Annotated in this window: 39 protein-coding genes, 1 tRNA gene and 1 riboswitch (2 of these 41 running past the window's edge); of the genes, 14 read left to right on the top strand and 26 right to left on the bottom strand. The window is 38.6% G+C overall.

Features of this window, described 5'->3' with window-relative positions:
- On the bottom strand, window positions 1–1,185 hold the 5' portion of the coding sequence (eno, locus tag D0T18_RS05145) for a phosphopyruvate hydratase (protein WP_004111411.1). The gene continues 111 nt to the left of window position 1, outside the view; the window shows 1,185 of its 1,296 coding nt (coding positions 1–1,185); the start codon lies at window positions 1,183–1,185; its stop codon lies off the left edge, out of view.
- Window positions 1,186–1,395: 210 nt separating this feature from the next.
- A riboswitch (TPP riboswitch) is annotated at window positions 1,396–1,520 on the top strand.
- Here eno and D0T18_RS05140 point away from each other — a divergent pair.
- The 3 genes from D0T18_RS05140 to D0T18_RS05130 all read left to right on the top strand — a co-directional run bounded on the left by D0T18_RS05140 (window position 1,510) and on the right by D0T18_RS05130 (window position 4,366).
- Window positions 1,510–2,325, top strand: a complete 816-nt coding sequence (locus D0T18_RS05140) for an ABC transporter permease (RefSeq protein ID WP_116440605.1) — start codon at window positions 1,510–1,512, stop codon at window positions 2,323–2,325. (Overlaps the previous riboswitch by 11 nt.)
- 154 nt (window positions 2,326–2,479) lie before the next feature.
- Window positions 2,480–3,478 (top strand): ABC transporter substrate-binding protein, encoded by a 999-nt coding sequence (locus D0T18_RS05135; protein WP_116440604.1) that lies wholly within the window; start codon window positions 2,480–2,482, stop codon window positions 3,476–3,478.
- Window positions 3,479–3,628: 150 nt separating this feature from the next.
- Window positions 3,629–4,366, top strand: coding sequence for an ABC transporter ATP-binding protein (locus D0T18_RS05130; RefSeq protein WP_116440603.1), 738 nt, complete (start codon window positions 3,629–3,631; stop codon window positions 4,364–4,366).
- Window positions 4,367–4,403: 37 nt separating this feature from the next.
- Here the strand turns inward: D0T18_RS05130 and mfd are convergent, their stop codons facing one another.
- The 3 genes from mfd to D0T18_RS05115 all read right to left on the bottom strand — a co-directional run bounded on the left by mfd (window position 4,404) and on the right by D0T18_RS05115 (window position 9,793).
- Window positions 4,404–8,012, bottom strand: a complete 3,609-nt coding sequence (mfd, locus tag D0T18_RS05125; RefSeq protein ID WP_116440602.1) for a transcription-repair coupling factor — start codon at window positions 8,010–8,012, stop codon at window positions 4,404–4,406.
- Window positions 8,002–8,601, bottom strand: a complete 600-nt coding sequence (gene pth / locus D0T18_RS05120; RefSeq protein ID WP_004111397.1) for an aminoacyl-tRNA hydrolase — start codon at window positions 8,599–8,601, stop codon at window positions 8,002–8,004. Before pth ends, mfd begins: the two co-directional genes overlap by 11 nt.
- A 139-nt stretch (window positions 8,602–8,740) precedes the next feature.
- Window positions 8,741–9,793: an ABC transporter substrate-binding protein gene (locus D0T18_RS05115; RefSeq protein WP_116440601.1), complete on the bottom strand. Its 1,053-nt coding sequence runs from the start codon at window positions 9,791–9,793 to the stop codon at window positions 8,741–8,743.
- A 310-nt stretch (window positions 9,794–10,103) separates the two neighbouring features.
- Between D0T18_RS05115 and D0T18_RS05110 the strand changes: the two genes are divergently transcribed.
- A complete protein-coding gene (locus tag D0T18_RS05110) occupies window positions 10,104–10,895 on the top strand; it encodes an ABC transporter permease (protein WP_004111394.1) in 792 nt (263 codons plus the stop codon).
- 100 nt (window positions 10,896–10,995) lie between these two features.
- Here D0T18_RS05110 and D0T18_RS05105 read toward each other — a convergent pair whose 3' ends face one another.
- From D0T18_RS05105 to D0T18_RS05090, 3 genes are all read right to left on the bottom strand, one after another.
- The gene (locus D0T18_RS05105) at window positions 10,996–14,046 is read right to left on the bottom strand and encodes a UPF0182 family membrane protein (protein WP_004111392.1); all 3,051 of its coding nucleotides are present in this window, start codon (window positions 14,044–14,046) and stop codon (window positions 10,996–10,998) included.
- A 321-nt stretch (window positions 14,047–14,367) separates the two neighbouring features.
- Entirely contained in the window at window positions 14,368–15,657 is a 1,290-nt protein-coding gene (locus tag D0T18_RS05095) for a uracil-xanthine permease family protein (RefSeq protein ID WP_004119362.1), read from the bottom strand.
- A 338-nt stretch (window positions 15,658–15,995) separates the two neighbouring features.
- Window positions 15,996–16,361: a DUF488 domain-containing protein gene (locus D0T18_RS05090; RefSeq protein WP_101892149.1), complete on the bottom strand. Its 366-nt coding sequence runs from the start codon at window positions 16,359–16,361 to the stop codon at window positions 15,996–15,998.
- A gap of 221 nt (window positions 16,362–16,582) precedes the next feature.
- Here D0T18_RS05090 and D0T18_RS05085 point away from each other — a divergent pair, with 221 nt between their 5' ends.
- Complete coding sequence (locus D0T18_RS05085) at window positions 16,583–17,644, top strand: YeiH family protein (protein ID WP_033888753.1); 1,062 nt, start codon at window positions 16,583–16,585, stop codon at window positions 17,642–17,644.
- Window positions 17,645–17,746: 102 nt separating this feature from the next.
- Here D0T18_RS05085 and D0T18_RS05080 read toward each other — a convergent pair whose 3' ends face one another.
- The 4 genes from D0T18_RS05080 to D0T18_RS05065 form a co-directional block, all read right to left on the bottom strand.
- Window positions 17,747–18,532: a L,D-transpeptidase gene (locus tag D0T18_RS05080; protein WP_033888752.1), complete on the bottom strand. Its 786-nt coding sequence runs from the start codon at window positions 18,530–18,532 to the stop codon at window positions 17,747–17,749.
- Window positions 18,533–18,678: 146 nt separating this feature from the next.
- Window positions 18,679–19,767 (bottom strand): redox-regulated ATPase YchF, encoded by a 1,089-nt coding sequence (ychF, locus tag D0T18_RS05075; protein WP_012914083.1) that lies wholly within the window; start codon window positions 19,765–19,767, stop codon window positions 18,679–18,681.
- Between the two features lie 54 nt (window positions 19,768–19,821).
- On the bottom strand, window positions 19,822–20,625 hold the full coding sequence (gene proC / locus D0T18_RS05070) for a pyrroline-5-carboxylate reductase (RefSeq protein WP_064621611.1): 804 nt from the start codon (window positions 20,623–20,625) through the stop codon (window positions 19,822–19,824).
- Between the two features lie 126 nt (window positions 20,626–20,751).
- On the bottom strand, window positions 20,752–22,134 hold the full coding sequence (locus D0T18_RS05065; protein WP_116440600.1) for an alpha/beta fold hydrolase: 1,383 nt from the start codon (window positions 22,132–22,134) through the stop codon (window positions 20,752–20,754).
- Window positions 22,135–22,251: 117 nt separating this feature from the next.
- On the opposite strand from D0T18_RS05065, the gene D0T18_RS05060 reads away from it, so the two are divergent.
- Window positions 22,252–24,801 carry a sensor histidine kinase gene (locus tag D0T18_RS05060; RefSeq protein ID WP_102703037.1) on the top strand — a complete coding sequence of 850 codons (2,550 nt, stop codon included), beginning with the start codon at window positions 22,252–22,254 and terminating at the stop codon, window positions 24,799–24,801.
- A gap of 12 nt (window positions 24,802–24,813) precedes the next feature.
- Window positions 24,814–25,599, top strand: coding sequence for a response regulator (locus D0T18_RS05055; protein WP_116440599.1), 786 nt, complete (start codon window positions 24,814–24,816; stop codon window positions 25,597–25,599).
- Between the two features lie 81 nt (window positions 25,600–25,680).
- Here D0T18_RS05055 and D0T18_RS05050 read toward each other — a convergent pair whose 3' ends face one another.
- The 4 genes from D0T18_RS05050 to D0T18_RS05035 form a co-directional block, all read right to left on the bottom strand.
- Entirely contained in the window at window positions 25,681–27,651 is a 1,971-nt protein-coding gene (locus D0T18_RS05050; RefSeq protein WP_116440598.1) for an ATPase, read from the bottom strand.
- A 383-nt stretch (window positions 27,652–28,034) separates the two neighbouring features.
- On the bottom strand, window positions 28,035–30,728 hold the full coding sequence (locus tag D0T18_RS05045) for an ABC transporter permease (RefSeq protein WP_102703034.1): 2,694 nt from the start codon (window positions 30,726–30,728) through the stop codon (window positions 28,035–28,037).
- A gap of 17 nt (window positions 30,729–30,745) precedes the next feature.
- Window positions 30,746–31,585, bottom strand: coding sequence for an ABC transporter ATP-binding protein (locus D0T18_RS05040; protein ID WP_082915503.1), 840 nt, complete (start codon window positions 31,583–31,585; stop codon window positions 30,746–30,748).
- A gap of 269 nt (window positions 31,586–31,854) precedes the next feature.
- Window positions 31,855–33,177 (bottom strand): O-acetylhomoserine aminocarboxypropyltransferase/cysteine synthase family protein, encoded by a 1,323-nt coding sequence (locus D0T18_RS05035; protein WP_102703033.1) that lies wholly within the window; start codon window positions 33,175–33,177, stop codon window positions 31,855–31,857.
- Between the two features lie 320 nt (window positions 33,178–33,497).
- Between D0T18_RS05035 and D0T18_RS05030 the strand changes: the two genes are divergently transcribed.
- The 5 genes from D0T18_RS05030 (at window position 33,498) to D0T18_RS05010 (ending at window position 39,419) form a co-directional block, all read left to right on the top strand.
- A complete protein-coding gene (locus D0T18_RS05030; protein ID WP_102703032.1) occupies window positions 33,498–34,046 on the top strand; it encodes a YraN family protein in 549 nt (182 codons plus the stop codon).
- Window positions 34,046–35,689, top strand: a complete 1,644-nt coding sequence (locus D0T18_RS05025) for a YifB family Mg chelatase-like AAA ATPase (RefSeq protein ID WP_004111366.1) — start codon at window positions 34,046–34,048, stop codon at window positions 35,687–35,689. The genes D0T18_RS05030 and D0T18_RS05025 overlap by 1 nt, the downstream gene beginning before the upstream one ends.
- Window positions 35,686–37,230 carry a DNA-processing protein DprA gene (dprA, locus tag D0T18_RS05020; RefSeq protein ID WP_004111365.1) on the top strand — a complete coding sequence of 515 codons (1,545 nt, stop codon included), beginning with the start codon at window positions 35,686–35,688 and terminating at the stop codon, window positions 37,228–37,230. The genes D0T18_RS05025 and dprA overlap by 4 nt, the downstream gene beginning before the upstream one ends.
- Window positions 37,231–37,270: 40 nt before the next feature.
- Window positions 37,271–39,217, top strand: coding sequence for an FAD-binding protein (locus D0T18_RS05015; protein ID WP_116440597.1), 1,947 nt, complete (start codon window positions 37,271–37,273; stop codon window positions 39,215–39,217).
- Window positions 39,218–39,331: 114 nt separating this feature from the next.
- Window positions 39,332–39,419: transfer RNA gene (locus tag D0T18_RS05010), tRNA-Leu, on the top strand.
- 94 nt (window positions 39,420–39,513) lie between these two features.
- On the opposite strand, the gene D0T18_RS05005 is transcribed toward D0T18_RS05010, so the two are convergent.
- From D0T18_RS05005 to guaA, 11 genes are all read right to left on the bottom strand, one after another.
- Entirely contained in the window at window positions 39,514–40,245 is a 732-nt protein-coding gene (locus tag D0T18_RS05005; RefSeq protein WP_012914074.1) for a GntR family transcriptional regulator, read from the bottom strand.
- Between the two features lie 215 nt (window positions 40,246–40,460).
- Window positions 40,461–41,849: a PTS ascorbate transporter subunit IIC gene (locus D0T18_RS05000; RefSeq protein WP_116440596.1), complete on the bottom strand. Its 1,389-nt coding sequence runs from the start codon at window positions 41,847–41,849 to the stop codon at window positions 40,461–40,463.
- 709 nt (window positions 41,850–42,558) lie between these two features.
- Window positions 42,559–43,242: a response regulator gene (locus D0T18_RS04995; RefSeq protein ID WP_004111361.1), complete on the bottom strand. Its 684-nt coding sequence runs from the start codon at window positions 43,240–43,242 to the stop codon at window positions 42,559–42,561.
- A complete protein-coding gene (locus D0T18_RS04990; protein WP_004111360.1) occupies window positions 43,235–44,464 on the bottom strand; it encodes a sensor histidine kinase in 1,230 nt (409 codons plus the stop codon). The genes D0T18_RS04995 and D0T18_RS04990 overlap by 8 nt, the downstream gene beginning before the upstream one ends.
- Window positions 44,461–45,201 carry a hypothetical protein gene (locus D0T18_RS04985; protein WP_004111359.1) on the bottom strand — a complete coding sequence of 247 codons (741 nt, stop codon included), beginning with the start codon at window positions 45,199–45,201 and terminating at the stop codon, window positions 44,461–44,463. Before D0T18_RS04985 ends, D0T18_RS04990 begins: the two co-directional genes overlap by 4 nt.
- Complete coding sequence (locus D0T18_RS04980) at window positions 45,198–45,950, bottom strand: ABC transporter permease (protein ID WP_004111358.1); 753 nt, start codon at window positions 45,948–45,950, stop codon at window positions 45,198–45,200. The genes D0T18_RS04985 and D0T18_RS04980 overlap by 4 nt, the downstream gene beginning before the upstream one ends.
- Complete coding sequence (locus D0T18_RS04975) at window positions 45,947–46,888, bottom strand: ABC transporter ATP-binding protein (protein WP_004111357.1); 942 nt, start codon at window positions 46,886–46,888, stop codon at window positions 45,947–45,949. The genes D0T18_RS04980 and D0T18_RS04975 overlap by 4 nt, the downstream gene beginning before the upstream one ends.
- Window positions 46,881–48,971 carry a cysteine peptidase family C39 domain-containing protein gene (locus tag D0T18_RS04970; RefSeq protein WP_004111355.1) on the bottom strand — a complete coding sequence of 697 codons (2,091 nt, stop codon included), beginning with the start codon at window positions 48,969–48,971 and terminating at the stop codon, window positions 46,881–46,883. The genes D0T18_RS04975 and D0T18_RS04970 overlap by 8 nt, the downstream gene beginning before the upstream one ends.
- On the bottom strand, window positions 48,958–51,663 hold the full coding sequence (locus D0T18_RS04965) for a DUF4135 domain-containing protein (protein ID WP_116440595.1): 2,706 nt from the start codon (window positions 51,661–51,663) through the stop codon (window positions 48,958–48,960). Before D0T18_RS04965 ends, D0T18_RS04970 begins: the two co-directional genes overlap by 14 nt.
- A 34-nt stretch (window positions 51,664–51,697) precedes the next feature.
- Window positions 51,698–51,829: a lacticin 481 family lantibiotic gene (locus D0T18_RS04960; RefSeq protein WP_004111352.1), complete on the bottom strand. Its 132-nt coding sequence runs from the start codon at window positions 51,827–51,829 to the stop codon at window positions 51,698–51,700.
- Window positions 51,830–52,799: 970 nt separating this feature from the next.
- Window positions 52,800–54,362: a glutamine-hydrolyzing GMP synthase gene (guaA, locus tag D0T18_RS04955; protein WP_004111344.1), complete on the bottom strand. Its 1,563-nt coding sequence runs from the start codon at window positions 54,360–54,362 to the stop codon at window positions 52,800–52,802.
- 402 nt (window positions 54,363–54,764) lie between these two features.
- Here guaA and D0T18_RS04950 point away from each other — a divergent pair, with 402 nt between their 5' ends.
- A complete protein-coding gene (locus D0T18_RS04950) occupies window positions 54,765–57,242 on the top strand; it encodes a phosphoketolase (protein WP_004111342.1) in 2,478 nt (825 codons plus the stop codon).
- 263 nt (window positions 57,243–57,505) lie between these two features.
- Window positions 57,506–57,671, top strand: partial view of a phosphate acetyltransferase gene (gene pta / locus D0T18_RS04945; RefSeq protein ID WP_116440594.1) — the start only. Its footprint extends 1,541 nt past the window's final position; the window shows 166 of its 1,707 coding nt (coding positions 1–166); it begins with the start codon at window positions 57,506–57,508; its stop codon lies off the right edge, out of view.

Here is a 57,671-nt window from a genome sequence, read left to right as displayed (position 1 = left end):
GCCACGAGCAGGAGCACCAGTCTTGATTTGGCCAGTGTTCTTAGCAACAGCAAGATCAGAAATGGTGGTATCTGGAGTCTCGCCAGAACGATGGGAAACCATAGAAGTGAAGCCGTTCTTAGTTGCAAGCTCAATAGCGTCGAGGGTTTCGGTGACGGAACCAATCTGGTTCAACTTCACGAGCAAGGAGTTAGCTGCACCAAGCTCAATACCCTTAGCCAAACGCTTTGGATTGGTGACAAGCAAGTCATCGCCAACGAACTGCAAACGATCACCAAGACGCTTGGTGATTTCTGCCCAATCATCCCATCCTTCTTCCTGGAATGGATCTTCAATGGAAACGATTGGATACTCGTTGATGAGCTTCTCGTAGTAATCAAGCATGTAAGCAGATTCGCGCTCTTCGCCATCAAAACGATACTTACCAGTTTCCTTGTTGTAGAACTCAGAAGAAGCAACGTCAAGAGAAATACCAATCTGCTTGCCTGGCTCGTAGCCAGCGGCTGCAATTGCATCCATGATGTACTTCAAGGAATCCTCATTGGACTTCATCTTTGGAGCGAAGCCACCTTCGTCGCCAAGACCAGTAGCCAAACCTTCCTTCTTCAAAACATTCTTCAAGGTGTGATAAACCTCAACACCAGCGCGCAAAGCATCGCTGTAGGTCGCGAAACCGTAAGGAGAAATCATGTACTCCTGAATATCGGTTGCGAAATCAGCGTGAGCACCACCGTTCATGATGTTCATGTTTGGAACTGGAAGAATGTGACCATTGGTGCCGCCAATGTAGCGGTACAACGGAAGCTGAGCAGACTCAGCAGCAGCGTAGAGAGCAGCGAGGGAAACGCCGAGAATTGCGTTAGCACCAAGCTTGCCCTTGTTTGGCGTGCCATCAAGCTCAATCATCGTCTCATCAAGAGCGCGCTGATCGGTGGCATCCATGCCAATAACCTTAGGTGCGATTACCTCGTTGACAGCCTTAACAGCTTCCAACGTGCCCTTACCTTGATAACGGGACTTGTCGCCATCGCGACGTTCCCAAGCTTCAGCCTCACCAGTAGAAGCACCAGAAGGCACTAAACCAATACCCTGAGCGCCATCTTCGGTCTCCAAATAAACCTGAACAGTAGGATTTCCACGAGAATCCAAAATTTCGCGTGCATATACGCTTTCAATAGCTGCCACAACTACTCCTTTATACCTATGGGTTGTGATGACTCTTTTAAGATTAGTGCGTTTTATGGACGTTATATTGAGTACCAGCGTATTTATGCCGTGAACGTTCACAATATTTTGATTTAACTCGAGTCATATGAGCCAATTGTATATTTTTAAGTAATATCGTTTATAAATATCGATTTAAAATATACTTGTCCATACCCTTAAGTGATAATGACCTCAGACACGGGGTGCGCAACTACATCGTGCCAAACAACAATACATATAGTGTTGCGCTGAGAATACACTCGTTGAACCTGATATAGCTAAAACTATCGAAGGGATTGTCGCATGACTTACAGTTCGCCTAATAAAGCGAAGAACATATTGAAGATTGCATTTAAAGCGGTATCTTCATGTAAAGTGTGGATTTCAACTATCCTCATTTTGGTTTTGTGGTTTTTCACAACTCTTTCTCCAACCGAAGACCGTTCTTTGCCATCCCCATATGAAGTAATACAAGCTTTTATTGATTTAAACAACGAAGGCATATTATTAAAATCCTTAGGAATAAGTATTTTACGAGTTCTTTTAGGACTTTTGTTAGGAATTATTTTTGCTGTTCCAGCAGGAATACTTGCAGGAGGCAGTAAGCTTGGCAATATTGTAGTTGATAAACCAAGCCACATGTTGAGGTCAATTCCATTCCCGGCTTTAGCTCCAATATTAATAATTTTCCTCGGAATAGATGAAACGATGAAAATAGCACTTATAGCTGTCGGTGTTTTTGGACCTATGTACGTTAATATTCGCGACGGAGTTCGTAATATTGATTCAAAACTTCTTGAATTAGCGCAGGTTTATCACGTTAAAAAATCTACTATTTTTATATCTATTTTGCTTCGCGGCACACTTCCAAGTTTTATGACAGGTTTGCGATTTGCAATATCTGTAGCATGGGTTGCATTAGTGACTTGCGAAACAGTTAATTCTTCTATTGGAATTGGATACATTCTTTCAAGAGCACAAGAATTCTTTAGACCAGATCAAATGATGGCATGCGTTATTATGTACGCAATTGCAGGTCTTGGATCTGAGCTTACTGCAAACATATTAGAGTATCTTCTTATACCTGAACGCAGATTAGATAAAAAATCACGCCAATAATCTAGTAATATCAACATTTTTCTAAAGTTAACTACTTTTTAAAATGCATTAAATTGCTTTTAAGAATTAGTCAATATTTAGATTCAACAACCAAATAATAACAACCAAACAAACAACAGATAAACAAAACAACAAACAAAAGGAGCTGTATATCATGGCTAATTTAAAAATGCGATTTTCTAAAAAGAGCATTATTGCATTAATCTGCGCTGCTTGTGCAACTGTATCTCTTGCAGCTTGCGGAAGCTCACAAAAATCATCAAACGCTTCTTCAAAAGAAGATGCTGGAACTATGAGAGTTGCTTATCTTTCTACAGCAAATTATTTAACTACTTTGAAAAATGAGAAATTCCTTCAAGACGAATTTGGCAAATCTAAAGTAGTTTACACTGGTCCTTACACTCCAGTTGACGGTCTTACTGCTGTGATGAGCGGAAATGCAGATGCTACAACTACTGGAACTGGACGCTTCATTGATTTGATTGCAGAAGGACAGCCATGGGTAGCTTTTGCACTCGAATATTACAACGGTGATTCTCAAGGAATCGTTGCGTCCGCAAAAAGCGGCGTAAAAACACTAAAAGACTTATACGGCAAAAAAGTTGCTATTATTCACAACGGTGATACTGGCGATTACATGCTTCACCGTGCATTCGATAAAAGCGGTTTAGACGTTTCTAAAGTTAACAAAGTTGAGATGAGCCCTAAAAACTTCCAAGCAGCATTTACATCTGGGCAGATTGATGCCATTTCTTCATTTGATCAGAATCTTGCTGCAGCAATGACAACTCCAGGCGCAAAATTGCTTGTAAATGCTAAAAAGTACGGCAATATGAACGTTACTATTCACATTGTTTCTAAGAGCTTTGCACAAAAGCATCCAGATCTTGTTAAGAAGATGTACAAGGCTCTTGTTCGCGAAGCAGAAAAGTCTCATAAAGAAAACAATGTTATTGGAAACGCATACAAGCAGCTCGGAGCAAGCGAAACTATTATTAAGCAAATTGAAAAGTTTGACAATCCAACTATTCGTCCAATCGATGAAAAAGGTTTGAAAATGATGGAAACTCAGGCTAAAGAATACGTGAAATATGGTTTAATTAAGCAAGCTCCAAAGAATTTGAAAGATTCTGTAATGGATTGCACAAAGTAAATTAATTCATTTATCCATAAAACACATATTCATAAAAAACAAAATTAAATATCAAAATAAAATAATATATAACTGATTAATCAAAATTAAAACAAAGTTATATAACAAGATTATATAAACATGATTTAGAGCAACGCAGTAGGAGTAAATATGAACACTCAAATAGAAGAAAACTATGAGACTAAAGATAACTCTTACTGCGTTACTCTAGAACATATTGGCGTGACTTTTAAAAATAACGCTAAAATATTACGAGATATAAATCTAAATATTAAAAAAGGCGAATTCGTATCTCTAATAGGACGCTCAGGATGCGGAAAAACCACTCTTCTTAAAGTTATTTCAGGATTAATCAAACCTGATTCTGGAACAATAAACGTCACACAACATCAAGCAATAGGTTTCCAAGATGCAAGATTAATACCATGGCTAACAGTAAGTAAGAACGTAGTTTTCGGCATGCAAGGAAACAAATCAGAACTAAAATCTATTGCAGAAAAAGCTCTTAACGATATGCAACTTAATAATTGCGGTTCGAAATGGCCATCAGAACTTTCAGGTGGTCAAGCACAACGAGTCTCATTAGCTAGAGCTTTAGTTCATAATCCTGAATTACTACTTTTAGACGAGCCTTTCGGAGCATTAGACGCTTTAACTCGTTTAGACATGCAAGATTTGCTTGATAATCTAAGACAGAAACATGGCTGGACCACGATAATGGTCACGCACGATATTTCCGAAGCAGTAAGACTTTCTGACAGAATTCTTATGATTAAAGACGGAATCATCGAGAAAAACTGGAATATTGATCGAAGCCAACTTGATGCACAAAAGCGTCCAAATAATCACGTTGAAATAGAAGATGAACTACGCATGGCATTGCAATAAATATTTTTAACACTTATATTGCAACAGATATTACAAATCACCACGCTAAGTCTTCAAGTAATTGCTTAGACCACTTAAGAATATCTGATTCACTCATTGAACCAGCACCGAGTGAAGATTCAAAAGGAGCTGGAACAATAAGCATATGAGTAAGAGGACGATACTGCAATCCTCTATAAATACGCTTCAAACGCATCATCACAGACTCTTTTGGATCGATGCCAACAACTCGCACTGATTTTCCTTGAGAGCTGATTTGCGTAATACCAATCTCGCGTGCTTTAAAACGCAAACGAGCAACATCACACAAAGACTCAAACTCTTCAGGTGGATTACCAAAGCGATCAAGAAGCTCATCGTGAAGTTCTTGCAAATCACTATTATCCTTAGCAGCAGCAAGCTTCCTGTACGCTTCCAAACGAAGCTTGTCAGAGGCAATATAATCAACTGGAAGAGAAGCTTCAACAGGAAGATCAATAGTTACACAAACAGGCTCAACTCTTTCAGGTTCCTTATATTTTTCAACAGCTTCAGAAACCATACGAACATACAAATCAAATCCAACACCCTCAATGTGTCCACTTTGCTCATCTCCAAGCAAATTTCCAGTTCCGCGCAATTCCAAATCTTTCATCGCAACATCAAAACCAGAACCAAGCGCAGTATGCTGAGCAATTGTTGAGAGCCTATCGTGAGATTGTTGTGTCATAGGCTTAGACGGATCATACAAAAAGTAAGCGTAAGCACGCTCATGACCTCTACCTACTCGACCACGAAGCTGATGCAACTGGCTTAAACCGAATCTATCTGCGTGATCGACAATAAGTGTATTCGCATTAGAAATATCAAGACCTGTTTCAATAATCGTTGTACAAACAAGCACATCAATATCTCTATGCCAAAAATCACGAATAACAGCATCGAGCTGCTTCTCACCCATTTTTCCATGAGCAATAGCAACACGAACATCTGGCACAAGCTCCTGAATCTTACTTGCAACAGAACTAATATCTTCAACGCGATTATGGACGTAAAAAACCTGACCCCCACGCAACAATTCACGCTTAATGCATGCAGCAACTTGAGAATTATCATACGCACCAACGTATGTAAGCACTGGAAGCCTATCTTCTGGAGGAGTTGCAAGAGTAGACATTTCACGAATACCAGTTACAGCCATTTCAAGAGTTCTAGGAATTGGCGTTGCCGAAAGACTTAATACGTCAACGTTTGTGCGCAAAGCTTTAAGCGTTTCCTTATGTTCCACACCAAAACGCTGCTCTTCGTCAATAATAACCAAACCTAAATCTTTGAACTTTATACTAGGATTCAAAAGCTTATGCGTTCCAATAACAACGTCAATGCTTCCATCTTGCAATCCAGCTAAAGTTTCTTCAATCTCTTTAGAAGTTTGGAATCTACTCATTGCAGCAACTTTTACAGGGAATCCTTCAAAGCGATTTGTAAAAGTCTCGTAATGCTGCTGAACAAGCAAGGTCGTTGGAACTAAAACAACAACTTGCTTGGAATCCTGCACAGCTTTAAAAGCTGCACGTAACGCAATTTCAGTTTTACCAAAACCAACATCTCCACAAATTAAGCGATCCATTGGGATTGGGTTTTCCATATCTGCTTTTACTTCATCAATAGTTGTAAGCTGATCAGCAGTTTCTTGATAAGGAAATGCGTCTTCCAACTCTTTTTGCCAAGGAGTATCTTTACTAAATGCAAATCCGCGAGATTGCTGCCTTGCTGAATAAAGTTTAATAAGATTTTCAGCAATTTCATGAACATGCTTTTTAGCCTTTGCTTTAGTTTGAGCCCAGTCAGAACCTCCGAGCTTGTTAAGCTTTGGTATTTCTGCACCTATATATTTACTCACTAAATCAAGCTGATCAGTTGGAATAAAAAGCTTATCGTTAGGAGCGTTACGTTTGCTAGGAGCATATTCAATGACTAAATATTCGCGAGTTGCACTACCACCCGAAACAGCAATATTACGTTGTTTCATGCCAACAAAACGTCCAATACCATGCTGCTCGTGCACAACGAAATCACCAGGCTTTAGTTCCATTAGGTCGATTGCTTTGCGCCTGCGTTTTGGAGTTTTTAGTTGAGCTGATGCAGAAGATTTACCTGTCAGATCACGCTCTGTAAGAATCGCGATACGCGCAACATTATCAATGAAGCCATCCGAAATACTTGAGCGCACTGTAGTAAATTCATGTACACCAGTCGCATATATAGCGCGCCTCAAGCGTGCAAGAGTACCAGAAGCCGCTGCAGTAATAGTTACAGCAAAACCATTGTCAACAAGAGAAGTGATGCCGCCAGAAACTTTCGATTCATCTCCTCGAAACTCTTGTGGCGCCGATGCTGGCAAAGCAATATTTCCATAAATTTGATTGTCAACACCAAAAGATGTTAATTTCCATACGTCATGATTAGACAATTCTAACGATGAAATCGTTTCATCAAAATCCAAGAAATTAGCTTGATCGAATGTTATTGGAGCTCCAGAACCGTGACCAGAAGCAGCAACATGCCAACTAGCTGCTAAGAATTCGTTAGCTGTAGCAGTTACGTCATCTGCAGCTCTACGGCATTTTTCGGAATCAGATAGAATAATAACAGATTCCTTTGGAAGCATATTTTGCACTGATTCCATGCGATCCACTAGTGCAGGCAACAAAGACTCCATACCTTCTACAGGTATAGAATTTGCGATTGATTCAAGCATATCGTCAGCATTTGGAATTGCTCCAATAAGAGAACGCGCACGCTTGCAAATTTTTTCTGTAATCTGAAGCTCACGACAAGGCGTAGCCCAAATACTTGCAATATTATTGCCATAAGTGCGCTGATCAGAAGCATGAAATTGCTTTATAGTATCAATTTCATCACCAAAAAATTCAATTCTCACAGGATGTGTCATCGTTGGCGCAAAAACGTCAATAATTCCACCGCGAACAGCAAACTCTCCGCGTTCCATCACCAAATCAACACGAGTATATGCGTTTTCTACCAAACGTTTCACAGCATATTCAAGAGTTAATTCTTTTCCGCACTCAAATAACAAAGGATCTATATCACCAATGCCTTCAACTACAGGCTGAATAAGCGATCGCACAGGCATAACCAACACGCGAATCGGACCAAAAAGTGATGTGTTATTTTCAGGATGGCAAAGCCTACGAAACACTGCAATCCTGCTAGCAACAGTATCTGCTCTAGGCGAAAGCCTTTCATGAGGTAACGTTTCCCACGCTTCTAATTTAGCAACGTCTTGAGCATCACCATCGTACCAATCACGTACAGATGCAATAAAATCTTCAGCATCTCTACTCGATGGAACAATAACAACAACCGGCTTTTTTTTAGCTAATGCAGCAACAATAGCAGAACGAATGCCAATAGGAGAAGAAATTGTTAAATCTCCACTTATTGAATCTAAATCTTTACGATTTTTATTTGCACTTTCGCAACAATAATCAGATATCGAATCAAGATCATATTCAGATAAAGCTTTAAAAAGTGAATCCTTAGTTGATAAATCATTAAGAATATCTCTCAAGCTTATTACTGAAATATCATCAGTCTTATCATTCTTGTTGTTTTTGATATTAGACCTGCTATCAGCGGCCATTAAACTTCTCCTGAGTTGCTGCTAATCCATGGAAAATAATACTTTCTGCAGCATCAGCACCATCTGCTAAAAAGTTTGGAAGATCAGATTTTTGAGCTGCAGCAAAACCTCCAAGAACCCAATTGACAGTATTATCGTGCGCATGAGCACCACGCTGCGCATGACCAACACCCATTCTCACTCGAGAATATTGAGGAGTACCAAGAGAGCGATCGATAGAACGAATACCGTTATGTCCTCCCGCAGAGCCTCCTGCTTTTACTTTAATGCGTCCAAAATCTAAATCCATATCATCGTGAATTATCACAATATGATCCGGTTCTATTTGATAATAGGAGCTTATAGAAGATACTGCAGCACCAGAATCATTCATAAAAGTCAACGGTTTAGCAAGGAAAAACTTTGCTACGCGACCATCAAGATTCATAACACCTTTGCCAAGTTTAGCTAAACCTTTGTGATCCGAAAGAGATACTGACCAACGTTGTGCCAAAACGTCTGCAACCATAAAACCCATGTTGTGTCGAGTACCCTCATATTTTGTACCAGGATTTCCCAAGCCAGCAATAAGCCAAAAATCCGATGCCATGGCAGACCACTCCCCATTCAAATATTTAGCAAAACAACAAAACGGGCGCATCGATTGTAGCTGAACGTAAAATCACAACTACTCGATACGCCCTTATATACTTCAGCCTATTCTATCAAGACTCAAGTCATTATGTTATTTATTTCAAAAATTCGTCAGTAGACAATTCTTTTGCTTGCGGAGTTTTATGAGTTACTTTGCCTTTAGAATCAGTGTAAGCACCTTCCTTACTTAAGAAGTTAAAGTAAGCTTGAGCGCCTTTAACATCAGTGGTTCCGAACACAAATTTTCCGCTTTTAATATCCGCGCGATTGCCCCAATATTGACCGTCAACAATCATCTTCATGCTACGCTTAACAAACTTTATGTCGAGATTAGCATCTTTTGCTTCTTTCACAAGAATTTCAGAAGCCTCATCAGGATGTTCATAAGCATATTCATATCCGCGCTTTGCAGCTTTAACAAATGCTCGAACAAGCTTAGGGTCTTTAGCTACAGTACGCTTATTTGCGATTATTCCAATAGTATCTGGCTGACCTGGCACACCGTAGTCGCCCTCCATGAAGCAGCGAAGCTTTGGTCCGAACATTTCAGACTGCACGCCTTCCCAAGTGCCATAGAAGCCACCAAAATCAGCTTTGCCAGATTCAAGAGTTCTAAAAGTTGAAGTTCCAACAGTAACTTTGTCGAACTTACCTTGACCACCATCGTGTTGAATCATCCTACGAATTACAGCATCACCTTCAGCTGAACCAAAAGTTGCAAAAGTACGACCATCAAAATCTTTTGGAGAATGAATTTTATTGTTCGAAGCAAGTGAACACCAAATAGCACTTGGCTTTTGCTGAACTTGCATAACTTGCTCAAGATTTGCTCCCTTTGTTGAAAAATCAGCAGCATTTGTCAAAGTACTAAGAGCAAAATCAGCAACACCACTATCAACTGCGTGTTCCGAACCAGTCTGAGCAACAGCAAGTATATTGACATCTAATCCAGCATCTTTAAACCATCCTTTATGCTTAGCAACATAAATACCAATATGATTAGTATCCGGTGCCCAAAATAGCATAAACGACACTTTACGAAGATTTGCATTCTTACTACTACTTGCAAATCCACATGCCGAGAAAGAAAATACGCAGCACGCAGAAAGAACAAACGCAAGAGTACGCTTTACAATACGCATATTCATGAGTTCCCTACTTTGTTTCTTGTACCGTTCTTCTGGGAAAGTGACACGAACTCGGCAGAAAACGGTAACAAAGGGCCTAGCCCGCGCCGTTCAATGCCCCTGCGCAGATTCAACCTGCTACAGTTTGCCACACATTGACTCACGAAACATTTAGATTATGCATGATTAAATAGACAAATAAAAAAATCTCGTACACTATTGAACTCACAGAAGTTGTGCGCTTCTAATAGAATGTACATGCTATTTGTAGTTTTAAATAATTCGATTGGGGCAGCAATCGAAGTCGTTTACAGAAAGGAATCGAGTTTTCATGACGCAATCGCGTTTTAAACGTATGCTAATTAAATATCTGCCAACTGTATTTTCTGTAATAGTTTTACTTGTTTTTTGGCAGTATGCATGCGAATATTATAAAATTTCGGAAAATTTGATTCCAACACCATCTTCAATTGCTCAATCAACAGCTGACGCTTTGCCAACTCTATTACCTGCAGCATTAATTACAACACAAGAAACAGTTATCGGTTTTTCTATTGCAATAGTAGTTGGAATTCTTTTAGGTGTTATTTTCCATGTTTGTAAGCTTGTTAAATCTGCTTTATTCCCGCTTTTATGCGCAGCGCAAACTATGCCATTAATTTCTATTGCGCCAATTTTTTTGATTTGGTTTGGTTTTGAAATATCGGGGAAAATTGTAATCGTAATGGTTTTCAGCATGTTCCCTATTGCTGTGCAAACTATACGAGGTCTTGACGCTGTTCCAAGTTTTTATACAGATGTTGCTTTAACTTGTGGAGCAAGTAGAACTTGGACTTTGTGGCATGTTAAATTAAGGGTTGCAGCTCGCCAGATTTTTGGTGGCATACGCATTAGTGCAGCTTATGTTTTTGGAACTGCTTCAACTGCAGAATATTTGGGAGCCAAAGATGGGCTAGGAATTTGGCTTCAATTCGCTTATAACTCATTTAGAACACCACTTATTTTTTCTGCAACAATAGTAATAATAATTCTTACTGCGCTTCTTATGTGCATCGTTAACGTTTGTGAAAGAATTCTGCTTGGCTCAGCAGACGAAGATGAGGATCCAGATAACCAATTGTGAAATGAATTAAAACAGCCCATGTGAGCTACAAAAGTAACGAAAATAACGTAACATTCGCTACTTTTGTAACTCACAAACTGATATATTAACGAAAACCTACTTACTTACCTGATTCTTCTTTCATTGCTTCATTAATAGCATCGCTCAACTCTTTTTGTGCCTTTCCGTAAGCTTCCCAGTTTCCGGATCGCATAGCAGAATCAGAATCTTTTAATGCTTGAGCCGCACGTTTAAGCGCTTCTTTAGCTTTTTGGCTCATAGAATGAGATTTTTCTGAATTCGTAGACTCATTTTCCTTAGAAGTACCTTCTTTAGAATCAGCATCCTTAGATTCATTATTTTCAGCAGCATTGTTTGAAGAAGAATTATTAGAAGCATCTCCAGCCAAAGCGCCTGAGTTTCCGCCAAATACTTGATTAAGTGCTTCATCTAACGTATCTGCAAATCCAACTTGATCTCCAAACGCAACTAACACCTTCTTAAGCAAAGGATAGCTAGTAGAACCGCTAGATTGCACATAAACAGGCTCTACATAAACCAGCCCACCGCCAAGAGGCAATGTAATCAAATTGCCGCGCTTAACTTTAGTAGAACCGGATTCAAGCAAATTCAATTCTTTAGAAACATTTGCATTAGCGTTGAAATTATTCTGAGCTTGACCAGGTCCTGGAACATTAGATATCTTAGGTAATTCTTGCAAACGAATCTTACCGTAATTTGGACCAATCTTTCCAGGAGTATCCCCCGCATCTGAATCAACAGACAAGAAACCAGTTAATATTTCACGAGTACTTTTACCTGCCGGAATATAAGTAGAAACAAGCGAAAATACTGGTTTCTTTGCGTCTCCAGTTTGCAAAGTCAAATAGTATGGAGGTTGCAAAATATCTTCTTTTTGTGCTTTTTGAGATTCAGTTGGATCAACAGGAATCTGCCAGAAGTCTTCTCCAGAGAAGAATTGGCTTGCTGTATCGACGTGATACTTTGCTAATAAGTGACGTTGAACTTTAAACAAGCTTTCTGGGTAACGCAAATGCTTCATCAAATCGCCAGAAATCTTAGAAATGTCATGATAATGACCTGGGAAAATTGAACGCCATGCTTTAATCACAGGGTCTTTCGTATCCCACACATACAAATCAACAGATCCATCATAAGCATCAACTGTAGCTTTCACAGAATTACGAATGTAGTTTGCGCGCTGATTTGTCAACCCTTTAATAGAATGAGAAGTTGTTGTTGTGGAATCTTGAGTTACCTTACCAAAATCAGTCATTTGAGAATAAGGGTAAGAATCAGAAGTAGTATAGCCATCAACAATCCACTTAACGCGACCGTCTACTACTGCAGGATAAACTCGACCATCCAAAGTTAAGTAAGGAGCAACCTTAGACACGCGTGTCTTAGGATCACGATCATACAAAATTTGAGATTCAGAAGTCACACGGTCAGAAAAAAGAATCTGATCAGACTCAAATCTAATTGCATGCAAAAGTTTAGAGAAGAAGTTTCCTAAACTTGGACCACCATTGCCTTTGAAAGTAGTTAAAGCACCTTGAGAGCCAGTCGGATAATCAAATTCCCATGGAGATGTCCCTTTTGGAGAACCAACGATAGAATACTCAGGAGCATTTGGTGAGAAGTAAATACGCGGTTCATACTTTTGTGACTTAGTAAGTTTGCCTTGAGCAGGAATACCATACTCCATAAATTGTGGCTGTCCATCTGTTGTTACTTTATTTCCGTAAGCTGCAACAATTCCATAGCCATGCGTATAAACTGTATGATCATTAACCCAGTTTCGATTATCGTTGCCAGCTAAATCAAGCTCGCGCGCAGCAATAACCGTATCTTGACTTACACCGTCAATATCGTATTTATCAACTGAAAGCGTATCTGCGAAAGTGTAATATTGCTTCGATTGCTGCAATTGACGGAACGTTGGAGACGTAACTTGTGGATCTAACAAACGAATTTGCGCAGTTGACTCTGCTTCTTTTGATAATGCACCTGATTTACCTTTAGAAGTAGCGTTATACGATTCTTTCTTTACGTTATTTAGCCCGTAAGCAAACTTTGTTGCATCGATATTACGCTGAATATAAGTAGCTTCCAATTCCTGAGCATTAGGAGCAACTTTAAATCGCTGCACAAGTGCCGGCCAAGCGAAAGATATAACAATTGAGCAAACAATCATAAAAGCTAAAGCAATAATTGGTGTTTTCCATGCCTTAATTGCTGTTTTAAAACGCACTGAAATTGGTGCTTCTACAGATAAAGCATGAGATTTCATAAACCAAAATGCAATAACAGAACCAACTAACACTGTTATCACTGCCATTGCTATGCTTCCAGGAACACCAGCATTCATGTCAGTGTATGAGCCGCCTGTAATTCGAGATCCATCAAGAGTTACTAAAGCGAACATGTCTAAAATCTGTTGAAGTGCCCATGTCAAAATCACAAGCATAAACCATACAGAAATTTGTCTACGTGCTCGTTTTGTAATACTTAATATGCCTTTACCATCGATAGGCATACTAAAACGAATTGCTCCCATAAGAATGTGCGTAATAATAGAGAAAACAAGAGATATTACCAATAAAAGCACAAATGCGCTTATAAATAACCTTAATCCTGGAAGCACAAATACATAGAAGCCATTGTCAATTCCAAATTGTGGATCTTTAATGCCAAAAGGTTGGGCGTTAAACATTAACAAAATTTGCGCCCAATGATTGTAGAATTTAAATCCAAATACTGCGCCTACAATCAATGAAAAAATTCCTGCAACATGCAAAGCAAGCTTTGAACTAATTCCCTGCTTTAAATCAATAACATTGCCTTTAATTCGAATATAAGTTCCATCTGCATTGCTTGGACGCGCTTTTATTGCCAAAGCTGCAGACAAGTATCCAAAAGCAGACATTAATATTGCATAAAGCACCCAAACGCCCACTTTTGCTGCAAGCTGAATCCAAATAACACTTTCAAATCCAAGCTGCGAATACCACATGCAATCAGTTATGAACCTTGCGAGAGCAAATATTGCAGCTACAGCAAACGCGACAATTAACACTACTATCGCAAGAATCCACCTCCACTTTTTTGCAGTATAAGTAAATTTTGCAAAATTCAGATTAACTTTCATAGAACAATTTCTTTCATTCTTAAGCTTATTGTTGTTATCTTTCTCATCATCATTGAGAATATAGTCTGTACATTTTTGTTACTTTTATTGCTCGCACTGCTCTTACTATTTTTATTATTTTTAGCCATATATGCACCAGCAACAACCCACATAATGCCAATAATTACTTCTATGATGAGCTTCAACATAAGGTTAATGATACTATACTAATTATTCCCAATCTATATATTATGTAATCAAAATTAATTACAAAAAGCGCACCCGCAAGTTAATGCGAACGCGCTTAAAGCGATTAAATTAAATCAAATTGGAGTATTTAAGCTAGGCAACATCAGGATCATCTTTAGCAATCGTACCAGTAAGCTTTCCAATAGCCTTCAGTAAGTGGTATACAACCAACACCACAACGGTTCCGATTGCAATACCGTTGAACTGAATTCCAGAAATAGCGAACTGGAAGTTAGCAATACCAATAATCATAACGATTGCAGCAATCATAATATTCACTGGCTTATCGAAGTTAACTTTGTTTTCTACCCAGATTCTTACGCCAATCATGCCAATCATGCCGTAAAGCAAAGTGGTCACGCCACCAAGAACACCAGCTGGGATTGAATTTACAACAGCGCCAAACTTTGGGCAAAGGCTCAATATAAAAGCAAAAGCTGCAGCACACCAATAAGCTGCAGTAGAATAAACCTTTGTTGCAGCCATAACACCGATATTTTCACCGTACGTGGTGGTACCACAGCCGCCAAATAAACCAGCAATAGCTGTACCAAAACCATCTGCGAATAATGCAGTTCCAATCTTAGAGTCATAGTCGCGACCAGTCATTTGAGCTACAGACTTTACGTGACCAACATTTTCTGCAATGAGAACAAGTACTACCGGCAAGAACATAAGTAGAACAGAGAAATCAACTTGTGGCGTGTGGAATTTAGGAAAACCAATCCAAGAAGCTTCTTCAATCTTTTTAAAATCGACTTGACCTTGGAAGCATGCATAAGCGTAACCAACGAGAACACCTAAAAGAATATTTAAACGACCAAGAAGACCGCGAAATACTACAGCAATAAGCATTACAGCAACTAATGTCACAAGAGCTGTATCTGGAGCTTTCTGGAAGTTAGTCCAAACTGCAGGTCCTAAATTAAAACCAATAATTGCAACGATTGCACCGTTTACAACAGGTGGCATAATAATGTCAATCCACTTAGCTCCTGCAAAATGTACAAGCACACCTATAAGAGCAAGAAGCAAACCTGTGCACATAATGCCAAAGCTTGCAACTGCAATACCTTTATGAGCTGTTGTTACAGCCATAACAGGTGCTATAAGACCAAAAGAGCTTCCCAGATAACTAGGAAGCTTATTTGCGTTAATAAGTAAGAACAGTGCTGTAGAAATAGCAGTGAACATCAATGTTGTTGATGGATCAAAGCCCGTAAGAATAGGCACCAAGAACGTAGCACCAAACATTGCAATAACATGCTGAGCACCAATTCCAGCAGTACGAGTCCAAGTCAAACGCTCGTCTGGCTCTACAACTTCACCAGGCTTTAACGTTTTGCCATTACCGTGAAGCTGCCACGTGAATAATGAATTCATTTCTTCTCCTTGCAAAAACAAGCTATGCAAAATGTTGTGTAAAACAAGTGTCGCTAAAAAACAAGCACTCATTGAGCGCTGGGATGGCAGCTTCTGGGAGGTCCATTGCACCACCGACCCATATGCCAAAGGGACATTCTAATGTCGCAAAACGAAAGTGTCGAGCATAAGAAAAAAATTACAGTTTTGTTTTTTATTTTTGTTGGAATATCAAGCAAGGTCGGCGTGTTGAAAAGAATGCAATGAACACCAACGAAAGTTGATACTTACTAACTTATGTTTATAAAATAATTAAAGTTAGGCAAAGTTAAACAATCGCAAAATTAGTAAACACATACTCAAGCAAGTAATTTTTGTAAATATTCTTGCAAAACTAATGCGTGATTTACTTTTGGATTTTTTGCAGCATACAACAAAGTTATAGTTTGATACTTATTAAACAAATCCATAATCACACCAACAGCTTCATGATTTGAATCAAGTTCTTCAACATAACGATGTGAAAATTCTTCAAAATGCTCCGGGTCATGATTAAACCACTTGCGTAACTGCGAAGTAGGAGCAATATCTTTAAGCCATTTGTCAATATGAGCATATTCTTTGCTTATACCACGCGGCCAAAGTCTATCAACCAAGACTCTCACACCATCATCTTCACTAACCGTTTCATACACACGCTTAATCTTCACAGTGCACTTGTTCATAAAATCTCCTTTATACGTTTACCATAATCGCAGCTTTATTTATTTTTTCAAGGAATTATTTACTAGCAAAAGATATCTGCGATATAAATTGAGTTATTATGTTCGATTATGTGATTTTATGTCGGCGTGTCGCGTTTATTTGCAGCAAAATTATATAAAATTTGCTTAATTTTTTTAATTTATGTTCGTTTTTGTCCGATTATGGGAGAATACTTGGCTAAATGGTTAATTTCTTTGATACATGGAAAAAGAAAATCTGCACCATCGATATGGCTCTTATTGCTGTATTGACACTTCTAGCTTCCTTTATTGGCAGCTGGCTTAAGCAGTACCCAGGTTTCCAATTACTTGGTGCTCTTATTATTGCGTTGCTTGTTGGCATGGCTCTGCAGCTGCCATTGCACGTGTACAAAATGAATAATGATTCAAGGCGAGCAGGCGTTAAAAGCGCTGCTGGTTTGATTGCAAACAAACTTCTTCGCCTAGGTATTATTCTCCTCGGATTTAAGCTGAATTTGCATGATTTGTTTACCAAGGGCATTAAATGCTTGCCTATTGCAGCTGTGTTAGTTGCAATAATGGTTTGCGTAACTTATAACATTGCTAAACTCTTGAAAGTAAATCCTCAGCTTGCAATGCTTACAGCAGGAGGCACAAGTATTTGTGGAGCTGCTGCAGTTATGGGTCTTTCTGGCTCAATGCCAGTTCTTCCAGAAGAGGAAGATGAGAAAGAACAGAACGAAGTTATGGCTGTTGCAACAGTTGCAATTATGGGCACTATTTACGCTCTTGCTGAAATCTTCATCCTGCCTAACTTTGGCATGACTAAGCAGCAGCTTGGCATTACAGCAGGTGCATCACTTCACGAAATTGCACATGCTGTTGCAGCTGGCGGAGCGTTCAATAGTATCGATGTTGCAACAATCATGAAGCTCTCGCGAGTTCTTATGCTCGTTCCAGCCTCCATCTTTATTGCAATTTGGTGGAATGCTCGTCATAGCAAAGTTGAAAATGGCGGAAAGCATAAGATTAGCTTCCCATGGTTTATGCTTGGCTTTATTGCAGCATCTGTTATTGGAACTTACGTTCCTTTCGTAGCAGCACACGCATCAACTCTTGTAGAAGCAGGATACGTTTTCCTTGGCATGGCTATGGCTGCACTTGGAATTAACGTAAACTTCCGAGCCATTTTCAAGCAAGGTCGCGCAGCATTTGCAGCAAGCTTCCTAGCTTCTATTGTTTTAGTTGCTTTGGCTTATGCAGCTGCAGTACTGTTCTTCTAAATAAAACATTACAAAATAGTTTTGCTTAACAAATGAGGGTCTTCGTTTGAAGACCCTCATTTTATATTCTCGATAATTTATTTTCGTGTATTCTTGAAAAATCTATCTAATATGCACAGCCGTTCCATCAGGAATATTTTTATAAAACCATTTGGCATCCGCAACACTTAAACGCACACAGCCATGCGATGCAGGCTTTCCAAGCTTCATGCCTTCCGACGGAATATATTCACCAAAGTTGTAGCGCGTTGGAACCGAATGGAATAAGTATTCTCCACCAATAAAACCAACCCAATAATCAGCACCAACTTTTTCCTCATGATTAAAGAAATGTTTTCCGCGCATATTAATGTGATAATCACCATGAGGAGTGGAATCATCCATTCCAGAACTCATAATCATTGTATATACAGTTTTACCATTGGCAAGAATATGCACTCGTTGCTTTTTTAAGTCCACATTAACTTTTAAGTCAGAAACTTTAACCCCTGAAAGATTTGGATATTCACCACCAGTAGGATGTTTCCAAAAAACATGATTAACCGTTGATTTATCTAACTTTTGTTTGCAATATTTATCGAAATATTTTTCAAACGACTTATTATCAGCAACCTCATTGTCTTTATTACCAAGATTGTCACTATAAGCATTTTTTTCGCGCTGAATTAATACAGAATTCTGCAATTTTGCGCTGTATCTAGACGAGTAAGAAACCATATTAACAGTTTCGAAAATAATAAAGCACAACCATGCAATCAGCAAAGAAGCTAATAAAACAGAAGACGTAATACGAGCAGCTTTAGAGCTTCTCCTCCACCAGTTGCGCATTTTCGCAGCAATGCGAATGCACTTTTTAATGTCATTCATTATGTTACGAATAAACTGCATTATGTCTCCTATATAAATGCAAAAGCGTTGCATCCAATAGTTTAGCAGGAAATTATTAGATGCAACGCGCAAAAAGCAATATTTTTCACTTATTAATTCAGCAATATTAAATATGAATCATACTGCTTTTATTTTCGCAAACAATCTCATACGTTGAACTTAAATTCAACAATATCGCCGTCTTGCATCACATAGTCGCGACCTTCAAGACGAAGCTTTCCTTCTTCCTTAATTTTTGCCATAGAACCGTCAGCAGCAACAAAATCATCATATGACACAATTTCTGCCTTAATAAATCCACGCTCAAAATCAGTGTGAATCACACCAGCAGCTTGTGGAGCAGTCCAGCCTTTATGAATCTGCCAGGCGTGAACTTCCTTAACACCGGCAGTTAAATAGGTTTGAAGACCTAAAATATCGAATCCTACGCGAGCAAGCTGATCCAAACCAGATTCCTTCAAACCAGCATCTTCAAGCATTTCACGAGCATCTGCTTCGTCGAGCTCAGTAAGTTCGGACTCAAATTGAGCATTAAGGAATATTGCTTTTGCAGGAGCGACAGATGCAGAAAGTTTAGACTTTAAATCTTCATCAGCCAACTCCGAATCATCCACGTTAAACACGTAAATAAATGGCTTAGCAGTGAGCAAGTGCAAATCATACACGTCGTTTTTATCAATAAGCTTTTCGTTATGAGCCTGGTCAATAGTTTTGCCAGATTCAAGAATTTCCTTAGCTTTATTTACAGCGTCTACGTATTCTTGCGTAACTTTCTTACCGCGCAAATCTTTTTCAAGCTTTGGCAAAGCATTATCAATAGTTTGCATATCGGCAAGAATTAGCTCAGTATTAATCGTGTCAATATCGTCAGCAGGATCTACTTTTCCGTTAACATGCACAATATCGTCGTCATTAAACGCGCGAACAACTTCGCAAATAGCGTCTGCTTCGCGAATATTAGCAAGGAACTTATTGCCCAAGCCTTCACCCTCGGAGGCACCCTTAACAATTCCTGCAATATCAACGAAAGTAACTGTTGCTGGAACAATCTTTTCAGTATTAACTAATTTAGCTAAAACTGGAAGACGATGATCCGGAAGCGGAACAATACCAGTATTAGGCTCAATAGTTGCAAACGGATAATTCTCCGCCAAAACGTTGTTGCGAGTTAAAGCATTAAACATAGTGGACTTACCAACGTTTGGCAATCCAACAATTCCAATAGTTAAAGACATATTTACCTAGTTTAGACCAGCGCCGGGAAAGCCGACACAACTTGATTTTATTTACTATTTATTTTCAATAGCATCAACTGCAGCAATCACATCTCCCCTAAATCCGCGAGATTCTAGCTCAGCAACGCCACGAATAGTTGTTCCTCCAGGAGAGCACACTGCATCTTTCATAATCCCTGGATGAGTGCGCGAATCCATATATAACGCACCTACTCCTTCAATCATTTTTGCAGCCAAACGGTAAGCACAATCACGTTGCAAACCATATTTCACACCAGCATCGCCCAACGCTTCCATATACATTGCTGTAAAAGCTGGAGCACAGCTAGAAATACACATTGCAATATTCATATGATCACTATTCACTCGCTCTACCAAAGAAATTGGCTCAAATAAAGCACTAAACATTGAAAGTTGACTATCACTAAGCGTATGAGTAGTTTCAGCTAAAGTCACGCCTTGGCAGACCGCAATAGGAGTATTCGGAATAATGCACTGAACATGAGCATTCTTGCCAAGCAGTTCCATGTAACGCTCAAGCGTCCAACCGGCTGCAACGGAAATAACAGCAATACCTCGTTCATTAATAACTTCACAAATTGGCTTAAGCACTTCAGCAACCTGATACGGCTTTACAGCAATAATAATCACATCACTTGCTTCACACACTTCTTGAGCAGTACGCATAGCGCGAGCGCCAATTAGTGAAGTATTACGCTCGAGTTTTTCAAAATTATGCGCGCACGCAACAATATTTTCACCTTGCAATACTCCTGCATTCAGCGCACCTTTAGCGATTGCTTGTGCCATATTGCCATAGCCTATAAAACCAACAGTTCCAGATACACAAGTACCCATACATGACCCCCTTTAGCGCATTGATAAAACAGTAGTGCACTCATTACTAAGCAAACAGATGTATAGCATAGCAAAGAGTGCACTATAATCATTGCGCATATTAAAATTATTACCTTTGTATACGGCTTATCTCTTGTAAATTCCCTCTAAATCGCCGCGATTCAACGCCTCATCAAACAAATGACGGAAAACAATATCTCCATGTAAACCATCATGCTCAAACTCGTTCGTCGTCCAATAGTGAGAGTTGGCAATATGAGAAAGAGTGTCAAGCTGAAGACCAGAATCTACGTACATGTCATCAAAGTAAACTGCAGATTGCAATGGAACTTCGTTATTAGCAAGTTGATCTTGATCGTAAATTTTGCCAAACTGCTTATCTTTCATCAAGCAGTCAACAGCTGGAAGGAATGGTTGCAAAGCAAGCTCTTGATCATACATCCAAGGAAACATTGCTTCGCCAGTGAAAAGAAGAGGACGAGCAGAACCAGAAAACTCTGGCATAGTTTCTCGAACCTGTTGAGCAGCCCACAAAATTGGGTGTTCCAATTCACCGTCAGCATAAATAAATTCTTGCAGCGGCCAATAAAGTGGACTAGAAGCTGTAGAATCCATGACACCGTACACAAATTCGTCACTTAAGCTACCTGCAGAAGCTCCTCCGCCGTGCTTAAATGCTTTCAAGGAACCATCACCATCTGCAAACGCAGAATCAAGAAGCCAGTGCACTCGCTCAAAACTTGGTTTCATACCAAAGGAAGAGCCCAACATTTGGAATCGTTCAACCGTAAGCTTCTCGCCATTTGGAAGCGCAACATCACCTTGCGCAATACGATCTGCAATAGCAGCAGCACGAGCAACATCCTGCGGATAACGCTCATAGAATTGCTCCGTTTTTCGAGCCATGCGTGGGAAAGTATGCTCGTATACTTCACGCGCATTTGCTGGAACATGAGGAATACCACCAGTTGTAAAGCTTGCAATCAAGCCTTGTGGGAAAAGCGACAAATAAGTAAGCGTTAAGAATCCGCCATAACTTTGCCCTAAAGAAACCCACGGCTTAGCATCAAACTCAGTAAGACGCAAATGCTCAAAATCACGAATAATAGAGTCAGCCAAGAAACGCTTTAAATACCATGCTTGTCGCTCAACGCTTACACCGTCATCTGCCATGCGCTTCATAGTTGAAGCGTCCACTCTTGAAGAACGCCCAACACCACGCTGATCCGGCAAGACTACGCGAAAATGTTTAATAGCTTCTTGAATCCAACCATCACTAGAAGGCGAAAGTGGTCGCGGACACTGCCCACCAGGACCTCCTTGCAAAAATACTAACAAAGGCAAATTATCATGTACATGCTCAGGAGCACAAACTACTCTACAAAACAATCGAATTGTTTCACCTTTAATAGCACCACCAGGAGTGTTTCCTTCCCAATCAAGCGGCACGTCAATTGCGCGTTCTTCGATATGCAATCCCGGAACATAATAGCTTGTAAGTAATGCCATATTAATACTGCCTTTCTGTACTCGCGTGCTACATTGCAACTACAAATTACACACTCTTATATAAATCATACTCAAGTTCGATTGTTCTATAAAGTGCTATGCACTAGCCTAGTAATTATGAAAGTACCTAATATGTTTCAAAGTGTTATACAGTGCTTACGAAAAGAGCTCTCATTAAACGACATATTATGGGGTATCATTCCATTTATTCTTTTTATACTTTCAAGCGATAGATATAGTATAAGCTATGTTGACGGTTTTTTGACACAAAGTTCTCTGATTACAGTAACGCTTATAAATATTGTTGTTGCACTACTACTTTCAGTACGAAAACTATGGCCTGAACAAACGGCTACTATTTTTATTGTTATTTGCATTGTGCAAGTAATCTTTGGTCCTACTCAACTTTTTGCTGATTTCTTTGGTTTCGTACTGCTTGTTAACGCTATTGCGCGAGGAAATCCAGAACATTCAAAAGCTTTTGTTATTGCATCTTACGTAACAACCGTATTATCTTGCGCATTAATATCGTGGAATGTTGTAATGGGACCAATATATGGCAATAATCATTCGAAATCTAGTTATACTTGCAGTGTACGAAATATAGATAGCAGCAATATAAAAAATTGCGTTTCAAATATACTTAATTTTGCAATTCCTTCAATAATTTTTGCGATTATTACTACCACTATTACGGTTATTATTGGCTACTGGCAGCGCACTCACGTGCATACTATTCAACTTTTACAAGATCACAATAATTCTATTCGCGCATACCGCAAAAAAGCTCAGCATATTGCTGTTACTGCAGAACGCGCAAGAATTGCCAGAGATATGCACGATATTGTTGCTCACACGCTTTCTATTATTATTGTGCAAGCAGATGGTGGTCGTTATGCAGCAACCAAAGATATTTCGCTTGCTAAAAAAACAATGCATATTATTAAAAACGAAGCCGAGCGAGCCGTTCACGATATGCGCCGACTTCTAGAAGCTTTAACAGACGCTCCATCGGGTCAATTGGACTTCAATCACGTGCCTTCTCTTATTGAGCAAGCAAAAATTGCATCTCCTAAAAATATTTTTTGGCACACTGTTGATGGCATAAATTCTCAAAATAGGCTTAACGCGGACGCACAAACCGTTGCATACCGCGTTGTTCAGGAGTCTCTTACTAATATTCGAAAGCATGCAGGAGATGGCATTAAAATAAACATTCACGAACAGTGGAAGAACCAAGGCTTAACACTAAAAATTACAAATGAAATAAACAAGCTAGAAGCTAATCAAGAGCAAAATAGCGGTGCGTCACATAAAAACGGTTATGGTTTGATTGGCATGAAAGAGCGAATTGAAAATCTTCACGGAACGCTTGATTATGGAAAAATGAATGATGGAACGTTTAGTATTGTTGCTTTTATTCCATATTCCTACAGCGCAGACCAGTCAAACAGTACTGCTTCTGTATTAAATAGTATTCATAACGTTACTCATAAGAATGCAAAAGTTAATAATCAAGCAGAAGCACAAACAAAACCGGAAAATGCAAACGTTTCAACATCATCGGAAGTTTCGACAAACGTTTTGCCATACGTTTTACCAGAAGCAAATACTTCAAAAAATAGGATTGAGAAAGTATCACAATGGTTTGAACAACATTGGCTTATTGGAGACATTATTTATGCATCACCTTGGGTTGTTATGATGCTCTTTCTGCCAACCTACGATTTTATTGTTGGAGTTGGAATGTCTTCACAATATTCCAACTCGCTTTCATTACAAATACTTTATAAAGTATTTACTCTTACAACCATGGTGCCATTCATGTTTCGCAGAAAAGCTCCAACCGCATGCGCAATTGTTGCAGCAGTATTTTCTGCAATACAGCTTATACTCTTGCCGAATATTTTATTCGCTAATTTTTTCATACCAAATATTATTTACGCTGCTGTGCTCTACGGTAAAAAACGCGCATGGCAATGGGTTAGCGCAGTAGTGCTTGCCGAATCTGCTATTTTCGCCGTAAAAATTGGTATTTCATCAAAAAATATTCCACAAACTGAAACTCCAATACGATTCTTTACATCAAATATTGCCACAACCAATTTTTATGACTTTATGCAATTTGCGTCCGTTGGATTAGTTTTTGGTTTTATAGTTGCGTTAATTTGTTTTGCGGCCATTGCATTTGCTTATTCCCGCAGAAACGATGACAATAATTTGCTGATTCTAAAAGCGCGCAGAACAGAATTAGAGCAAGAGCAAAAACAGCTAGAAGTACTTGCAGCTAACGCAGAAAGGCAACGACTTAGCTCAAATATTCAGCAAAAAGTTGCTATTACATTGCATAAAGTAATCGATGCCGCAAATAGCGGAATTGATATGCTAAATAAATACGAAAAAACAAATAGCAATGCAGAAAATCGAAAGTTATCAGAACCAAAGCAATCACAGGAACAAAGTGAAGAAATTAGTAAAGCCTTTAAAAATATTGGAGATGAAGGTCGTTCGGCACTGAAATATATGCGAAAATTGCTTGGAGTTTTGCGAGAAACAGGTTCAAGCGTTCATTCAGCAAATAATGCTGCGAATGTAACTGAGATTGCTATTCGCCCTGCTGCCCCACTTGATGAGCAAATTCAACACAACGCATTAAATAAGCAATAGTAAGTTGATACTATGGAAAATATGGAAAACAATGAAGTAATTCGCGTTGCAATAGCAGACGATCAGGAGCTTGTGCGAGCAGGATTTGCGATGGTAATAAATTCGCAGCAAGATATGCACGTTGTATCTCAGGCTTCTAATGGATCACAAATTGTGGAGCTTTCTAAAAGCCAAAATCCAGACATTATTCTTATGGACGTTCGCATGCCTGTAATGGACGGATTGGAAGCAACTCGCAAAATTCTGCAGCAAAAAACTAACGAAAATACTAAAATTATTATTCTAACAACTTTTGATTTAGATGAATATGTTATGGCTGCAATTCATGCTGGTGCTTCCGGGTTCCTTTTGAAAGATACTGAACCTGAAACTTTGCTTAATTCAATACGAACAGTGTATCAAGGAAACGCAATTATTGCTCCGACTGCTACGAAGCGTTTGATTGAAAATATGATTCAGCAAGGCAAAGTAGCAACAAATACTACAGAAAACAGTGCTGCGAATTACACTGCGAATTACGCTGCACAAGAAAGTTACGATGTACAAGCAAATCCGGCTGCGCAAGCAACACAAAGCTGCGCGTACACAAATTCAGCTATTACAGAACTTACTGATAGAGAACGCGAAGTTCTTGTTGAAATTGCTCACGGACTTTCAAATCAGGAAATTGCTGACAAACTATTTATTAGTTTGCCAACAGTTAAAACTCATGTTGCGCATATTTTAGGAAAAATCGGTGCTCGAGACCGCGTGCAGGCTGTAGTTTTCGCTTATGAAAATGGCTTAGTTAAGCCGTAAGCATATAAATTTGCGGCTATTTATGCATAGACACAAATAGCCGCAAATTTAGATTATCAACGTACCGAGTAGTTTTTTAATTTATGCTCTCGGAAGGCGACGGTGACGCATAACAGTAACGCCGGCAGCAGCAGCTCCAGAAATAGTTAGCACACCCAAAACACCCAACATTATATTGCTAAGCATATTGCCAGATGACTTGTTCTCGCTTGTAGCACTAGCTTGAGTTTTTGGCTTTTCGCTTACTGTATCCGAAATCTTTTCGTCAGTTTCGTTAGCAGGACGATCCTGAACATCATCATTTTCGGCAGTTTCAGTACTTTCTGCAGTTTTAGCGTTTTCTTTAGCCACATTAGATTCAGAAGTCTTTGCAGAAGGCTTTGCAGATTCAACAGTCTTGCTTTCAACAGGCTTTGACTGCTTATCTGCAGCATCTTCAGAAACAATATCCTTTACTGCAACAGTACGAACAGGATTAGAAGACTGAGCTGCAGGCTGCTCCTGAGAAATATTCTCATTCTGTTTCTGTTCTTCAACAGCAGTTACCGGAGGAACATAGCTTTCACTAGAAGAAGAGGTTTCTTTAGTCGCACTTGAAGGCGCTTCAGAAGGAGTTTTAGAAGAAGTTCCAGAATGCTTTACAGAAGGCGCTCCCGAAGTTTCTACATCAGAAGGAGTAGAAACTTTAGGATGCATAGAAGAATCAGCATTATCTTTTGAATTTACAGAAGATTGCGGATTATTAGGAGCAATTCTTCTTTCAGAATCATTAGATTGTGTTTGAGAATCAGAATTATTTCTTTTAGGAACAGGTGAAGTAGAGTCACTTTCAGAGCTCTTCTTCTTCTTTTCCGATTGAGAAGCTTTCAAAGCGTCAAGTTCAGCTAATGCAAGACTATGCTGATTCTTAAGATCATTCAAAGTATCTTCTAAATTCTTCTTTGCTTTTTCATTGTCTACTTTTTGAACTTGGAAATTTTTTAGAAGATCTTTAAGTACAGCAATATTTGTTCGCAAACCTTCAATCTTTTTATTTCTTTCAGATTCATTATTAGAAAGCTCATAACTGTTGATATCTACTTCTATTGCAGAAAGCTCTTCTTTAATGTTTTCAATAGAACTAGTCTTATCATTCAAATCTTTAAGCTTATCTTCTGTATCTTGTTTTGCAATGTCTAAATCTTGCTTAATACTTTCAAGCTGCTTAGATTGTTCTTCGAACGACTTTACAGCTTCATTAAACTTAGGCTCAAGCTGAGTTAAAGAAGAATTCATATCGCTAAGCTTAAGTTTCTTTACACCAATTTCCTGATTTAAAGAATTAAACTCTTTGTCAGCATTTTCAAGATTAGAACGCAATTTATCAAAATCTGCATTATCTTGATGCTCTGCATCTTCCAATGCTTTCGCATCTTCATCTACTTTAGCACTAAGTTTTAGCAGAGCAGCTCTATCCTTTTCTATTTCTTCAGAAAGAACTTTAATGTCTGAATTAAGATTCTGCATCTTATTCTCATAGTTTTTATATATTTTCTCGTATGAATCTTTCTTAGAAGATTCTTCACTCTCAAGAGAAATAAGAGAATCTAATTCATTTTTTGATTTTTCATAATTATCTTTAGACTGTTCTTTCTGAATCTCAAGACTTTTAAGTTCTACTTCTTTTAGCTGCTTTTTCTTCTTAAGATCTTTTAGAACAGCTTGTGCTTGAGCTAAATCAGTTCCAATAACTTTATTTATTCCATCAAGTTCTTTTTCTTTTTTAGCAATACCTTTTGTAAAAGTATTAATATTCTCTATAGTCTTATTTAACTTATTTACTACATCTTCAAGATTTTTAGTTTGCTCATCAATTTTAGACTTTAATTCTTCAATGTTATGCTCAACTTGCAATAATTTATTTTCAGTAGATGCTTTTGCAGTCACCTCTGTTTGAGCTTGCGTATTTTGTACAACCTCAGCAGCTTCTTGCGCCCATGCTGGCATTGGACCTTGCAGGAACAAAACAAATCCTGCGATTGCTGCGGCAGATTTTTTCTTGACCGTTACCATATTTGTTACTCCTTGCTCGTAGCGGCCTTCATGTCTAACTTATGTCAGCAGTCATTTTGAGCATAACAAAGAAATAAATACATTTTCAATGCCATTTATTCGGAATATTTCCGATAAAACTTGTCATGATGAATAATAATCGTATTATTTTTGAATATTACTAATAAAAAATGCTCTTTTTCTACATAATATTATGCTAGTCGCATAATTATACGCACGTTTTAATAAAAAAATAATAACAATATTACAAATTTTTTCAGAGTGTCGAAAAAGCCTAAGAAAAAGATAATGCCGATAAGTAAAATTTACATACCGGCACTATCTCTATTTTTTCTGCAACTTAACTTCTACAGACTATCTTTTCACATATGTTCTTACGAAATTTAGTCCTCCGCGAGCGCAACTACTGGCGAAGACTTCACTGCTCTACGAGCTGGAAGCACGCTGGAAAGAAGCGCTGCAAGCAAAGCGATGAGAGCAAGAACCGCGTAAATAGTCCAATCAACTACAAACGGAACTTTGCCAATTGTGCTAAACACCATGTAGGATCCAATCCACCCAAACGCTGTTCCAACAATCAAGCCTGAAACAGTGCTTGTTAAGGAAATCAACGTTGCTTCCAATGCAAGAGACCTTCTAACCTGTCCCCTTGTCATGCCGATTGCGCGCAAAGTTGCAGATTCTTTGGTTCGCTCAATAACAGACAAGCTTAATGTGTTTGCAACACCTATTAAAGCAATCACAACAGCTACTGCTATTAAGCCAACAAGCGCCATCATCATTGCGTCGATAGTACTCTCCCACTTTGCTCGCTCAAACACGCTTCCAGTAGACATAACCTCCGCATAACTAGATGTAACATTTCGAATGTTTTTAGCAATATCTACAAGATTAGCTTTGCTAGAGTCTACCGAAATGAGCAAAATATGCGTTGTAGGCTTAAGGTAGTTATTGAAGTAGGATTTGCTCACAAAAGCAGTATTATTTGAATACACACCAACATTTCGATACGTCTTAAACTGAACTTGCTTTACAGTAATGCTCTTATCGTTATTACTAGAGTCTGTATTCATGCCAGTAAATGGCGTAATATTATCACTGTCTGTTTCACCAGAACTGTACTTTTCTACATAAGCCTGCAGATTAAGACTTCCTTTTTTAAGATCAAAAGGCTCTCCACCTTCATCATTAAACTTAGGCAAAAGCACAGAATCTTTGTTTATATTAACGCCATCAAGGTCAGTGTGCATTACATTTCTAAGTTGATTTACATTATCAACTCCAGCTGCCATAGCGTACTCAGTTTTGCCCTTAGCGTTCTTAAAAGTCATAGGAACTGCAGGAAGCAACTCAGTATGCTTTATTCCACTAATCTTTGAAATATCTGCAGCTAAAGACTCATCAACATTCTTGCCTTGAATAATAATGTCAACACTGTAACGGTCATCAACAACACCTTTAAGAGTTGCTTTACCGCACATTGCGCCAGTTACTACTGTTGAAACAAGCGTTACTCCAATAAGCAAAGCTGTTCCAGTTGCTGCAACTCTTCTAGGGTTTCGTTGCACGTTTGCGTTAGCAACTTTAGAAGCAGGCCCACAAAGTGCCATAACTGCGCCAGTTGCCTTCATAGCAAACGGCATCCAGAATGTTGCTGTAATAATAATTCCAATAAACACAAGCGCGCATCCAAAAACTGCTCCAATCAAAGTCCTCCAAGAGTCAGCACCAGCATTAGGTGACTGCTGAGCAATCATGCTTGCCAAAGAAGTAGAACTTAAAGCCGTAAATAAAATACCTACAACAATAAATAGAACGCCAAAAACAGCGCGAATAATGCTTGCACGCTTATCTTTCATCAAATCCATTGGTCGCAACGCTTCCATAGGCGTTACTTTTGTAGCAGATCGCGCAGCACCCATAGATGCAAGAACTGTTACAATCGCGCCAATTACTATTGGCCACACAATCGCCGGAAGTGAAACAATCAAAGGAATTTTAGATAATGGTCCAGAATTAATATTCACGTTACTAATTGCGCCCATAAATCCGATTGCGCAAAGCACGCCAATAGCCGCAGAAATAACTCCAAGTATTGCAGCTTCAAGCAAAACTGCTGTATAAAGCTGATGCGATTGTGCACCGATTACGCGCAAAAGCGCAAGAGTGCGTCTGCGTTGAGCAACCAAAACTTGGAATGTGTTTGCTATAACAAGCGAAGAAATAAGCAACGCTAGAACACCAAACGATAGCAAGAACATAGTCACAAAATTTGTGCCGTTTGACACACTTCGAACAGCTCTTACACCAACTTCATGCCTAGACATAAGAGAAAATTGCTCTGGAAGCAAAGCGTTAATCTTAGGAGATAAATCGTTTATTTTAGATTCATCAATACTCATGTATACTTTGCTTTGCACAACTTGATTGTCAAAATTTTTAAGATTGTTGAGTTTTGCACAAAAATCATTCGTTATGCCACCAAGATACGTGCCGCGATTTGAAATTGGTATTTGAGAATGTTCTCCATCGTCAACAAGACCAACCACACGAACATCGTATGATTTTTCTTTATTTCCGCCAGCTTCATCTACTTTAACCAAGGTTATAGTATCGCCAATATTTGCATGTATGGATTTAGCAATACTTTTAATAAGCGTAATTTCGCCTATTTTTTGCGGATCTCTACCTTCTGTTGATTTATACACAGGAAGATTTCCATACAAACCACTAGACCAAGCAATACTTGTAACTGATTTATCACCTTTTTCTACTCCTACAAGCGCAGTCGCATCGTCACTACGAATACCGTTGACACCAGGCATCTTCGATATTTCGTCTAAATGAAGGTCTTTATAATGAATTCCACTATTCGGAGAACTGTTAGAGCTTTTAGCTGAGATTGCATAATTTGCGCTATGGAATTCTTCCGTTGCATTGCGAACCATCAAGTCGTCAACACTGTTTACAAAAAGCAAAGTAGCGCTCATAAACATGCTGCCTATAAGAATTGCAATTCCAGAGGCGATTAGCATGCGCACGCTTTTACGCATAAGTTTTAGCGCGATTTTCCACATTCTAACTTCACCACCTTTTATTGCAATTGAGCAGACTGATTACTAATACCAGCCTCGCTGCGTTCCATAAGCATCTTGCTCATACCTTCCGCAGTAGGATTTTGCACATCTTCAACGATTTGGCCATCTGCAAACACGATTGCTCGATCCGCGTAAGAGGCTGCAACAGCGTCGTGAGTAACCATAATCACAGTTTGACCAAGCTCAGTTACGGACTTCTTCAAGAAATGCAAAACTTCTGAGCTGGAAGCAGAGTCAAGATTTCCGGTAGGCTCGTCTGCAAAAACTACGGAAGGCTTAGAGATTAAAGCTCGAGCAATCGCAACGCGTTGGCGCTGACCTCCAGAAAGCTCAGCAGGCCTATGCTTTAAGCGATTTTGCAAGCCAAGAGTATTAACCAAAGTATTAAACCATTGCTTATCTGGCTTTTTGCCTGCCAAAGTAAGAGGCATAAGAATATTTTGCTCAGCACTAAACATTGGAAGAAGATTAAAACTTTGGAAAATAAATCCAACCATTTCGCGTCGCATAAGCGTAAGCTGCTTATCGCTCATGCCTGTAATATCTAGGCCATCTACCAAAACTTTTCCAGAATTAACGCTGTCAAGACCAGCCAAAGAGTGCATTAAAGTTGACTTTCCGGAACCAGAAGGACCCATAATCGCCGTAAACTTGCCGCGTTCAAAACTTACGCTTACATCTCGCAAAGCGTGAACAATGCCTGCACCCTTGCCAAAATCTTTAACAACATGCAAAGCTGCAACCGCAGTCTCACCAATCAAATTTTGATTAAAATCTGCTCTAAAATCTAAAGCATTTTCTTGCTCATATGAGCTTGTTTCGTACGGACTGTTCATAACTGCTCCTTTTCTTAAAAAGTAGTAATCGCATAGTTATCTATTGCTAATACTTAAATTTACGGAAAAATACAGCTGATTACCATCGTACGTAAGGCGGAAATTATTGAGAAAAAATCAGCATCTCATCCTAAAGTATGATGCACAAATTTACAAAATGTATAAAAATCGGAGCACATACAAATACAATATGCGCTCCGAATAAAACGATAATGGATCTTCAGGAATATTTTTAATTAATAATTTTTGCTTTGCTTTCTCTTTTCTATTTAAGCAAGTCCTGCTTTACGAACTGCATCAAACCCGCGCTGTAAATCAGCAAGAATATCGTCAATATGTTCAGTTCCAATAGACAAACGAATAGTGCCTTCATGAATGCCTTGATCTTCCAATTCTTCAGGAGTTTCCTGAGAGTGCGTAGTAGATGCAGGATGAATAACCAATGACTTCACGTCAGCAACATTTGCAAGCAATGAGAAAAGCTGTAAATTGTCAATAAATACGCGAGCTGCATCCCTTCCACCTTTAATATCAAACGTAAAAATAGAGCCTCCACCATTCGGGAAGTAACGCTTATAAAGCTCGTGATCAGAACGACCTTCAATAGAAGGATGACTTACAGATTCAACCTCTGGCACAGTTTGCAAATATTGAACAACCTTCAACGCATTATCAACGTGACGCTCAACACGCAAGCTCAAGGTTTCCGTGCCTTGCAAAAGCAAGAATGCTGCAAATGGGCTAATGCAAGCACCAGTATCGCGCAAAATAATCGCACGAATACGCGTCACAAAAGCCACAGGTCCTAAAGCTTCATAGAAGTTCAAACCGTGGTAACTTGGGTCAGCTTCTGTAAGAGTTGGGAATTTTCCAGGGACTTTAGCCCAATCAAAATTGCCGCCTTCAACAATAATGCCACCAAGAGTTGTACCATGACCACCAATAAATTTCGTAGCAGACTCAACTACAATATCTGCACCATGCTCAAGCGGACGGAAAAGATATGGAGTTGCAAAAGTGTTGTCAACAAAAACAGGAATGTTGTGTCGATGCGCAATCTCTGAAATAGCCTCAAAATCAGGCAAATCAGCATTAGGATTACCAAAAGTTTCAAAGTACACAAGCTTTGTATTTGGTTGAATAGCATCCTCGAAGTTTTGAGGATTCTTAGGATCAACAAAAGTGGTTGTTACACCATCTCTAGGAAGAGTGTGACGAAGCAGGTTATAAGTGCCGCCATACACATTCTTTGAAGACACGATATGATCGCCCTGCTGCGTAATGTTACGAATAGCATAGTCTACAGCGGCCGCGCCAGAAGCAACAGCCAAAGCAGCAGTTCCACCTTCGAGAGCAGCAATTCTGCGCTCAAAAACATCTTGAGTAGAATTCGTTAAACGACCATAAATGTTCCCAGCGTCACGCAAATCAAAACGAGCTGCAGCATGATCAAAATCATGGAACACGTAGCTTGTTGTTTGATAAATAGGAACTGCACGAGAATCAGTTGCCGGATCCGCCTGCTCTTGGCCAACATGCAATTGCAAGGTTTCAAAATGATACTTTCCTTGCGTTTCTTCAATATCGCTCATAATACCCCTCCAGTTTTGCGACTTTTTAAACAGTAGATTAGTTTGCTTCAGCTTACTTTGCGCATCCACTTACTTTTCCGTTTTCTGTTTACATATTTATTTAAGTGATAACGACAATATGCCACTATGGTTCATTCGTACATACCTGCGGTTATCAAAATTAGCTATAACGAATTAACAGTTTGCAAAAAATAGCGAAATCTGTTTTAGAAAAATACAGAAAATATACTGAATTTCTAATACAACACGCCGTATGCAGCTTTTATCCACAATGCTTAAAAAATCTGGATTACTGCTCAATAAGCACAGAAAATAGCAGCATGATTACACAAAAACACATTATTGACGATGAAATTATCTCGCTTGACGAGATTGACGACGCTGAGACTGCTCAAGTATTTTTGCAAGAAAAACTTGAACAAGTGTCCAACGAGCTTCAAGATGATTCTCTTGAAAGTAAAGAGTTGGGAAAACTGGGAGAAACATACGCCGCTTTGCGACTCATACAAAAAGGGTGGCACGTTATTGACCAAAACTGGCATTGCCGTAATGGAGAGCTAGATTTGGTGATGATTACTCCAGAACAAAAATTGGTATTCGTGGAAGTAAAAACTCGAAGAAGCGTACGTTGTGGCACTCCACTTGAAGCAATTACTCAAGAAAAACGTAGCAAATTACGTACAACTGGTATGAAATGGCTGGAAGAATTCGGAAGCGACATACCTCATTACCGTATTCGATTTGACGCTGTATCAATTCTTATTATTAACAAATACACTTATCCAGATTCTGCATATAAATTGCAATCTTTGGAAGAAATTGAAGATAATTCATCAATCCAATTCAAGCATGTTCAAGGAGCATTCTAATGCATATTGGAAACGCAACGTCAATAGGGCTTATTGGTCTTAAAGCTTTTACTATTCAGCTGCAAGCTTTTATATCTGGAAATATGCCAAACTTTTCTATTATCGGCTTACCTGACACTTCATTAAGCGAAGCAAGAGAGCGCGTTAAATCAGCTCATTTTGCGTTGCATTGCAAATGGCCTGAAGGAAGGGTAACAGTAAACTTATCACCTGCTTCAATGCCAAAAAGCGGAGCATCATACGATTTAGCTATCGCAGCAAGCATACTAAGCGCAGAAAAGTATATTCCACTTACAGAATTAGAAAATACAATTATTTTAGGAGAACTAAATCTTGACGGGACAGTATTACCTATTCAAGGCATTCTTCCTATTGCACTTTACGCAAAAAAGATGCATTTTAAACGAATGATTATTCCACAAGAAAATCTTGCCGAAGCACAACTTGTAGATGGAATTGAATCTATTGGAATACACCATATTTTAGATTTAGTGACGCAATTGCATGGCAGTTTGAGCGAGGAATCATTAAAGCTTATTGAAGAAGACCCTGCGTATAAACATATGCAAGTTCTTGAACGAAATGGAAATTATAACAATGGAGAAGAAGATTATAATCCGTCAATTCACGAAGAAAGCACTTCCCCACTACAAATTGAACCAAAACATGAAATTGGAGATATGTCTGAAGTAATAGGGCAAGAACATACAAAATGGGCTCTACAAGTTGCTGCAGCTGGAGGACATCACGTGATGATGATTGGACCTCCAGGATCTGGAAAAACCATGCTAGCTTCACGAATACCAAGCATTATGTGTCCACTTAACGAACAAGAACAGCTTGAGGTTGCTTCAATTCGTTCACTTTGTGGCACACTTCCCTACTACGGAATTAGCAATATTCCACCATTTGAAGCACCTCACCATACTGCTTCAGCAGCTTCTCTTATTGGAGGAGGAACAGGAGTTGCAAAACCTGGGATTATTACTAGAGCACATTGCGGAGTGCTGTTTATGGATGAGGCTCCAGAGTTTTCTCCTAGAGTATTGCAAACCCTAAGAGAACCATTGGAATCAGGGCATATTGCTATTTCTCGTTCAAAAGGGACAACTCTTTATCCAGCTAAATTCCAGCTTGTTGTTGCTGCAAATCCTTGTCCTTGCGGATACGCATACGGAAATGGAGAACGATGCACTTGCAAAGAGCGCGAAAGAGCACGATATTTTTCACGCCTTTCAGGTCCAATTCTTGACCGTATCGATATTCAAATGGATGTGCCTCCAGTAGAACGAATTATTATTTCAAACCATCATCACGACAATGCACAAAACTCAGTTAAAAACACGTATCTGAATAGCAAAACAATGCGAGATAACGTAATAGAAGCTCGTAAAATTGCTCGCGACCGTTTTATAAAACAAGGCTGGGATTGCAACGCACAAGCATCTGGAACATGGCTTAGAAAATACACTTCACAGCAAGCTGTAGGACTTATCAACCGTGCATTAGAAAAGCATCAACTGAGTTTGCGCGGAGCAGATAGAGCATTGCGACTCGCGTGGACGCTTGCTGATCTTTCTGGACACACTTCACCAGACATGACAGACATTGCACAAGCTATCAGTTTAAGGACACGAATATGAATACTAAGAGCATAAACAACACGGATAACACTAAAGAAACCATTAGTACATCTAGCGATTTTTCTTCACCAGACGAAGAAACAATATCTCGTGCAATACTTACATTCTGCCTTGAAGGAGCGGATGCAATTATGTACACACTACTATTGGGATCTAAAAGCGCTAAAGAAATTGTTTCTCTATTAAAAACAATTGTGAAAAATTATACGAAACAACAATCAGCATGCTCAGCTCAACAAATGCAACTTCCAATTATTAGTGAAGTAGCAGATCAAGAAAACGATGCCAATTCTAAAACTTTTACCTCAAGAAAACGTAACAAAAATCAAGAATTAGTATCTACAATGTTAAGTTTCATAAAAAAACATAAAGAGCTTGCTCTCTTAGAAAATTATTTCAAGAAGGGCTTAACAGCGTGGGGTTATCACAACAATAATGCGCCTAAATCTTTAGAAGTGCTACACAATTCTATTTCAACATGGTGCGTTCGATTATTGCATTTGCCAACATGGAATAGTGAATCACTATGTCAATGGTTCACTTGTGGCGGAAAGCAATGGATTATTGCACCACACAGCAAATATTGGCCGAAACAATTACAAGATTTGGCTTTTCAGAGTCATTTCTCACCACCTTTATGCTTGTGGGGCGTAGGGAATCCACAAACATTAACACAATGTCATAATCCACTTGCTATTGTTGGTTCACGCTCTTGCACAGACTACGGAAGAGAACTCGCATATCAATTTGCTTATGATTGCGCTTCGAAAGGTCATACTGTTATTTCTGGTGGAGCGTACGGAATTGATGCAGCAGCACATTGGGGCGCATTAGATGCACAAGATATAGATGAAAATAAGCCTACAGGAAAAACCATTGCTGTATTTGCAGGAGGATTAAATCATATGGGCCCCAGATGCAATTATCAGCTTTTTGAACAAATTATTGCAAAAGGCGGAGTGTGTATTAGCGAACTATGCCCAGATACAACACCAGTAGGCCACAGATTTTTATTGCGAAATAGAATTATTGCAGCTCTAGCATCAAAAATTATAGTTGCTCAAGCAAGATTACAATCCGGAGCGCTAAATACTGCAACATGGGCAACGGATTTAAATCGCGAACTATACGCTATACCAGGAGATATCAATCAGCCTAATAATGCGGGATGCAACAAGCTAATACACGATTCACAAGCTATAATATTGTGTTCAACTCAAGATATAGATATTCTGTTTCCTCAATCTCATCACTACTTTGCTTATTCTCAACCTAAACCAGAAAAATTAAGTATAGACTATAAAAATTATGACAATACACAAAAACTAATTATCGACGCAATTACAACGTGCAAACGCAAACACGAACTTGCAAATGTTGACAGAATATACGAAATAATAAAAACTTCTTACAAAGAAAAACAATTAGATTACATACCATCTATTGCTGAAATTTCTGGAAAAATTGCATTGCTAGAATTGGAAGGAATTATTGTACAAAATAAAGAAAATTTAACATTATCACAGCAAAAAGTAGCGTAAAATAACGCGCTCAATACAAGATATGTGAGAAAATAAAAGTATGCAATCAAGCGAATACTACGATGTTATTATTGTTGGCGCTGGAGCTGCAGGATTATCTGCAGCACTAGGATTAATTAAATCCGAAGAATACGCATGCATGAAAAAAGAAGGAAAAACACCATCAATTTTAGTGATTTCTAAAGTGCCAGCATTGCGTTCACACACGGGTTCTGCTGAAGGAGGTATAGCAGCAAGCCTTGGGAATGTAGAGCACGACAAATGGCAATGGCATTATTATGACACAGTTCATGGCGGAGATTGGCTAAGCGATCAAGATGCAGCAAAGCTACTTGCAAAAGAAGCACCAAAAACAGTTATTCAGCTTGAACATGATGGCGTAGCATTTTCTCGAACACAAAATGGATATATTAACCAACGCCGTTTTGGTGGACATACTGCTGATTTTGGAAAGAATCCAATTGAACGTGCAGCTTTTGCTGCAGATCGTATTGGTCACCAAATTTTACATAGCTTATGGCAACAATGTGTTTCCGAGAATATTGTATTTGCTGAAGATTGTTACGTAACAGATGTTGCTATAAACGATCAAACTATGAGCGTTGAAGGAATTGTTGCATTTGATTTATCTGCAGGAGACTTGCGAGCAATAAAGTCTAGATTCCTACTTTTAGCTACAGGCGGATCGGGAAGATTATTTGCAACAACATCTAATTCGTGGGATTTAACAGGCGATGGCATGGCTTTAGCTTTAAAAGCAGGATTACAACTTGAAGACTGCGAGTTCATTCAATTCCACCCTACTGGACTAGCTCATACTGGTATTCTGCTTTCAGAAGCAGCAAGAGCTGAAGGCGGCGTGCTTAGGAACTCAAATGGCGAAGCTTTTATGAAAAAATACGATGAAGCACATGCAGATTTAGCTCCAAGAGATGTTGTTTCTCGTGCAATTGCCCAAGAAATTCGCGAAGGCAGAGGTGTAAACGATTCAACAACTACGCAACAAAGCAATTCACATAACGATTGCGTTTGGCTAGATATGACACATATCAGCCGAGAAAATATGTTAGAATACTTGCCACAAGTCACAGAAACTATTGAAAAATATGCTCATCTTGACCCAACTTGCGATTTAGTCCCAATTCGTCCTACAGCTCACTACACAATGGGCGGAATACCGATAACTTTGGATGGAAAAGTATATAGATGGCAAAATAACAACCAAACTATTGTTTATGGTTTATACGCTGCCGGAGAATGCTCATGCGTAGGAGTGCACGGAGCTAATCGATTAGGAGGAAACTCCTTGCTTGACGCATGCCTTTTTGGAAATCGCGCGGGAGCAACAATAGCAAAAGAATTGAAAAACTTAAACAAGGATGACGAAACTAACAGTAACAAAACCAACGAAACCAACGAAACCAATAAAACTTTCTCAAATAATACTGCACTACAAGTCTTATATAAACAAAGAAATAATGAACTTAATCAGCTTATGGAAACAAGTGCGAAGCAAGCTACAGATTTTACAAACAACAGCTATAACGACGAGTCTTCACAAATAGAAGAAGATAATCCTTATAAATTATTTGCAGATTTAGGAAAAATCATGGAAAACGCTGTTGCAATATCATGTGACGAACAATCAATTAAAAAAGCACTCAATGACATACAAGAATTTATAGATCCTAAAATTCAATCATTACACATCCATAGCAATAATTTAGTTTTTAACCAAGAAATTACTGCAATATGGGAAATAAAGAACATGTCACTACTTGCAAAAGCAGCATTGCAATCTTCACTTGCTAGACATGAATCTAGAGGTGCTTTCTTTAGAAGAGACTATCCAAAACATGATATTTCTTCATTGCCACAACACTCGTTCATTGACTTTGATGGAAACTTGGCAAAAAAGTCAGTGAATATTATTGATTTTAAACAAGATAGTAAAGGAGATTTTTATACTGAAAATAGCATAATTTAAAACTATTATTACTATTTTCATATATAAATATTTTGAAAATTCGTAATTTTTTCAACACGCCGAAGCGAAGAAGAAAAAAAGATGTTATAGTCTTATCTGTTGTCTAAAACACCTGTCCGGGTGGCGGAATGGTAGACGCGCTAGCTTGAGGTGCTAGTGCCTATTTGTTACAGGCGTGCGGGTTCAACTCCCGCTCCGGACACGAAAAAACCTTGCTGGAAAACCAGCAAGGTTTTATTGTTTTTTAACACAAAAATGGGCTAGCTAAGACATTCTTAGTTAGCCCTAAAGTTTAATTAAGCAGCATTTGAATGCAGGTGGAAACGAATCTCACCAGAATTTGGCGCATAAACAGATGCACCAAAAGCAATAATCGTACCAAACTTATCTTTTACAGTAGAATAAGCTGTAATTGCAGGAGTTCCAACTTCAAGGTTAAGTACTGCTGCAAGCCTGTCACATAGATTTTCTATATGCACAGACACTTCATTTTCTACAAGTTGAACAGCGTACGCTTTAAGCAAAAAATCAGATAACGACTCATCTGAAAAATCATGCGTCAAAATTTTAGGAAAACGAGAAGCAGGCAAATAGAGCACACTATAACGCGATAAAACATCGTCAACATAACGCAAGCGTTTCAAACATATCAATTCATCTACTGGATCAAGGCCTAAACGAGCAGCAGCATCTTCATCATGAATAACATCGTTTTCAATAACTTTTATTCTAATTTTTGCATCATTAGAATAAGTCTGCTCGTAAAATCCTTGCGCACGATCAGAAATTACTTCTTGACTATAACTAGGAATAATTGAAGAAGCTCGAAATGTTCCTCTACCCTGCTCACGAACAAGTAATCCTTCAGTAATAAGGTTATCGACTGCATGCCTCAAAGTAATACGGCTCACATTGTATTGTTTGCACAATTCAATTTCAGGAGGTAATTGTTCGTTCGCTTCCATAGAATCAATGCGAGCGCGTAGATTATCTCGCACAGCAATGTATTTAGGCACACCTTCGACCATTATCACTCTCCCCTAGCTAAACGCTAATATGAAAAAGCCGTTGATACTAGTTTGTGTAAAACACAGCATAGTAACAACGGCTCATGCAAAACTAATAACTCTGTTATCCTACCAGTCATACAATAAAATGTACAAATAAATAAGAAAATGAGTAAAAAAATTTTTAATTTTTATATGTATATACAATTATTTAATTGTATTTTTATTTTCTTTACTTATTTTATTTCTTCAACCTTTTCAAAATTATTAGAATCGCGTTTATTCATCAATATCGAAACAGAATAGAACAATATTAGTGCAATAAGTATTACAGAAATTAAAACAGTACGACCACCGACAATATTTGCGTGACCAAGTATTACACCAAATACACCATAATCCGCATCAGAATATGTAGAATTTGCGCTTCCCAAATCGCCAAGCACTGGCAAAAGGAACAACGGAAGGAAAGTAATAAAAAGACCATTAATAAATGATGCAGTCAAGCAACCACGTATTCCACCTTGACCATTACCGAATACTCCTGCAGCACCACCAGCCATGAAATGCGCAACAATTCCAGGAATAATAATTGTCGTTCCCAAAATCGCCATAAGCGTCATTCCAAGCAAACCGCCAAAGAAACTAGCTAAGAAACCAATAAGAACAGCATTAGGAGCAAAGCCAAAAGTCATTGGTGCATCTAAAGCAGGACGCGCATTTTTAACAAGCTTTTCCGATATTCCCTTAAAAGCTGGAACAATTTCGTCAAGAACAATCTGCACGCCTGCAAGAATAATATAAACACCTGCAGCAAAAGTTGCAGCCTTCAACATAACGAAAACAATGAAGTTTTGACCATTAGATAAATGTGTTTCGACATACGAAGATCCAGCAAAAAGTGCCACTACTATATAAATAACAGCCATAGAAAGCGTGATAAGAACTGTTGTATCACGCAAGAATCCCAATGCTGCTGGGAATTTAATATCCTCAGTTGACTTAGAAGGACGCTTTTTTGAAGCAGTAAGCTTTGCAATTAACGCACCTAAAGCAACACCAGTACCAGCAGGATGTCCTAAAGCAACATCATCTTTGCCTGAAGCTTTCTTCATAAACGGCTGCACCAGTGCTGGAGAAATTGTCGTAAACAATCCTTGAGCAATTGAACCCCATAAAAGAACTTCCCACATGCTAAATCCTGCAACATTAAATATAACTGCAAGCATACTTGCCATATAGAAAGCTACGTGACCCGTTAAATAGATAAATTTAAAACGAGAAGTAATAGAAAGAATAATATTAACAATCATTCCAAAGAAGAAAATAAGCGCAGATTCAGAGCCATACTTCAATAAAACAGTTCCAATAATTGCTTCATTATTCGGCACTACGCCTTGCACATGAAATGCGTATTGAAACATTTTGCCAAAGGGGTTCAACGCTTCAGTAATAACTCCAGAACCAGCTGCTAAAACAAGAAAACCAACAAGAGTACGGATTGATCCTTGCAAAATATCCGAGAATTTCTTTCTTTGCACTGCAAGCCCAATAAAAGAAATAAGCGCAACTATAACAGATGGCTGTCTGAAAATATCGAGCAGTACTGACAGAATTCCGTCCACGTAACTCTCCTTACCATATTAATCGATATAGTTTGAGCGGCTTACGCAATTATTGGCGGCAAAAATATCTTACAAACTTCGCAAACGATACCGTAGGTGAAACTATTCGAAATACACGATTAGTTTCGTAGCACAGTAAAACTACACATACAAAATTCACGGTTCCGCAATGAAGCAAAGTAGTAAGAGCTACTACGAGCAGTAGTTTTTATACCCAGCCAACAACTACTGTTACAGCTCATACTGTTGTTTCATGTCAAATTCATTATATCGTTTAAACATTATAAACAATTAAAATAACACTATTTATAACTAAAATATTTATTAAATATCAATAAAATTCGAAATTTTTACCTGTTTTTAGAAAATTCGACACACCAATATACAGAAAAAAGCACTCCATTTTCACGAAGTGCTTTATAAAATCAGTAATTATTACAGTTTTTAATGAAAATAAACATATGTTTTACTGTATAAACATATGTTTATATTTCGGTCAATAATTCTCATCAAAAACTGTCACTCCCACTTTTTCAAATATACAATACATATAAAACTGCTGAGTAAAATATTTTTAATTTTTAGCACAGTTCATACCACATAATTGTTTTTATCGTTTTTGAGTGCAAAACTATTAAATTTTTCGATTTATTTCGTAAATGTGAATTGTCTTACATATGTCTAATTAGAGTATGACTTTTATTTTTACTCAATTAGAAGTTTTTATCCATTCTATAGCTAGTTGCACGCGATCACGCATCCCCAGTTTTGCAAGAATACGAGAGACAGCTTTTTTGGCTGAATCAGGTTCAATAAAAAGCTTCTCAGCAATTTCTGCATTATTGAGACCACATGACACAAGGCTTACTATTTCAATTTCATGTTCTGTTAGAGCATCAAATTTAGCTCTAGCTATTTGCACATCTTGACTTGCACTGATTTGAGAAACATGACGAGCTAATATCTTTCCTGTTATTCTTGGAGTTAGCACAGCATCTCCTGCATTAATAGCTTCAATAGCAGATATAAGTTGCGGTCCGCGCACATCCTTTAGTAGGAAACCGGAAGCTCCAGAACTTAGCATTTTAAATGCATAGTCGTCATAATCATAAGTAGTAAGTGCAAGAATCTTAATATTTCTGTATTTAGTTTTAATATGTTTTGTCGCAATGATCCCATTCATAACAGGCATCCTAATATCCATAATTATTATTTCCGGCAACTGCTCACCCGATGCAGATAACCTTTCAAGCATATCTAATGCAACTAGCCCGTTTTCACAAGATCCTATGACAGTACATGTAGCAGATTTGTTAATTATCATTGAAAATCCATAACGGATAGCTTTCTGATCATCGACAATAATAACTCGGATTTTTTTGCGATCAATCATAGATATTTTCCTTTGGTATAATTGCATGCACTCTCCAGCCACCTCTAGCATAGACCCCTGCAGTAATAGAGCCTCCAATACTGACTAAATCAGCAGCGATATGAGCAAGACCATAACCAGTAGACGGAGTCTGTTCATGAATACCCATCTGTTTGCCATTATCAATTACAACAACTTCGAGTTCTCCTTTCAACGTTATGGTGATTTGAACACTAATTTCTGTAGCATGTGTAGCATGTTTCAAAGTATTCGTTATAGATTCGCGAATAATCCTGTATGCCCATTGAATTTGAACCCCCACTTCTGGAACTACTGGTGTTATTTCTAGCTGTGCACGTATTCCAAGTTTATTGATTCCTGCAACCAGTTCTTCAATATCGGTAATAGAATGTTCCTTATTACTATCTTGTTCTCCACCAGATATCGAGTTAACTAGAGTTCTCGTTTGCCGTAAGCCACTTCTAGCATATTCGTTGATAAGTTTCACTATTTCATGCTGTTTCACATCTAAATCATCATCTACTTGCAGACCCTCAGTTAGGCTAATAATTGCGGTAAGACAATGTCCAACAGAATCGTGTAGCACAGTTGCCATTCTCGTAGCTTTCTCATTAACTCGTGCTTGGGATTCACTCTCATGTAGTTCAGATAATATGGCTTGTTCTTGTTGTTTCTCTCTGACCTGATTTGCTCTCATTCGTATTAGAGCAGCAGTTAGAGATGTAAATACAAAAACAGAAATGGCAGGAATAATTAATTTCCTGCCGAAGACTACATATCCATAAAGAGTTGATAAGACAACTCCAGCACCTAAGGCTAATATACCTATTAACATTTTTCGCATATCAAGCAAACATATACCTGAAGAAGCCAGAATATACATGGTAAGCAATCCAATATTTACATCTCCACAATAGGCAGATATACTAGCGGCCATAAGAGATAAAGCAACAGAAATATGCCAATATCGGCGCCTACCAAATACTGCAATAGAAGTTAGCACAACCGTCATCCACACTATAATCGGATCAGCATCACTACGTAATCCAATTATTATTTGATAGATAGTCGAAAGTATTCCAATAATCCATACCGGCTCAGAGTTATTTATCCAAGCTGCATATATTTGGTCAAAGAACCCAAGCCGGTAACTACTTGAGGATATTCGTCTAGCGTTATAATCGTGATGAAATAAAGCTTTCTCACGCATATAAGTGCTCATAGCCTTGCTCGTTTGAATTGAACCTTTATGAATATCATTCCCAAAATTATCCACATTAGATTCATCATAACAGAGATAACAATCGAACCTACCGCATAAAAATCACCTATACAACGTACAGCACTTGCATACGCAAGAAGAGCCGGTGGATAAACAACAGATAATGCGGGTGCAACAATAGCCATTCCAAATCCTATGAGTGATGAAACCAACACAACTGTAACAATTGAAGAAAATCCTGAAAGGCGAACCCCAATACCCACTACAATCAGTTGCCAAGCTGTCATCGCTAATGCAATCGCAAATAAACGAGGAACTAGAGAAAATACATCAGAAATATGAAAATGAAGAAATATGCCAGCAACAAGTTGTAAAGTGCCAAACAGCAATACAGAAAACATAGAAATAACAAAGGAATGAAGCGTCAATGTTGTAATATACTTATTAACAACTCCAATAGCCTTTAAACGAGCAATATTACGACCATTATGCTCATTAGACATTTTCTGCGCTTGCAGTGCACCAAGCAATATAGGAAAGAATAATGTCGTTGGCAACAACGCAGACTGACCCCATACTGCTAAATAGGTAACTCCTTGAGCCTTGAACTCTGCTTCATATGACTCATATTGACTAATTCCCATAAGCAATCCAAGAAAAGACGTACACAATAAAGCAATCCAATACCAAGTAATGTTATTTTTCCTACATTCCCAAGCAAATGTTTTTTTTATCATTGTTCCACCTTTCTAATTTTAATCAAAAACATGCACACACTAGACCAGAAAATCCCAACAATCACTGCTACTACGCCAAACAGTAGTGCTTCGGAGCTAATAGTAACCACGCCACCAGTTGAACCAAGTACCGGATTCGCAGCACTAACAATACCCCAAGGCAAAATCCAAGATAAATAATTTAAACCAGCAAATGGAAGTGCAGATGTACCTATAGCAGCAACCACAGCCATTCCAAGAGTCACACCTTGTTGTGAAAATTGTGTAGCAGCCCATGTATGTATAGCACTTACAGCAATCGCATCTCCTACCAGTGCAAGTAAAGCAGATAATGATATTATTGTAATGTTGTTTGGTCTATTAAATCCATATATTAACGATGATACGAGTGCTAATGCCAAAATGAAAACAGCAACTAGCGTAGTAATCATTATAGTTACAACAAGATTTGCACCAAACTGGCGACTAGCAGAAATTCCCATAGAACGCAGTTTAGTATCCATACCACCATCACGCGATGTGGTTACCACCCTAGAGGCGACAATTGCAGCAATAATCGGTAACACGTAGATAGCTAACATCATCACCTCATTCAATGCTAGCAAATAAAGGTGAATCTCTTTGGGGCCACGAGCACGTTTAGCAAGCGCTGCACCCAACCATAAGCCAACAACAGCAATGAATAATAATGTAATCAGCAAAATCTGTCGATGACGCAAACTTTTTAGCGTTAAAATAAACTGCTTCATTTTGCGACCACCTTTGATGTGTAAATTGGATCTGTTAGTTCTAAGAATGCTTCTTCCAAAGATTGACGAACCATTTGTACCCTATATACTTTCACATTTTGATTCACAAGATGTGCAACCAAATTTGCTACTACTTCATTAGATATAATTGGCAATATTAGGGATCTACTAGCCTCTTCCACTTTATAATCAATACCACAATTAGATAATAGAACTACTGCAGATTGCATATCAGAAACTTGTAGTTGCAAGTACCCTGCAGAACAAATATCCTGCATACGCCCCTCAAAGCGTAAAGTTCCTGCTGAGATAATCCCCACATAATCAGCCATCTGTTCAATTTCAGAAAGTATATGAGATGAAATCATCACCGTCGTACCACGGTTATGCGCCCAATTAACAATTAGCTGACGCATTTCTACTACACCAGCAGGATCTAAACCATTTGTTGGCTCATCTAAAATCAACACAGGTGGATTCGCTGCCAAAGCTAGCGCTATACCTAGACGCTGCTTCATTCCTAAAGAAAACGCTTTCACTGGTTTTTTACCAGTTATACCTGAAAGCCCAACCATGTCGAGTGCTTCTCGACCTTGAGCACGAACAATGCCAAGATAATCGCAAACCAAATCAACGTTCTCTAAGGCACTTAAATTAGGATAAAATGCCGGACCTTCTATCAACGATCCTACCAATAACCCCGGCAACACTTTCTTAGAGCTACCATTACTTGCAGAATTCCGAAACTCTACAATCTGACCACTTGAAGGTTTAACAAGACCAAGCAACATCTTCATAGTTGTTGATTTGCCAGCACCATTTGGTCCAAGAAAACCATAGATGCTTCCACGTGGAACATGAATAGACAAATCCCGCACTACAGCCTGATCACCATAGACTTTTGATAGTCTACAAGTTTCAATTGCGTACTTAGACATTAATATCTCCATTCATTTGTGATTTGTAATAATTTCGATACATTTCGCTACTATTCAATAGCTGCGAATGTGTACCAATTTCTGGTGATGCAATATCACTGAAAAATATAACTTTGTCTTGCGGTTTCAACATTCGCAAGTTGTGCGTAACTAACATAATTGATAATTGTTTGTTGTTTTTAAGATTCGAATGAATAGTTTTTATAAGTTCTTGATTTAACCCAATATAAGGCTCATCCAAAAAAACCCATCCGTTTTGAGCCGAAACAAGAGCGCGAGCAATAGCTAATCTCTTTTTTTCTCCACTTGACAAATTAGAAGCATTTTCCAACAATAAGGAATCCAATTTTAAAGGAAATTCTTTTATACGTTGATCTAAAGAAACTATTTCCAGTGCCGACCAAAGTAAGTTAGCATCTTTTTTATCATATTCACCCACAAGAAATTCTCGGATGGTGGATCCGCCTAAAGGTGTATCAGCTAACGAAACTCCAACTTTATCGTTAAAACTACTCGGCTGATACAACAGACCTTGATGAGGTATTAAACCAAGCAGAGTCTTAATAAAGGTTGTTTTTCCAATACCAGATCTGCCTATTAGAAATACCTTCTCTCCAGGAGTGAAATGAATAGTCCCATAATCTAAATGTTTATTTCCTGGTAAAGTTACACTCAAATTTGTAGCAACTAATTCAGAGCTAGAAGAATCTTCGACAAATAATTGTTTAGGTTGCGTAGCAGTAAGGTCATTATTCCTATCTAGATTTTGTCGTACAGTTACATATCCAGTAAACGAGTTAAGCACATCTTTTAATCCTGATACAGATAGTGCTGCACATGATTGTATCATTAGCATTTCACCCAGGTTAACACTGCCCATTTTGAAACAAAATGCTAGATAAACGGCCAGAAAAATATTTGAAGCATATGTGAAAAAAGAAGAGAACGACTGAGCTAACGTAACTAGTTTTGTTAGCGATAGATAACTAGACGTTAGTGAATCATTTAATTGAATCCATTTATCTGCAATATAATTGGTTTTACGAGTAGAAATAAGAACAGCAATATCTTCAATATCATGTTGAATTCTAGTTGATAAGTTTTGCTGAGATTGAATAAAATCAAACGTCAATTCTTTTTGTCTATTAACAATGAAATAGTTAATGGTTGCAAAAAAAGCTAACCCTAAAAGTAGAACGACTGAAATAATAGGGGTAAAATAGGCTATGAATCCAAGAAGGACAGTAGAAGATATAGCTGAAAACAGTTGAGGAATGATTGCCTTTTGTAGCGTATCACGCACCGTAGTGCGTAAAGCTAACTTCTCGATTAAAGCACCTATGCTGGAACGTTCGAAATAAGATAATGGCTGTTGTGTCATTGATTTGATTAGACGATTTGAATAAGCCCTATCAAAATCTCTAGCCCCTTTTTCTAATGCTTTTACCTGCACAAAATAATTCAATACAGTAATTAGCCCTATACACCCTACTGCTATAAACAAATAGTTAAAACTATTGTTTTTCTCAACTATACAACGCAATAACGCAGCGTATAATAATGAAACACCTTGAATACAAATAAAAGAAAGCAGCATCCACAAAAAACCAGTTTTTGAAAATAAAGAAAAAACATTAGTTTTTTTCACAGGATCTTTTTTATCGATTTTCACTTTTGATGAAGAATCTTTAGAAATCGACAACACTGTTCCTGAAAAAATTCTACTAAGTTCATCAATACGAATACGTCTTATACCGTATGCTGGATCGTTTATAACTAAAAACTCTTTTTTTACTTTTGATAGCACAACATAATGATTGTTGATCAAATGTAAAATCAAGATTGAATCACTTTGCTTGGCATATTCCAACAACTCTAAAGAATTAATACGATATGCTTTTAACAGTAGACCATATTTTTCACATAAAGATCGCAAACTAGATGCTCGTAATCCATCAGACTCAAATAGGTAGTGTTCAGGATTAATCGAATATGGATCTCTGCTAATCCCATAAACAGACAAAACCATGGCAAAACATGCGAGTAAACAATCTTTTTCTGACTGTTGTTTAATCATTTTCATTTGCATCACTCCTTACTGGAATAAGAGGAAACAAAGTTGCTTTGTCATTAGAGAGTTCATCGAGGAACAATTTAATCCCTGCTAGTCCTGTCATAAGTCCTAAAGATTGAAAACGATTATTACCGAACCCACATCCAAAATCAACAATATAACGTAGGAATAGTTTAATCTGACGACTCAATTCAACACTTTGATTTACAGATAAAAGACCTTGCTTATCAAGAAATATTAGCAACTTAAGGTTACCTGAAATGCCATGGCACATAGAAAAACTTGTTAATGAATAAAAGCTAGAAAGAATATGTTGAATCCCTAAATGAATTTCTTCACGAGCTTTTTGACGTTCAAAATAATCTAGAAATCCTACTGTTTTATCCAATTCCAATAATAAATATCGGCTAAGAACCATACCAGTTGTTCCATTACACCAGTTAGCAGTTGGAATTGATGGAATATGACGCGTATCCACCCATAAACCACTTGCATTTATAAATGAATCATCTGTCTTTATAGCTTTTAATCCAAGATCGACGTATTCTTCGTTATGGAGAACTATTCCAGCCTTAAGAAGCGACAATCCTATGCCAGCATTACCATGCGCAAAGCTGGCATTAGCTTTTCTTACTTCATTTCCGATAGGCCATCGCAAAATCCCTTCTTCACAGATCATTTTTTTCTTTAAACTGTATGCAGCTTCTTGAATAAGAACATGCGTATAATCAGTGTGCATATCAGCCAAAGAAAAAATAAAACCCGCGTTCCCTCCAAGAACATCATGAACACTATCTTTTCGAACACAATTCAAGATTTCATTAATATTGCACGATAAAAATCGATTACGATCTTCACCAACAATCAAACGAGACATATAACTCAAATAAACTGAACTAGATGTAAATTGACCATTCTTATCATCGGGAAGACTATTTTTAAGAACAGTCTCAATACCGTCTCTTCCAGAATATAAATTACTGGAAACAACATCAATAACTAGATTGTCCCGATCATCAACATTGGCTCCAAACCAATATCTATTCTTCGAATTATGTTTATCAATTACAGCATACTTTGTAAAGAATTCTTCAATACTAAAAGATAAATCGGAAGCTATCTGTGTTTGTGACTTTAGCGCAATTAAACTATTTTTTTTGCAAGTCTCACAATAGGTTATCCATTGCGTGTTTTGCACTGTAGCTACACCTTTAAGAGAAAACTCAATCACATCAACTTGAAATTTAAGATCTTTTGTATTCAGCCTTTCAAGTTGTTGTTTCATTAAAGTCATAGGAGTCAAAGAAAGCTCACATAGTAGCTGTTTATTCCCACCATAAAGATCTTTTGAATTTGCTCTACAGTAAAAAGACGGAATAAGTCCAACTTCTAGAACCGAACGCTCGTAGTCAACTAAATTTGAAGATAAAATACCATACTTCTTTTCGCAAAAAATCTTCCAAATATATTCCTTACGTTCTTGAAAACGATATGATTTCAACGCCTCTATAACAGCAGCATATTCTCGGGTATTACGTAATAAAATTCTACTTTCTATAGATGTAGCAACACTTTCTAACTTAGCAATCAACTCCTTACGCACTTTAAGAATAGCTGTATACGTATAATGAAAACCATCTAATATATCATCGTAATAATCTTCCCATGCCAAATTTTCTTCACCATCATATTTACTTAAGAAGGGAGAGGCAGTGTTAGTAGAGACTATTCTATCTTTTCTCTCAAACCTCATATCTAAAGTTCCTATATCAACCAGTTCCTTAACAGATCTAAGTATTCTCTTTGAAGATATAGCACCAACATCATCACGCTCAGATTGATTTGCAGCTAGTGGAAGCATTCCTGTCATAAGAACACTGTTATTTATCCGCTTCAATAGTTTATAATTAAAACTAACATCATTCTTGCGATAACTTTCATTTATATTTAACGCACCTAGTGTCTCATAATCAATAATTACAGGATATTCTCCATGAGCAATAATATTTTCATAATGCAAATCGCTCATACGCAACGCATAAGCCAAACACATAATTTGTCCAAATCTCCGGTAGTATCTTGAAGCCTGTTCTTTTGATGATAATGGTTTGCGATCAATAGATTCATACCAAGAATGATCCCCCAAATTTAAACTTTTTGGCCAAACCAAATCCAATATTTTCTCATCTTCAGATATTAAGCTCCATAGAACTTCCAATACTTGTAAATTACCATTTGAGCCACGCTTCAAATACAACTTAAAGTCTTTTGATTCTACTAGGAAAGAAGGAGGTGTTTCATGTAAATCACCGCAAACTTTAGTTAATATTTTATTATTCTTATTGAAAGAATAATTGAAAACCTTGTTTATCTGATGAACATCACTATGCAAACAACCTGTAACCCATTTTTTATATTCTTTCTTTTTTAATTCTAGTTTTGCTACATTTTCTAGCCTATGCCTTGCTAAATGCATGAATTCTGAAAAGAAAGTATCATCATGCTCTAAACGACTGATGAAATCAGCAAAAGACGGTTTCCCATTCTTGGCTTTATAGTTCGCTAGGAACAGTACTATCGTTGGCCCAAGCACATGCTCCAGCTCCAGATTAGAAGTATCTATAAGACGAATATCAGCACTTCTAACTTTTTCGAATACACCATTAAACTGATATAGCTCATTGGTTTCATCAGTAACCATTTTAGGTGAAATCCTTCCTAACTTCTTTATGGTCTTAACAGCAGGTTAACAAGAATTGCCAAGTGTTCATATGGCATTCATGAGTCAATGTATGCATGACTCCATCTCCAGCACCGAGAATTTCATCTAATTCAGCATCTGTAATCTCAACAAGTACATCTTTCATGTTCGTCTCCTTTGAGGTATCCAAATAAAATAATGTAGTTAATAGAGATTAGGAAGAACTTCACCTATTCCTAGTTACTTAGGACAATTTAATAATCACAAATATAAAAGTGCCTATCCATCAACATGCATATTTTGTCCACTATAGGGTACATGTAGTTCTATGCATAAGATATATATCTTCATGTTAGTTTTTGATACATGCAACTCACCTAAGCTATTGAATACACAGCATCATAAACATTCCTCATACTAAAATGATAGCTTTTAAAACATATCTACAAATAACTTCACCACTCAACAACGTTAGGGATCCTCTTCAAACAATACAGGAATAGCTAAGTTTGTCATAGCCTATGTCTTTGCAAAATAAAAACCTCTAGAGTAAAACACCAACTATTAATGAGCCGTGCACACAACTCGGATTATAGGCGAAAAAAAAATTCGATGAGGACCAGACAAAAGACAACTTTTATTGAAAACTCCCATTTATAAGAGTATAAAAAAACTTTTCATATTACTTTTGCAAAACAGCAAACAAAGAATCATAATATTTAAACAACAAATATAAACAATAATTCAATCTATAGATTATAGATAAATATCTATTAATTGATACGTATTATCCAAGATCTTTACCAATACAAAACTAATTATAATCATGATACATCAAATAAGAAATGAAAAAGTTACGATACAAAATCATTAACAGATATACTTTCTGCAACTCACTCTGATACTACATGTGCCCCTTTTCTAAACATTTATAGGAAAGGGGCACACATATCCACGTCATTTTAAAAACACTCTGGTAATAGTAAACGCGACTCATAAAATAAAACTTCTAAAATTAAGCATGCTACTTTTGAAAGTCATTGACGATCTATTTCAGTTATAAACAAATTAATTTATATAATCTTAATTTAAGAAGACTTAAATAATCGTTACAGATTACATATTTACTTTGACGGTCACTCCCACTCAATCGTGGCAGGCGGCTTAGAAGTTACATCAAGCACTACACGATTAATTTGACGACATTCATTCGTGATTCGAGTAGAAATATTTGCCAATACATCGTAAGGCACACGAGACCAATCAGCTGTCATGGCATCCTCAGAGCTCACAGGACGCAAAACAATTGGAGAACCATATGTGCGCTCATCACCCTGAACACCAACAGAATGAACATCAGCAAGCAAAACAACTGGGCATTGCCAAATATCGCGATCCAATCCAGCTTTAGAGAGCTCTTCGCGCGCAATAGCATCTGCTTCACGAAGAACAGCTAAGCGTTCGCGTGTAATCTCACCCACAATACGAATACCTAAACCAGGACCCGGGAATGGCTGACGCCAAACAATTTCATCTGGAAGTCCAAGCTCAGTTCCAATAGCACGAACTTCATCCTTAAACAAAGTACGCAAAGGTTCAATAAGCTTAAACTTCAAATCTTTTGGCAAACCTCCAACATTGTGATGAGATTTGATATTTGCAGCACCATCACCACCACCGGACTCAACTACATCCGGGTAAAGTGTGCCTTGCACAAGGAACTTAACTTCAGCTCCAGTTTTACCAGCTTCTTCAATAACTTGACGCTGAGCTTTTTCAAAAGTGCGTATAAACTTTTCGCCAATAATCTTGCGCTTGCGCTCCGGCTCACTCACGCCTTTAAGTGCGTTCAAAAAGTCATCTTCTGCATCAACTGCAATAAGTTTAATGCCTGTTGCTTCAACAAAATCATGCTTAACCTGCTCAACTTCGCCTTTACGAAGCAAACCGTGGTCAACAAAAACGCAAGTAAGCTGATTGCCAATTGCTTTATGCACCAATGCTGCAGCAACAGCAGAATCTACGCCACCAGAAAGACCACAAATAACTTGTGCATTCCCAACTTCTGCGCGAATCTTAGCAACTTGATCCTCAATAATGTTAGAAGGATTCCAATTATTATTCAGTCCTGCACACTTATGTAAGAATGTAGATATAAGTTCCTGACCCAATGGAGTGTGTTTAACTTCTGGATGCCATTGCACACCGTAAAGTTTGCGACTTTCGTCTTGCATTGCTGCAACTGGAGCACCTTCTGTGTGAGCCAAGACCGTAAAACCTTCTGGAGCACGCTTAACAGCAACACCGTGACTCATCCAAGTATTCTGCGCAGATGGAGATCCGGAAAGTAAACCTTCAGAATCATCAATAGTTGCAGCAGTCTTGCCATACTCACCAAGTGCAGCTTTATCGACATCGCCACCAAGCTCATGAGCCATTACCTGGAAGCCATAGCAAATACCAAGAACCGGTACACCTGCTTCAAAAATCTTTGGATCAATGTCAGGAGCACCTGGTTCATAAACAGAAGCAGGACCACCTGAAAGAATAATAGCTTGAGGATCCTTAGCAAGCATTTCGTCAACTGGCATAGAGTGAGGAACAAGTTCTGAATACACATTTGCTTCGCGCACTCGACGAGCAATAAGCTGAGCGTATTGAGCGCCAAAATCAACGACAAGCACTGGTCCTTTTGCCATGATTCTCCTTATATATAAGTTCTAATACGATTCAACTTATAATAGTGAAACTTTGCGACGTTACGTAATTACAAAACGCCGAAAATTAAACACAAAAGTTACACGTACAGTCTAACACTGCAAAATAACGTTGACAGATTTTTGTGCGAAACGCTTAACTATAAAGTATAAAATGAACATTAAATATAACATAATCTATACAAATGGCTCATTTTTTACGCACATAATCACACATTTTTTCAACACAAATGCACGAAGAAGTAACCAAACGAACAAAAGTCAGACGCTGGCACTATACTGAAACGGATGGAAAAAGAGCTGTAATACATTTGTTTTCCAGTCTCTATAACCAAATGGTAATGATCAAATTGCACTGAAAAGTGCTTGAGTACAGGAGTACACATGACGAGTCCTGTTATTGGCACACCTTGGAAGAAGCTCAACGCTCCAGTTTCCGAGGCAGCTATCGAAGGCGTAGACAAGTACTGGCGCGTTGCCAACTATCTTGCAATTGGCCAAATTTATCTTCGCAGCAACCCTCTAATGAAGGAGCCGTTCACTCGCGAAGATGTTAAGCATCGTCTGGTGGGCCACTGGGGCACCACTCCAGGTCTTAACTTCCTTATTGGCCACATCAACCGTTTCATTGCTGACCACCAGCAGAATACCGTGATTATCATGGGTCCAGGCCACGGCGGCCCAGCTGGTACTGCTCAGTCCTACCTCGACGGTACTTACACTGAGTACTATCCAAAGATTACAAAGGACGAAGCTGGTTTGCAGAAGTTCTTCCGCCAGTTCTCTTACCCAGGCGGTATTCCTTCTCACTTCGCTCCTGAAACCCCAGGCTCCATCCACGAAGGTGGCGAGCTTGGTTATGCACTCTCCCACGCTTACGGCGCTGTTATGAACAACCCAAGCTTGTTCGTTCCAGCAATCGTTGGCGATGGTGAAGCTGAGACCGGTCCTTTGGCTACCGGTTGGCAGTCCAACAAGCTTGTGAACCCACGTACCGATGGTATCGTGCTTCCAATCTTGCACTTGAATGGCTATAAGATTGCTAACCCAACAATTCTTTCCCGTATTTCCGATGAAGAGCTTCATGAGTTCTTCCATGGCATGGGTTACGAACCATACGAGTTCGTTGCTGGCTTCGACGATGAGGATCATATGTCCATCCACCGTCGCTTCGCTGACATGTTCGAAACTATCTTCGATGAAATTTGCGATATTAAGGCTGAGGCTCAAACTAACGATGTAACTCGTCCTTACTACCCAATGATTATCTTCCGCACTCCAAAGGGTTGGACCTGCCCGAAGTTCATCGATGGCAAGAAGACCGAAGGTTCTTGGCGTGCACACCAGGTGCCACTGGCATCTGCTCGCGATACCGAAGCTCACTTCGAGGTTTTGAAGAACTGGATGAAGTCCTACAAGCCTGAAGAGCTCTTCGATGAAAAGGGTGCTGTTAAGGAAGACGTTCTTTCCTTCATGCCAAAGGGCGAACTCCGTATTGGCGAAAATCCAAACGCCAATGGTGGTCGTATTCGTGAAGACTTGAAGCTTCCAAAGCTTGAAGATTACGAAGTCAAGGAAGTTAAGGAATTCGGTCACGGCTGGGGTCAGCTCGAAGCTACCCGTCGTCTTGGTGTTTACACTCGTGACATCATCAAGAACAACCCAGATTCCTTCCGTATCTTCGGACCAGATGAGACTGCTTCCAACCGTTTGCAGGCTGCTTACGAAGTAACCAATAAGCAGTGGGATGCTGGCTATCTCTCCGGCTTAGTTGATGAGCACATGGCTGTTACCGGTCAGGTTACCGAGCAGCTTTCCGAGCATCAGATGGAAGGCTTCCTCGAGGGTTACTTGCTCACCGGTCGTCACGGCATCTGGAGCTCTTACGAGTCCTTCGTACACGTTATCGACTCCATGTTGAACCAGCACGCAAAGTGGCTTGAGGCTACCGTTCGTGAGATCCCATGGCGTAAGCCAATCTCCTCTGTGAACTTGTTGGTGTCCTCTCACGTATGGCGTCAGGATCACAACGGCTTCTCGCACCAGGATCCAGGCGTAACCTCCGTGCTCTTGAACAAGACCTTCAACAACGATCACGTAATCGGCATTTACTTCCCAGTAGATTCCAACATGTTGCTTGCTGTTGCTGAAAAGGCTTACAAGTCCACCAACATGATTAATGCTATCTTCGCTGGTAAGCAGCCAGCTGCTACTTGGTTGACTCTCGACGAAGCTCGCGAAGAGCTCGAGAAGGGTGCTGCTGAGTGGAAGTGGGCTTCCAACGCTAAGAACAATGACGAAGTTCAGGTTGTTCTCGCTGGTGTTGGCGATGTTCCACAGCAGGAATTGATGGCAGCTGCCGACAAGTTGAACAAGCTTGGCGTTAAGTTCAAGGTTGTTAACGTTGTTGACTTGCTCAAGTTGCAGTCCGCTAAGGAAAACAACGAAGCTTTGACTGACGAAGAGTTCACTGAGCTCTTCACTGCTGACAAGCCAGTCCTCTTCGCTTATCACTCCTATGCACATGACGTTCGCGGCTTGATTTATGATCGTCCAAACCACGATAACTTCAACGTTCATGGCTACAAGGAGCAGGGCTCCACCACAACGCCATACGATATGGTTCGTGTGAACGACATGGATCGTTACGAGCTTACCGCTGAAGCATTGCGCATGGTTGACGCCGCTAAGTATGCCGACGAAATCAAGAAGCTCGAGGACTTCCGCCTCGAAGCCTTCCAGTATGCAGTCGACAAGGGTCTTGATCACCCAGACTACACCGATTGGGTATGGCCAGGCGTTAAGACCGACAAGCCAGGCGCTGTCACCGCTACCGCTGCAACCGCAGGCGATAACGAGTAGTTTTAAGCTGATAAAGTTAAAACTGGTTAGCTAAAACATTTCGGGAGTCAATCGAAAGATTGGCTCCCGTTTTGTGTATTAAAACAAACAATGCAATAAAACTAGTTATACGCAAAATAAATTACATTTATAATTACTATTTTGTGCGTGTACAACATAGATAAGCCGTACAATAGAAAAAGTTTGTTTATATTGCAAAATGCAAAACTTACATTAACAATATAAACCTAGCAGTAACACGAAGTATCAAAGGAGAACGCATCGTGTCGCATATTAATGTAACAATTATCGGCAACGAAGATATGTACGGCAGAAATGCTGTTGCATTCGGAATAACACATATTCTGTCTAATAACTACAGCACTACTGTTTTTCGTCCATGCGCTCAACCAAATGACACTTTTACTAAACAACTTTTGGGTATCGCAA

The sequence above is a fragment of the Gardnerella swidsinskii genome (genome assembly GCF_003397705.1).
Taxonomy (GTDB): domain Bacteria; phylum Actinomycetota; class Actinomycetes; order Actinomycetales; family Bifidobacteriaceae; genus Bifidobacterium; species Bifidobacterium swidsinskii.
This window is presented reverse-complemented; position numbering and strand designations above follow the sequence as displayed.

Excerpts from the sequence above, each read along its gene's own strand:
- D0T18_RS04995 (WP_004111361.1), bottom strand. The coding sequence starts at position 43,242 with ATGATTGATCGCAAAAAAATCCGAGTTATTATTGTCGATGATCAGAAA.
- D0T18_RS05085 (WP_033888753.1), top strand. The coding sequence starts at position 16,583 with ATGGTTAATTTCTTTGATACATGGAAAAAGAAAATCTGCACCATCGAT.
- D0T18_RS05065 (WP_116440600.1), bottom strand. The coding sequence starts at position 22,134 with ATGGCATTACTTACAAGCTATTATGTTCCGGGATTGCATATCGAAGAA.
- D0T18_RS04965 (WP_116440595.1), bottom strand. The coding sequence starts at position 51,663 with ATGGTTACTGATGAAACCAATGAGCTATATCAGTTTAATGGTGTATTC.
- D0T18_RS05135 (WP_116440604.1), top strand. The coding sequence starts at position 2,480 with ATGGCTAATTTAAAAATGCGATTTTCTAAAAAGAGCATTATTGCATTA.
- mfd (WP_116440602.1), bottom strand. The coding sequence starts at position 8,012 with ATGGCCGCTGATAGCAGGTCTAATATCAAAAACAACAAGAATGATAAG.
- D0T18_RS05130 (WP_116440603.1), top strand. The coding sequence starts at position 3,629 with ATGAACACTCAAATAGAAGAAAACTATGAGACTAAAGATAACTCTTAC.
- ychF (WP_012914083.1), bottom strand. The coding sequence starts at position 19,767 with ATGTCTTTAACTATTGGAATTGTTGGATTGCCAAACGTTGGTAAGTCC.
- proC (WP_064621611.1), bottom strand. The coding sequence starts at position 20,625 with ATGGGTACTTGTGTATCTGGAACTGTTGGTTTTATAGGCTATGGCAAT.
- D0T18_RS05140 (WP_116440605.1), top strand. The coding sequence starts at position 1,510 with ATGACTTACAGTTCGCCTAATAAAGCGAAGAACATATTGAAGATTGCA.
- D0T18_RS05110 (WP_004111394.1), top strand. The coding sequence starts at position 10,104 with ATGACGCAATCGCGTTTTAAACGTATGCTAATTAAATATCTGCCAACT.
- D0T18_RS04980 (WP_004111358.1), bottom strand. The coding sequence starts at position 45,950 with ATGAAGCAGTTTATTTTAACGCTAAAAAGTTTGCGTCATCGACAGATT.
- D0T18_RS05080 (WP_033888752.1), bottom strand. The coding sequence starts at position 18,532 with ATGCAGTTTATTCGTAACATAATGAATGACATTAAAAAGTGCATTCGC.
- dprA (WP_004111365.1), top strand. The coding sequence starts at position 35,686 with ATGAATACTAAGAGCATAAACAACACGGATAACACTAAAGAAACCATT.
- D0T18_RS04970 (WP_004111355.1), bottom strand. The coding sequence starts at position 48,971 with ATGAAAATGATTAAACAACAGTCAGAAAAAGATTGTTTACTCGCATGT.
- D0T18_RS05030 (WP_102703032.1), top strand. The coding sequence starts at position 33,498 with ATGATTACACAAAAACACATTATTGACGATGAAATTATCTCGCTTGAC.
- D0T18_RS05040 (WP_082915503.1), bottom strand. The coding sequence starts at position 31,585 with ATGAACAGTCCGTACGAAACAAGCTCATATGAGCAAGAAAATGCTTTA.
- D0T18_RS05055 (WP_116440599.1), top strand. The coding sequence starts at position 24,814 with ATGGAAAATATGGAAAACAATGAAGTAATTCGCGTTGCAATAGCAGAC.
- D0T18_RS04950 (WP_004111342.1), top strand. The coding sequence starts at position 54,765 with ATGACGAGTCCTGTTATTGGCACACCTTGGAAGAAGCTCAACGCTCCA.
- D0T18_RS04990 (WP_004111360.1), bottom strand. The coding sequence starts at position 44,464 with ATGAGCACTTATATGCGTGAGAAAGCTTTATTTCATCACGATTATAAC.
- D0T18_RS05105 (WP_004111392.1), bottom strand. The coding sequence starts at position 14,046 with ATGAAAGTTAATCTGAATTTTGCAAAATTTACTTATACTGCAAAAAAG.
- D0T18_RS05060 (WP_102703037.1), top strand. The coding sequence starts at position 22,252 with ATGAAAGTACCTAATATGTTTCAAAGTGTTATACAGTGCTTACGAAAA.
- D0T18_RS04985 (WP_004111359.1), bottom strand. The coding sequence starts at position 45,201 with ATGATAAAAAAAACATTTGCTTGGGAATGTAGGAAAAATAACATTACT.
- guaA (WP_004111344.1), bottom strand. The coding sequence starts at position 54,362 with ATGGCAAAAGGACCAGTGCTTGTCGTTGATTTTGGCGCTCAATACGCT.
- D0T18_RS05090 (WP_101892149.1), bottom strand. The coding sequence starts at position 16,361 with ATGAACAAGTGCACTGTGAAGATTAAGCGTGTGTATGAAACGGTTAGT.
- pth (WP_004111397.1), bottom strand. The coding sequence starts at position 8,601 with ATGGCATCGGATTTTTGGCTTATTGCTGGCTTGGGAAATCCTGGTACA.
- D0T18_RS05005 (WP_012914074.1), bottom strand. The coding sequence starts at position 40,245 with ATGGTCGAAGGTGTGCCTAAATACATTGCTGTGCGAGATAATCTACGC.
- D0T18_RS04975 (WP_004111357.1), bottom strand. The coding sequence starts at position 46,888 with ATGTCTAAGTACGCAATTGAAACTTGTAGACTATCAAAAGTCTATGGT.
- D0T18_RS05050 (WP_116440598.1), bottom strand. The coding sequence starts at position 27,651 with ATGGTAACGGTCAAGAAAAAATCTGCCGCAGCAATCGCAGGATTTGTT.
- D0T18_RS05025 (WP_004111366.1), top strand. The coding sequence starts at position 34,046 with ATGCATATTGGAAACGCAACGTCAATAGGGCTTATTGGTCTTAAAGCT.
- D0T18_RS05095 (WP_004119362.1), bottom strand. The coding sequence starts at position 15,657 with ATGAATTCATTATTCACGTGGCAGCTTCACGGTAATGGCAAAACGTTA.
- D0T18_RS05035 (WP_102703033.1), bottom strand. The coding sequence starts at position 33,177 with ATGAGCGATATTGAAGAAACGCAAGGAAAGTATCATTTTGAAACCTTG.
- D0T18_RS05045 (WP_102703034.1), bottom strand. The coding sequence starts at position 30,728 with ATGTGGAAAATCGCGCTAAAACTTATGCGTAAAAGCGTGCGCATGCTA.
- D0T18_RS05015 (WP_116440597.1), top strand. The coding sequence starts at position 37,271 with ATGCAATCAAGCGAATACTACGATGTTATTATTGTTGGCGCTGGAGCT.
- D0T18_RS05115 (WP_116440601.1), bottom strand. The coding sequence starts at position 9,793 with ATGAATATGCGTATTGTAAAGCGTACTCTTGCGTTTGTTCTTTCTGCG.
- D0T18_RS04960 (WP_004111352.1), bottom strand. The coding sequence starts at position 51,829 with ATGAAAGATGTACTTGTTGAGATTACAGATGCTGAATTAGATGAAATT.